This window comes from Thalassovita mediterranea (genome assembly GCF_001458435.1).
GTDB classification, from domain to species: Bacteria; Pseudomonadota; Alphaproteobacteria; order Rhodobacterales; family Rhodobacteraceae; genus Thalassobius; species Thalassobius mediterraneus.
Map to the genome: position 1 here is coordinate 345,122 of NZ_CYSF01000006.1, position 56,892 is coordinate 402,013.

Genomic DNA, 56,892 nt, shown 5'->3' on the forward strand with positions numbered 1-56,892 from the left:
CACAGGACTAGGACACACCAAATGACAGACAGTACGAAGCCCATTGGCTCCTGCGCCAAACGCTGGGCGGTGAACGTCAATGCCTCTGTCCAGCCTGCTGCGCGCAGTGAAAACCCATAGGCCTCTCCAAGGTGGTCAGGATACATCGTCGGGGCACCCCGCACTTCGATCACCCTCGCCTCTGCTCGCTGAGGCGTGCGCGCCAACCAGTCTAGTGACAGCGAATACACCTGCCTCTTCGATGCATCAAAGACGACGCACTCCGCCCCACCCTGCTGCGTCTTGCAATGCAAACTCAAGCTATCCGCCAAAGGCGAAATGGCCAGGGCCCGCCCGTCAGCATCAACAAGCACTGCGCGCACCGGATCGGCAGCGATGATGCCATCGCCATACAGCAATTTAATCCACAGATCGCCAAGCTGCGGCACTGAAATCGCGGCTGTATCGCCATAATAGGGCGAATGCGCGAGCGCAGGGGCGGTGGGAATCAACGCCGCAATCCATAAGGCAAGAATGCATTCCAAAGCGACAGCTGCCCTACGCAGCAACCCGCGTAGACCAAGAGACACAGCCCCCTCGCGTCGTTCACACATACCAGCAAAACCTCAATAAAATCCTAATACGTCAATCTGGATAAAACCAAACGTGCCGTATTCCCCCGCCATTGCCAAGCGGCGTGATCCGTGAAAACTGGCCCAATGAGCCAGACACAGATCCTTGACCGCCCCCTCCTCGGCATCGCTTTGATGCTGGGATTTTGCATTGCCGCCCCTTTGGGCGATGCGGTTGCAAAACTGCTCTATGGCGTGCTGCCACTTGGGGTTCTGGTGCTGGCGCGATTTCTGCTGCAAGCGCTGTTTTTGGCACCCATCATGATCGTCACAAAACGCCCCTGGCGCATACGCGGGCGTATGTTGTCTATCCTTATCTGGCGCACTGTTTTGCATATCACGGGCATCGCCATGATGTTCACTGCCCTTGGCTATCTGCCGCTGGCGGATGCAGTGGCGATTGCCTTTGTCATGCCGTTTATCATGTTGCTCTTGGGCAAATATGTGCTTCACGAACAGATTGGCTCGCGTCGTTTGATCGCCTGCATCGTGGGCTTTATCGGTACGCTTTTGGTGGTGCAGCCCAGCTTTGCCGCCGTGGGATGGCCCGCGCTGCTGCCGCTAGGGGTTGCCGTGAACTTTGCCCTGTTCATGCTATCAACACGCCAACTTGCGAAGGAGACAGACCCCATCGGTCTGCAGGTCGTCTCTGGCCTGATCGCCTGCGGAATACTCATCCCTGCACTGCTGATCGGCGCATCGACGGACATCCAACCGCTACAGATCGTCTGGCCGCAGGGACACACCGCACTGTTGGTTTTGGCCAGCGGTTTGATCGGTACGGTCGCACATTTGATGATGACGTGGTCACTACGCTATGCGCCCTCTGCCACATTGGCCCCAATGCAATATCTGGAGATCCCATTTGCCACCCTAATGGGCTGGCTGATCTTTGGTGATCTGCCCGGGCCGCTCGCCAGCCTTGGCATTCTGATCACGCTTGGCGCGGGGCTCTATATCATCTGGCGCGAACAGATCACTCAGCGCCAGATCACCGCCGAGGCCAATGCGCAGACTGCTGCCCCAATGCCGTAATCACCGACCCCAGCGCCGCACGCGGTAGAATCAAAAGCATCCCCGACTGATCCATTTCCAAGCGAACAGGGCCAGAAACCTCGTTCGAGGTACCAATCATACTGTCTGGTGCGAACTGCAATCCATCGATCGGCCAGCGCAGCCCCTCAGACCGTCCGGTCACCGCTGTCATCGGAAACAACGATACGAGAGAGCCCAAGGGCAACGCCACCTCCAATAGCGGCGGCGCAACCATGATCAACTGATCCTCATTCAGCAAAATACAACGCTGGTCCGCCCGCCGCACCAACACATTCAGCGCCGCCAATTGATGATCCACGCGTGTGCCATCAAACCCGACCCCCAACACCAGCGGCGCCGCAACACTGCGCAGGGCCTTATCAAAATCGGTGCTGTCCTGTTCGCCGATATGGTGCAGCGTATGCGCGGGCAATATCGTGCGCGCCTCATCTGACAGGCTATCGAGATCACCAATCACTGCCTCGGGACGCAGACCAATCCCTAGCGCATGATCCGCGCCACCGTCTGCACACACCAACGTGGGAGCGATTCCTAGCGCCTCTTCCAGAACTGCCAGATCGACCCGTCCCGCCCCAAGTAGCGTCACTGGAAATTCAGACTGCACAATCTTGTTCAACATGTGGCAATTCCCGCCGTTTCTAAAAGGTGACCACAATTTAGCCATAAAATGATACCGTTCTTTTCTAAGAATCGTTCACCTTTCGGCGGGATATAGTTGGTAAACAAAACCCTGAGACGCGACACGTGCCCCTTTTGTGCAGGGGTATGGCAGCCAGAGGCGAGAAAGGCGAGTTTACAATGGTAACGAACAACAAAGTTTTAACGGTTTCTTACGGGACCTTCTCTTGCACCCTGGAAGGGTTCGACGATTCTTTCGACACGATGAAGTCGATTGCAGAATATTTCCGCGATCTGGCCGCAGATGACCGTTACTTTGGCGCCGAACCTCCGACGCCGGACGCCGAAATGCTGGCCCGCATCGCAGAACGCGAAATCGCCCGTCAGGTTGTGGCACGTCAGGACGATGGCACCATTCACCTGCGCGCAGCCGAAAACGCACAAGCGCAAACTCCGGCTGCCGTTGCTGCGCCGGCGCAAACTCCCGCCCAACCGGTCGCAGAACCCGCCCCTGTTGCAGCCCCAGTGGAAGCCCTGGTTCAGGAGGCCGCGCCCGAGGTAGCTCCGTCAGCAGAGGCACCCGCAGCGGAAGCCCCCGTAGCGGAACCTGAAATCATTGACGCCGACCCGCTGCCCGAGGAGGCCGCAGAGGCCGCGCCGGCCACCGACACTGACGAAGACAGTGTTGCAAACAAACTGCAACGCATCCGCGCCGTTGTCTCGCGCAATGCCGAAGCTGCGGCACCAATTGCCGAAGCTTTCGACGAGAACGTTGCCGAAGACGCGACGCCCACAGACGCCGGTGAGGATGACTATCTCGAAGACGAACATGCCGAAGAGATGGACGTTGCTGCACCCGAAGTTGACGCCATCCTTGAAACCGCAGCACCAGCCGTTGAAGATCTGCCGGAACTGGCCGCAGATGAGGACGTCGATCCTGCCGTATTGGCCGCTATCGCCGAGTTGAACGCAACTGAAGAAGATGACGCTGAGGTCGACGCCGCTGAAGACGTAGCTTTGGAAACCCGCATTGAGGTCAGCGAAGAGATTGCAGAAGAGGCCGAGGATGATTTTGACGCCATCCTTGCCGCAGTTCGTGACGCCGAACCTGAACCGGTAGCCGAGCCCGAAGCCGTCGCCGACATGATCGAAGAGGACGCCGAAGACATCGCCACCAATGTGGCAGAGGTTGCACCGGAAGAGGCCGCAAGCGAGACACCAGCCGAGGCAGCGCCTGAGCAGCCTGAAGAACTGCCGCAAGAGGCCGTTCTGGATCTGCCCGAAGATGCACCTGCGCCGGTTCGCCCTGTACGCCCTGTGCGCGTGGTCAAAATGAAGCGCGCCGACTACGAGGCTGGCATGCTGACCGACAGCACCGCGGAAGAAGCCCCTGCCCCCGCTGCAGAGCCGGTCGATCCAAGTGCGCTGAGCGCCGAGGAAGAGGCGGATCTGCTACGCGAACTGTCTGAAGTAGAGGCGGAATTTGGCGATGAGGCGGAACAACCTCTCGACGCTGGAGATGTGCGCTCGATCTTTGCGGACAAAGCCGAAGAAGCAGATGTCGAGCGCCTGATGGACAAGACCGCTTCGGAAATGGACAACCCCGAGGGCGCGCATCGCCGCAACGCGATCGCCCATCTGCGCGCCGCCGTTCAGGCCAACCGTGCCGAAACCGATGCCGGCGGCGTTCTAAACGCGCGCGAAACTGGATCGCACGCCTACCGCGCAGACCTGAACGACGTCGTCCGCCCAACCCGCGCCGATGCTGCAAAAGCGAGCGACACCGCAGCTGCCGCACCACTAAAGTTGGTTGCCGAACAACGCGTTGACACCGCGCCCGAAGTTGCCGAGGCACCTGCCGAGGCAGCACCAGCGGTGGCGCCTGTACGCCCGCGCCGTGTGCGTCGCATCCAACCCGATGTTGTTGCAGCCCCTGTTGAGCCCGCCGCAACTTCGCCTGCTGAATTCAGCAGCTTTGCGGAATTTGCCGAAACCGTCGGCGCGCAGGAACTGCCTGATCTGCTGGAGGCAGCTGCGTCGTACATGTCGCATGTCGAAGGTCTGGATCAATTCTCGCGTCCGCAGCTGATGAAGAAAGCCCGCCAGATCGACAATATGTCCTTCAGCCGCGAAGATGGCCTGCGATCCTTTGGCCAGCTTCTTCGCGACGGCAAGATCGAAAAACTGCAAGGCGGCCGCTTTACCGTTTCGGACCAAATCGGTTTCAAACCCGAGGCCCGCGCCGCTGGCTAAGCCAACCCAATGTCTAAATGCCATTTCCACCCGATCCTGTGTCGGGTGGTTTTGCGTTTCCGGATCAGAGAGTGTTGCGATCTTTGGAGTTCGATGTCGTGGGAACACGTGCCTGGAAAAACCGAAAGCACCCCCGCCCCGCATGTTTTGCCGCGTAGAGCGCCGTATCCGCATCGTGCAAGATTTGCGCAGGATTTACCTTTTGGCCCGCGATTGCACGGGCGATCCCAAGGCTGGCTGAAACCTGGCAGACGTGACCCAAATACCGCATCGGCTTGGTAATCTCGACAATCAAACGGTTGGCAATGCCTGATAGTTCGTTCCGCCGCACGGCGTTACGCAGGATCAGCACGAATTCATCGCCGCCATAACGGATAATCGTATCCTCTGATCGCAGTTCACGGCGTATGATATTAGCCACCTCCTGCAGAACGAAATCCCCCGCAGCATGGCCAAGGCTGTCATTGACCCGCTTGAAGTAGTCCAGATCCAGATGGATCAGCGAAAAGGCGGTGCCCGTCTGGCAAAAACGGGCCAAGGTTTCATCCATGACGCGCCGATTTTGCAAACCGGTGAGCATATCCGTACTGGCCAGCATTTCCGCCTCGGTCTTGGCCCCCTGCAGTCGCCGGTTCAGGCGCATACTGGCGGCGATGGCCGCCGATTTTGCCTCCGTCAGGTAGAGCATTTCAACGGCCATATCGGTTGGCGCAAAATCCGCCGCAGTCAATGTTCCCTGCCGCAAGAGATCAGGCATCGCAGGGCCACATGACAGGTTCAGCAACCACCCCGCATCGGCCGCGGCCTGATCCGGCGCTGCCAGGGCAGCTATAATACCGCGCAATGCGATATTAGGTTGCTGTACCAACCGTAGACGACATGCCTTTCCATCAGCAGTCTGTGCGATGTCGGCCAACGACCGCCCTTTTTCACGTTCAAACCGCAATAGGTGCTGAACGTGCAACTGCCTGAGGTCTGATTGACCCAGCAGTTTGGCAATGGAGGGTCCGTGATCACAGACAACCCCATCCTGATCTACAAAAAGATGAAACGGCATCAATTGGCATAGCGCCTGATGGAGATGAACCGGCAACGTTGTCGGGCGCACCTTCGGCAAGGGATCGGCGGCTATCGCAGTATCATCGCCGCTGGGGTGAACTGGGATCATCTGCTAGCCCCCCGACGCACCGAGGGCAGTTGATCTGGGCGTCGCTGTGCCAGCCCCTGGTGGCGGTATATACGACCAGGGAAAGCGGTAACGCCACCGGCACCGCCGCATGATTGCGATCGGACCAACAGATCCGTACGCGACACAGACGCAGCGCATCCTGACTGCATCACAGGAACAACCTCAACCATCGCGTGACGACCATATTGAGGCGCCATCGCCTGTACGACGCCGCGCAGGGCCAGCGCGTATTCCGGCCACTGGCCAACACATACCACCCGAATGACATCATGCGACCTCTGAACCTCTATTTGGGGTAGGTTCAATCCCGGAATCGACAGCGCCACACGATCTGGCACGTCTTCGAGTGATCGCAAAAAACCATCAAAGTCGTCCGCACCAAAGCGCAACAACCGCTGGAATGCGATCATGTGGGGGTGCCCGCCCAAATATGCGCCAATGCAGCCCAGCAAATCTTCACGGGGTTTTCCCGATATCTGCTGCATTTCAGACAGAACACGCTGCGTCAGCGCGACATCGTAGTGCAACATCGGTTCAAACCGAGGCGGAACCAAACCCAAATCGTCAGCGATCTGCCGCCACACATCCGCGCCGAAGCGGTCACGCACAAAACGCTGCAACACACGATTGATCAGTCCGTGATTTTGTTGCGCCATCCCGCCACACCCGTTTTCCTGCGCCACCGCTCCACTGGCAAAGGAAAGGAACAGGCACAGCCGCACTGCGCGTTCGTCCTCCCCATGCTGCTGGAACTGGCGTCAAACCTGCCCATTCCTAGTTGCGCGCAGATTTCATCAAACGCACAACATCACTGCTGCACCACATTCACATGGAGAAGTTAAAAAGTCGTTTACGTGGATTGCCCCACAGTCAAAATAGCTCTGCTAAGGCGTCAACACATCTGCGGCGGCTGCGCGATCAGGTCGCCAGCCAATCAGGCAAGGCGCCGATATCACGCAACACAACGTCTGCCAGTGGGGACAGGTCTGCCTCGGTCGCAATACCGGTCAATACGCCAATGGTCACCATTCCGGCCGCGCGTCCGGCGATCAGGTCATGCGCACTGTCACCAACCATTGCCACACGGGCTGGCGTCAACGACATACGGTCACAAAACGCCAGCAAAGGCGCGGCATCGGGTTTAGCGCCAAACCCGCTGTCAAAGCCCGCGATGAAATCGAAATGGTCAGCCACGCCTGCCCCTTGCAGATGAGCGTGAGCGCCCATTTCGCTGTCATTGGTCATGACCCCCAATGCCAAACCGGACGCGGCCAGCCCCTTCAGCAATGGCGAAAGTGGGACCGCAGGCGTCAATGGCGCAGCTGCGGCGCTGGCATTCATGCGGGCTTCCAATGCGTCCAGATCAACACCTGGCAATGCGCGTGCCGCGCATTCAGCGGCTTCGCGCCCCGTGCCCGCGATGACCGGGCTGTGTGGCAAAAATTGACCCAGTTCCAGATCAAACGCCATGTGATAGGCGATGTCGCCAGCGCGTGCGGCATCACCATCGGCCAATTCCAGAATCAATTCACCCGCCCAAGTGTCCCATGTCGCACGGAAATCAAACAGCGTGCCGTCCTTATCAAAAAGGATCCCATCCAGCTTACTGTTGCTTGCCATTGCGCCTCTCCTCCTTGGGGTGGACAAAACCAGTTGTGTCGCGCCGCACCCTGCGGGCAGTTTTCGACGGAGGCAAGCGCTAAAACCAAGGTTCCCCAAACACCACGGAAAATCATTGACCCGTGCTGTCGTCTCGCTTCCCACTACCCCGCAGACTGAACGCAGCGGCCTTGACACCGTGCGCGCCATGTTATCGTCTGCGCCCATGCCAAACCCGCCCTCCACCGACCCAGACCGCCGTTACCGCCTGCATCAATCGTTGGGCTATCACCTGTCGATTGCGGCCCGCCAACAGGAACGCCGCTTGGATGAGGATCTAAAGACCGCGGGCCTTACGCGCACGACGTGGTGCATTTTACTGGCCATTGGCAACGAAGAGCTGAGCCAACCTTCTGATATCGCGGATTTCGTCGGCATTGATCGTACAGCGACCTCACGGGCTTTGCGTCAAATGGAGCAAAAGGGGTGGCTCAAACGCAGCATGGGCACAGAAGACAAGCGCACACGGCAAGTGGTTCTGACCAAAAGCGGCGCCGCCCTGATCCCACGTTGCACGCCCTTTGCACAGGACAACGCCACGCAACTGCGCGCCGCCCTCAGCGCGGGCGAAGAAGCAGAACTGAAGCGGCTGTTGCAAAAGCTAAGAAGCAGCGGGACCATGCCACTGCCAACTCTGTAGCCGTTCGGGTCAGGTCCAGTTGATCTGTGCCCCACCGGGCAATGCAGCGCGTGCGTGTATCAAGCTGTCATAGGGGCGATTGAGTGCATCACAGCAACTGATCACCCAGGCGTCATCCATCAACAGGAAATCCAACACTGATGCCAAAAACTCTGGGCTCCCTGCGTTTACCCGCAGATCGTCCTGAGATACGCCAGATGCCCCCATAAACACCGGCAGCAATTCGTCATTTCCAGCCAACCAGCCCAGTACCTGCAGGGCAAGCGTTTCAGCGGCGTCTGGCGACAGGTTGGACATAAGCGGCCTCATTAAGCTGGATGGCAGAACAGAGTTACCGTTGCTTTTCACGAAAACCACAAACTGACAAGCGGTTCGCGACAGCAAAAGCGTTCCCGCGCGCTCAATCGGTTTGGCGTTTGTATTTCGCGCCGCGATCCTTGTGGTCGGGTTTGCGCTTTTTCAACGCATCTTCCAGCCGATCTGCATAAGCGGCACGGTCTGCCGCCGTCATGCCTGACAGGTGTTTGACCAGCAGCATCTGTCCCAGTTCGGCGCGGGCATGGCCAAATTCGATCTGACGCCCCAGCGCCGAAGCCAGCGCATCAGTATCAAGCGGGTCGGCACGCAACAGGGCCAGAACTTGTGCATGGGTCCGCCGCATTTCAGCCCGGCTGGGCATTTGTACGCTCTGCTTGCGCATATCGCGCCAGATCGAACGGCGATCCTCTGGGGCAAGAGCACGCGTATAAGCCCCTGCAATTTGATCCGTTCGTGCCGGACGTTTGTCACTGTCGGGTCCGCCAAAGCGGAAATAGGCCCCTGCGACCATACCCAAAACTGCGAGGTTCAGGGCCAGCGACAGCAACAACAGCCCGCGCACCCACGGTTTCATTGCGGCCTGTCTGGCCGTTTTCTGCTGGGGGGCGTTCGGGGTCATGTTTGGATCCTGTGACATCAGTTCGCCTTTCACTCAGCCTTCGAAAAAGGTGCTGTCGATTTCCGCCGAAAATCCCGGCAACACATCCACCAGATAATCGTCACTGTCCAGTGCCAGAACAGTTGCAGCACTGTCGCTCAACAGGCTGGGCGGGTTCATCCCGATCCAGATCCCGGCAACTGAAGCCGACACCAACCCCGCCATTGCCGGCCAACCGCCCAGCGCTGCCAAAGCGTTGCGCCAGAAGGCAGGTTGCAACGGGTGCGGTGCGCGCGGGGCGATGACCTCAGCCGCTGGCACCTGTGGCACAGCTTGCACCGCTAAGGCATCAGACATAACGCGATCCATCAGCCCCATACTGGGCTGGAACGCATCGTCAGCACCGACGGTGCCGCGCGCCAGCGCAAACAGATCATCCAGCGCGGCCAGTTCATCGGATTGCAGATCATCAAGCGGAAGATCGCCCTGCCCGCCGTTTTGCAAACTGTTCTTATCCATCGCTATACCCCAAATCCTCGCGCCGACCGGCGAGAGCCGCTGCCAGCGCGCGTTTGCCCCGTGCGGTCAAACTTTCGACTGCCTCGGTGCTAATGTCCATGATGGCGGCAATCTCGGGATTTGCCAGCCCCTCAATATGGCGCAGTGTCACCGCCTGACGCTGCCGGTCCGGCAATGTGTCCAGTGCGCGATAAAGCGCGTCCAGACGGGCACGATCCTGCATTCCGTCAGCGACACTGGCGCTGTCATCAGCAGGTTCCGGAATAGCATCGATCCCAACACTGGGACGGCGCCGCAAACGATCCGTACACAGATTTGCCACCACGCGATATAGCCAGGTTGTTACCTTGGCCTCGCCTTGTCGCCAGTCCGGGGCGATTTTCCACAAACGCATCATCGCGTCCTGCGCGACATCTTCTGCCTCGGCACGATTGCCCAACATGCGCATCGCCTGTGCAAAAACACGCGGGGTCAGCCGCAGGTTCAGCGCCCGCGCAGCTGCCGCATCGCCATTGGCAAACAACACCAATAGCGCGTCATCAGGGATCTCACTCAATGTGTCGAGGGCCATATCCATACCGACTTAGGCGTAACCTGTTCCAACAAGCAGGGCAATTGCCCCGAGCCGCATATTCCCCTCTACGCGCCGATCCCGAAGGATCGACGCTGAGGCGGGACGCTGGGCACTGCTTGGGGACGCAACTGCCACAGTGACAGATCAGTTCTGATCCTGACCACCGCCATTTTCACCACGCTGGCCGTGCTTGCCGCCCATGCGCTTCTTGCCAAAACGCTCTTTCATTGCCGCGAACTCTTCTTCGCTCAGCGCACCATCTTCGTTCTGGTCCAGTTTGGCGAAGAGCCGACCCTTGCGGTCATTGTTGCCGTTACCGCCTTGCATTTCTTCGGCGCTCAACAGGCCGTCGCCGTTGGTGTCACGCTTTTCGATCATCTTGGTAACACGCCGCTGCATCCGCTCGGCGCGTTCACCCTCGGCCTTGGCCAGCATTTCCTCAACACTCAAGGCGCCATCGCCATCGGTATCAGCCGCAGCGAAGCGCTTGGCCGCTTCTGCCTGCATGGCGCTGTGCATTTCATCCTGCGTAAGCAGCCCGTCACCATCCAGATCCAACGCGCTGAACTCCAGCATTGGGCCCTTATGGCCACCTTTGCCTGGCCCCATCGCCGAAGCGGTCACTGCGGTGCCTGCAATGGCAAAAATGGTCAGGCCAGCGATCAATGCGGTGCGTTTCATGGTGTGTTTCCTTTTCATCTGACGTTTGGGCCAGTCGTGGCCCGGGGAGGTTTTCACCGGTGTTTCATCCGGTTTGTGCAGACTGATACGCACCGCCAGAAAACTTCCGTCGCAGAAAAATGAAAAAGTTTTTCCCCGCCTCTTCGGCCCGTCGATCAACAGCGTTCCCCGATTAAAGATGCACATAAGACAAGCCTTTTGCGACAACACGACGCGGCGACATTTAGAGGGGTTTCATCTTATCTGTTTTGCTTCATTCTGTTCGGATCAATTTGTTAAGAGAGCCACGATGACCGACGTCACCCTCGCCGAAGAGCGCCCGACCAAACCCGCCATCCTGCGCGGCTGGCGCCGCAAGTGCCCCAATTGCGGCACAGGCCCGATGCTGAAGAGCTATCTGAAGGTGCGCGACACCTGCCCGGTCTGCCGCGAAGAACTGCACCATCACCGTGCCGATGATGGTCCTGCCTACCTGACCATTCTGGTGGTTGGTCACCTGCTGGCCCCGCTGCTGCATGTCGTGTTTGAAACTTGGCGTCCCTCGCCAATTGTGATGATCGAAATCTTCGGTGTTGGCACGGTGGTGCTATCGCTCTACCTTCTGCCCAGACTGAAGGGCGCGATGATCGGGTATCAATGGGCGCGGCGCATGTACGGGTTCGGCAAAACCGGCTAATCCCTTCGGCATCGACCTGACACTGTGTCAGGTCGAAACGCGCGGCAGAGAGAAGGCAGGGAACGGCATGACGACAAACGGCGTGGACAAAACGGCAATTCGCGACGCGGCCACCATCATTGTGGTGCGCAACCGTCATACAGATCCCCAAATCCTGATGGGCCAACGTGGCGCCAAGGCTGCATTTTTCCCAAACAAGTTTGTCTTTCCCGGCGGCGCCGTTGATGCCGCCGACGCAGACGTGCCGCTGCTCACCGCCCTGCCAGAAGTTTGCCGCGCCCGCCTACTGGAAGATGCGCCGCGCGATATGTCAAACGCCCTGGCGGCGGCGGCAATTCGTGAGTTGTGGGAAGAAACCGGTCTGATTTTGGGCAAACCCGGCGACTGGCCCGATGCCCCTGAGGATTGGGCTGGTTTCGCCGCCCAAGGGTACCGCCCCGACGCGGCAGCGCTGCAGTTTGTGTTCCGCGCCATCACCCCCACTGGCCGCCCGCGCCGGTTTGATGCGCGGTTCTTCCTGTTAGATGCCGATCACATTGTCAGTGATCTGGACGATTTCAGCGCCGCCTGCGATGAGCTGTCCCACCTGCAATGGATCCCGCTGCCCAAAGTGCGCGAATTCGATCTGCCCTTCATCACCGAGGTGGTGCTGGCAGAGGTCGCCGCGCGCCTTGATCAGGCAGAACCGCCGGTCTCCGTTCCGTTCTATAAGAACGATGAGGAACAGAACCTTTTCCTACGGCTGAAAGGCGTTGGCCCGCTTACTGGGCCTACTTACAGGGACTGAACCAACGTCATAACGCTAAGGGTGATCAAAACCATCCCCCAGACCTCGTTCTTGGTCAGCTTTTCGCGGAACACCAGCGTGGAAACAAAGATGGAAAAGATCACCTCTACCTGCCCCACGGCAAACACATAGGCCGCGTTCTGCAGGGTGAAGGCCCAGAACCAGCACAGTGATCCACCAAGGCCCGACAGCCCGACCCAGATCGCCTGCCGCCAACTGGCCAAAACACGCCCCACTTCGCCCGGTTCGCGCCAGCGCAGGAACAGCGACAGGCCAACCGCCTGCGAGGCGGTGACAAACATCAGCGACACCATCGCACGCAGCAGCGGATCCTCACTGCCCACCTCCAGCGTTGCACCACGATAACCCACGGCAGAGATGGCAAAGAACGCGCCTGACAACAGGCCCAGCGCCGCACCTTTGTTAAGGAAACCGCCCTTACCCTCTGGCCGGCCAGAGAGCACCAGAACACCACCCAGCCCGACAAAGATCGCCGCCAAGCCCAGCATCGAAATACGATCGCCCAGTACGAGGAAGCCGACCAAAGCGGTTTGCACCACCTCGGTCTTTTTAAACGTGATCCCAACGGCAAAGTTTCGGTGATGAAACAGCGCCACCACACACCACGTCGCCAAGATCTGCGCCAATGCCCCCACCAGTGCGAAGGGCCAGAACATCGCGCCCAAGGCGGGGAAAGCCACGCCTTGAACGCCCAGATAGCCCAGCGTCAGCGCTGCAACAAAAGGCGCGGCATAGACAAACCGCGCCAATGTCGCGCCGCCACTGGACAGGGTGCCCATGGACAATAGCTTTTGCACCATGAAGCGCAGGGTCTGAAACCCTGCCGCCATCATGGCGATGAAGATCCACAAATGCGCGTCCATCGGCCCCTCCCCTAACCGCAGCTTAGAACGGCAGCGGGTGCTGTTTGTGGATCTCGTCAATTGCGGCCATCACTTCATCCGACAGGACCAGATCCTTGCCTTCCAGAATGTGCTGCAACTGCGCCTCGGTGGTGGCACCGAAAATGACCGAACACATAAAGGGCCGCTGACGCGCCCAGGCCAGCGACATGTTGGCCAGATCCAGACCATGTTCCGCCGCCAGCGCCGCATAGGCATCCACGGCGGCAAAGGCGCGGTCTGTTTTCCGCGCGCCCAGATCACCGTTGATGTCCATGCGCGATCCTTTGGGGACAACACCGTTTTGATATTTGCCGGTCAGCAGACCCGCTGCCAGCGGCGAATAGCAGATCAGCCCCACGTCTTCGTTCACCGACACCTCGGCCAGATCGGTGTCATACATCCGGCACAGCAGCGAATATTCATTCTGAATGGTCGCCACCCGCGGCAGATCCAGACGATCAGCAGCATTGACCCACTGGGTGGTGCCCCATGCGCTCTCATTCGACAGGCCGAAGTGACGGATATTGCCCTTCTCCACCTCACGCTGCAGCGCGCCCAGCGTATCCTCGATGTTCGCGACAGTGTCAGCGCGGTTCTGCGAAGAGGGATCGTAGTTCCAATGTTTGCGGAACATGTAGCTGCCGCGGTTGGGCCAATGGAACTGATAGAGGTCGATGCAATCGGTCTTCAGCCGTTTCAGCGATCCCTCAACAGTGGCAGGAATGCTGTCAGCGGTGATCGGCGCGCCATCACGTACCGCCATCAGGCCAGCGCCGGAATGTTTAGTCGCCAGCACAAATTCATCACGGCGACCGGGGTTGGCGGCGATCCAGTTGCCGATGATTTCCTCGGTGCGGCCAATGGTTTCTTTGGCCACGGGGTTCACCGGGTACATTTCGGCGGTGTCCATAAAGTTCAGCCCGTGATCCAGCGCCATTTCGATCTGACGGTGCCCCTCAGCCTCACTGGTCTGGGTGCCGAAGGTCATGGTGCCAAGGCACATATCGGTGACCATCACGCCGGTGCGGCCCATCTCTTTCTTTTGCATTGCCTGTTCCTAAAGTCGAATTTCCGTTGCCGCGACCATAGCGCCCCGCCCGCCCAGTGCCAGCCCCCAACGCCGCCAATACCTCAAGAAACCGTGACTGCCCGCAAAATGCCCACGGACCCTGCACAAATCACAAACCGCATCTAGCGGTGGCACAGGCCGCGCCCTTGCGCTAAAGGGGAGGACAACACGTATATCTGGACTTGGGTTTATGGCACGGCATCTGATCACCTCGGCACTTCCCTATATCAACGGGATCAAACACCTCGGCAACCTTGTGGGCTCTCAGCTGCCTGCGGACCTGTTTGCGCGCTACCAGCGCGGTCGCGGCAATGAGGTGATGTTCATCTGCGCCACCGACGAACACGGCACCCCCGCCGAACTGGCCGCCGCAAAGGCCGGTCAGGACGTCGCCAGCTACTGCGCCGAATTGCACGAAAAACAGGCAGAGATTGCAGCTGGTTTCGGCCTCAGCTTCGATCACTTTGGCCGTTCGTCGTCCGAGGAAAACAAACAGCTGACCCAGCATTTCGCCGGTGTGCTGGCCGACAAGGGCCTAATCCGTGAAGTGTCTGAAAACCAGATGTATTCCAACGCCGATGGCCGCTACCTGCCGGATCGCTATATCGAAGGCACCTGCCCCAACTGCGGGTTTGACAGCGCGCGTGGTGATCAGTGTGACAACTGCACCAAGCAGCTGGATCCGGTGGATCTGATCAATCCTTATTCGACCATCTCCGGCTCCACCGATCTGGAAATGCGCGCGACCAAGCACCTTTACTTGGGTCAAAGCCAGATGAAGGACCAGTTGAACGACTGGATCGACAGCAAGAGTGACTGGCCGGTGCTGACCACCTCGATCGCCAAGAAGTGGCTGAACGATGGTGACGGACTGCAGGATCGCGGCATCACCCGTGATCTGGATTGGGGCGTACCTGTGAAACGCGGCGAACAGGACTGGGAAGGCATGGAAGGCAAGGTCTTCTACGTCTGGTTCGACGCGCCGATCGAATATATCGCCTGCGCGCAGGAATGGGTTGCTGCGGGCAAAGGCAGTGACTGGGAACGCTGGTGGCGCACCGACAAGGGCGCGGATGATGTGACCTACACGCAGTTCATGGGCAAGGATAACGTGCCCTTCCATACGCTATCGTTCCCGTCGACCATCCTTGGGTCCGGTGAGCCGTGGAAGCTGGTGGACTACATCAAGTCCTTCAACTACCTGAACTATGATGGCGGCCAATTCTCCACCTCGCGCGGTCGCGGCGTGTTCCAGGATCAGGCGCTGGCAATCCTGCCCGCCGACTACTGGCGCTGGTGGCTGTTGAGCCACGCACCGGAAAGTTCGGACAGCGAGTTCACCTGGGAAAACTTCCAACAGTCGGTGAACAAGGATCTGGCGGACGTTCTGGGCAACTTTGTCAGCCGGATCACCAAATTCTGCCGCTCGAAGTTCTCCGAGGCGGTTCCGGAAGGTGGCACCTTTGGCGAACAGGAACAGGCGCTGATTGCCGACCTGACATCCAAGGTGCGCGCCTATGAAGGCTTCATGGAGGATAAAGAGGTCCGCAAAGCTGCGCAGGAATTGCGCAGCATCTGGGTTGCGGGCAACGAATACCTGCAGGCAGCAGCGCCATGGTCGACCTTCAAGACCGATCCCGAACAGGCAGCGGCGCAGGTGCGTCTGGGTCTGAACTTGATCCGCCTCTACGCGGTTCTGTCAGCGCCGTTTATCCCCTTCACCTCTGCCAAGATGCTGGAGGCGATGGGCGCAAGCGATGACAGCTGGCCCGGCGATGTGGCCGAGGCATTGAGCGCCCTGCCCGCCGGTCACGCCTTCACCGTGCCGGATGTTCTGTTTGCCAAGATCAGCGATGAGCAGCGCGAAGAGTGGCAAGAGAAATTCTCTGGCACCCGCGACTGAGGCTTGCCTGAGAGAATGAAGAAAGCCCGCCGATTTGGCGGGCTTTTGTTTTTAGGCGCAACCTCTCAACCACTTAGCACGGGCGTCAGCCCGGGCCGCGCCCGACCCTCCCGCACGGGAGGGCGCGTTTGCGATGTCTTATATCACAATAAGGTCAGTCTGGTTTGAGCCGTCCCGCACAACACGATGGTTACATGCGCCCACCCGAGGGTCGGGCGCGACCCTCATCCGCAATCAGCTCTTCTTCACAAACTGGGTCAGGATCACAATCCGCTGACCTTCGACACGGCCCTCAATATGCGTCTCGTTATCCGGCACGAGGGAGATGTTGCGCACAGCCGTGCCGCGTTTGGCGGTGAAGCCTGCGCCTTTCACCGGCAGATCCTTGATCAGAACCACGGTATCGCCCGCCGCCAGAACCGCGCCATTGCTGTCGCGGTGGATGACGTCTGGCGCTTCCTCCAGCCCAGCCTCTGCCCATACCAGAACATCTGGTTCCAGATAGGCAATATCCAACAGATCACGTGCCCATGCGGCCTCTAGTCGGTTCAGTAGACGCCAAGCCAATACCTGCACCGCCGGTGTGGTGGACCAGATCGCGTCATTCAGACACTTCCAATGCGGCACGTCCTGTGGGCCATCCGTCAGGCCCTGCTGGCAGACATCACACAGCTGCACGCTGTCATCCCGCGGGGCAACGGGGATTGGGGCAACGGCACGGTCCGCACTACACAGATCACAGGTCATGGCATTTATCCTTTACTCAGTCATCGCGCAGCAATGCGCCGCGCGGTGACAAATGGCAAGGGCTTAGCTCTACTCCGCTTCATCAGCGAAATGGCAGGCGACAAAGTGTTCCGGTGCCAGTTCGCGCCATTCTGGGACCTTGGCCTTGCAGATGTCCTGCGCCATCGGGCAGCGGGTGTGGAACCGACAGCCAGAGGGCGCGGCAAGGGGATTTGGGATCTCCCCCTCCAGCCGCATGGGATTGAAGGTCGCATCAGGATCCGCCTGCGGGATCGCGGAGAGCAGCGCCTTGGTATAGGGATGGCGCGGTTTGAAAAACAGGCTGTCGGTCGGGGCGTATTCCACGAATTTGCCCACATACATCACCGCCACACGGTGGCTGATCTGCGCCACGACGGACAGGTCATGGGCGATAAACAAGAAGGCGACGCCCATTTCGTCCTGCAAATCCTTCAACAGGTTTACAATCTCGGCCTGAATGGACACATCAAGGGCCGAAACGCTTTCGTCACAAACCACAAAATCGGGCTTGGTCACCAAGGCGCGTGCGATACAAATCCGCTGACGCTGGCCACCGGAAAACGCATGTGGGAAGCGGCGCAGGTGTTCTAGGTTCAACTTGCACCGCGCAGCAATCTCGCGGACGCGCTGGTCGATCTGATCGCGGTCGCGCATCAGCCCACCGGCGATCAGCGGTTCGGCAATGATATCGCGCACCGTCATCCGCGGGTTAAGCGATGAATAGGGATCCTGAAACACCAGACTCATCCGCGGACGGAAGGCGCGCAACAGATCATGCGCCATGTCGGAAATGGAATGCGCGCCCTCGCCCATCACCATGCCCATCTTCTTGCGCATCCCGCGCAGCTCTTTGGCATCGGCATGGGCCAGATCCACGTCGCGTTTGCGGCTGTGGAAAATCACGTCCCCATCTGTGGGATCAATCGCGCGCAGAATGGCGCGGCCCACTGTGGTCTTGCCCGAGCCAGATTCGCCCACCAGCCCCACGGTTTCCCCACGGCGGATGTCAAAGCTGACGCCATCCACAGCGCGCAATTGCTGCACCTCGGTGCGGAAGAGCTTTTTGGTTTTGATGTCAAAACACACTTCCAGATCGCGGACCTCGATCAAAACATCCTGTGTCATTGCGCGGGTTCCTGCTGTTTGATCTGTTGTTGTGCATCCACCTCTGCGCCTGTGCGATGCTCTGGCGTTTCCAGCCAACAGGCGACGCTGCGATTTGGGCCCAAGGGAACGGTAGGCGGCAGTTGCTGATCGCACAGCCCCTGCAGGCGCTGGCTACAACGGGTGTGGAACGGGCAACCGGTCGGGCGTTCGTTGGGGCTGGGAATGTCGCCGGGCACGGGGCTTAGACGATCATGCAGCGCATCCAGACTAGGGATCGCCTTGAGCAGGCCCTGCGTATAGGGATGGCGCGGGTTGCGGATCACATCCGCCGTGGGGCCGCTTTCGACAATCGTGCCCAGATACATCACCGCCACATCCTGCGCGACCTGTGCAATCACCCCCAGATCGTGGGTGATAAAGATCATCCCCATCCCCAGATCACGCTGCAGATCGGCCATCAGTTCCAGCACCTGCGCCTGAATGGTCACATCCAGCGCCGTGGTTGGCTCATCCGCGATCAACAACGCCGGACGCGCGGCCAAGGCCAGCGCGATCATCGCCCGTTGCCGCATCCCGCCGGACATTTCATGCGGGTATTGATCCACGCGCCCCACGGGGTTGGAAATTCCGACCTTGTCCAGCATAGCGATTGCCTGCGCGCGGGCCTCTTTCTTGGTCACCTTCTGATGCAGGCGGATCGCTTCGATCATCTGGTTGCCGATGGTGTAAACCGGCGAAAACGACGCCATCGGTTCCTGAAAGATCATCCCGATCTCACCGCCGCGCAGCCGGCGAATATCGCGACCCTTGGGCCTCAGCTGGTCGATACGCACCTCACGGCCTGCTTTGTCGGTGTAGGTCATCCGCGCCTCATCCGACACGCGGCTGTTGCCCGGCAGCAGTTTCATCAGCGCCTTGGTCGACACCGATTTGCCGGATCCAGATTCACCCACAATGCCCAGCGTGCGCCCTGCCTGCACGGCGAAGCTGACGTTCTGTACCGGGGTGATCATGCCCTCATCCGTTTGAAACGAGATGGAGAGGTTTTCCACTTTCAACATCACATGTCCCCCTTAGTGGCTGTCGGAATAGGGATCGGCCGCATCACGCAGACCGTCGCCAATCACGGTGAACGCCAGCACGGCCACCACCACAAAGATCGCAGGAATAAACAGCCAAGGCGTCTGTTCGATCACCCGAACCGACTGCGCCTGTTGCAAGAGCACGCCCCAACTGACCGTCGGCGGCCGCAGGCCCAACCCAACAAAGCTGAGCGCGGTTTCACTGAGGATCATGTAGGGAAAGGAAATCACCAGATCGACGATGATAAAGCTGGTGAAGCTGGGCAGCATATGCCGCCCGATGATCCGCGCCGGACGTGCACCTGCCAGACGGGCGGCGACCACGTAATCCTCATTCCTGATCGACAATAGCTGCGACCGGATCCGCCGTGCCAGCGTTGGCCAGCCGAACAGGCCAAGGATCAGCGTCATGGCGAAATAGACCTGTGTGGTTGACCATTCCTTCGGCATGGCGGCGGCAAGCCCCATGTAAAGGGGGATGATCGGCACCACGCGGATCACCTCGGTCACCCGTTGGATCACGCTATCAAGCACACCGCCTGCGTAGCCCGCAACGCCGCCAATGATCAGCGCCAGCACGAAGGAGATCATCACCCCCAACACCCCAATCGACAGCGACACCCGCGTCGCATAGATGGTGCGCGAAAACACATCGCGGCCCAGATCGTCGGTGCCCCAAAGGTGCAGCTTGGCCTTGGGATCATCCAGCAGGAACAGGTGGCGTGTGTTGGGGATCACCCCCAGAATATGGTTTGCCTCGCCTTTGGCGAAGAAGTGGACATAGACCCGTTTGTCAGGGTCCGGCACCGAAACGGCGCGCAGGGTGACAGGATCGCGTTTGGTGCTGACCCCATGCACGAAGGGCCGCATCGAACAGCCGTTTTGGTCGCAAAACATCGGGATCTGCGGCGCGCCGTCCAGATATTTGGCATCGCGCGTGGTGGGACCATAGGGCGCGACCACCTCGGCAAACAGGCCCGAGATTGCCATCACCGCCAAGATCATCGCCGCCACCATCGCCGCCTTGTGTCGGCGGAAGCGCCACCAGATCAGCGTCCATTGCGAGGCAGAGTAGAATTTCTGCCGGCGACGTTCTTCGGCGGTCAGTTTGGTCGGGGTCGTTTCAGGTGTCACATCTGTCATCGCTCACGCCCCCAGTTTGATGCGCGGGTCCAGCCATGCCAGCAGCAGGTCAGACACAAAATTCATGAAAACAATGGTGAAGGTCAGCAGCAACAAGATCGCCCCAGCCACATACATGTCGAGGTCGAGGTAAGCGCGCAGCAACAGCTCCCCAAGCTCCGTCAGCCCCAGCACCACCGCCACAATCGGCAGTTCGGAAAAGATACGGTTCACGTCAAAGCCGATGGTCGACACAATCGGGTTGATCGCCAGACGGGCCGGATATTTGATCAGCAGCTTGGTTTCCGGCACCCCACGGGCGCGGGCAACGGTGACTGATAGCTTGTTCAGCTCATCCGACATGGTCGCGCGCACGGTCTGGATCTGATAGGCCACCGCCGACCACGCCAGCACCACCGCAGGCAGCCATAGGTGTTTGATCATGTCCCACACCTTGGCCAGCGACCACGGCGCATCCGCGTATTGATCGGAAAACAGCCCGCCAATATCGGCACCAAACCAGCGGTTGGCGAAATACAGTAACACCAGCGCCAGCAAAAAGTTCGGCAACGCCAGCCCAAGGTAGGAAAAGATCGTCAGCCCGTAATCCATCGCAGACGCACGGCGCACTGCGGCAAAGATCCCCACGGGGATCGACACCAGATAGGTCACCAAGAGCGTGGCAAACAGAATGCCCAGCGTCAGCCATCCCTTGTCGCCGATCACCTTCACCACCGAGGTTTCAAAGGCAAAGGCCTGCCCGAAATCCCCGCGCAACACGATGCCGCCGATCCAGTCGAAATAGCGCAACATCATCGGCTTATCTAGGCCGAGGTCCGCGCGGATCGCCTGAATATCCGCCTCTGTCACATTGACGCCAGTGCCAGAGTATTTGCGAAACGCATAGCGGTCGGCGTAGTCACCGGGCGGAATTTCCATGATCAAAAAGACCATGACAGAGACCAGAGCCATGGTGATCACCATGCCTATCAATCGTTCAAGCGTGAAACGCAGCATTGGGTTTTCCTTTGGTGGGCTGTCGCCTTCCGTCAGATCAGGGCACACGCCTGCGCATGCGCCCTGATCCAGATTTATCGACTATTGCGGGGTTACTTTTTCAGGAACCACTGCTGCGGACGGTACGGATAGGTCCAGTAGAAGTCGTAGGTCTTCGCCTTGATCGGCTTCACGTTGGTCAGGTCGTTGCGGTACATGAAGGGCGCAACGATGTCGCCAACGGTGCCGATTTTCAGGAAGTTGTCAGTGTGGATCTTGGTGATTTCGGCACCCAGACGGTTGCTTTCCTCCGATCCCATTTCCTGCTGCAGGAACTGTTCCGACAGATCCCACAGTTTGGCGATGTCGGCGGGCGGTTCCACACCTTCGGCGCCGGCGGTGTCTTTCCACGCGGCCCAGCCAAAACCAGTGCCCGGGTTGAAGAAGTCACCAAACGGCGGGATGAACACGGTGGCATCCTGCGAAATGGTTGGGCCAGCGTTGCCGTCGTATTTCCAGGTGGTCAGGTCCAGATCGTTGTTGTTGCCCGACGCGCGGTATTCGTCCGATGTGGTTTCCTTCAGGTCCACACGCACGCCTACTGCGGTCCAGTAATCGCGTACCAGTTCCATCATTTTCACCGGCACACCCTGCGACGAATACACCAGACGCACGACCAGCGGCTTGCCATCGGGACGTTCTACGGTGCCGTCGCCATCCGCATCCTTCAGACCCATTTCCGCCAGCAGCGATTTGGCCATTTCGGGATCGTAGTTGATATCCTTGTTCAGAACCTCATCGCTGACAAAGGCAACGGTTTTCGGTTCCGCCGGAACGCCCTGCATCGGGGTACCCTGACCCAGATAGACGATCTCGTTGATCTCATCCCGGTTCATCGCCACCGACATCGCTTTGTTAAAGCGCACGTCGTTGAAGATCGCCGCCAGAACCGGATCCTTGTGGGTACGGTTGAACGAGAAGAAGACGTTTTCACCAAAGGTCGGCGCGAAGGACACAGTGTAGTTTCCGCCCGCTTCGTTTTCTTTCAGCAGCGGGAAATCTTCGAGGAAGACCGCCTGCTGTTTCCAAACCACATCGCCGTTCATGATCTTGAGGTTCTGGACCTCTTTGTCGGACACGTAGGTTTCAACGATTTCGTTGATGTAAGGCAGCTGGTTGCCGGCAGTATCAACCTGGTGGAAATAGGGGTTCGCGACCAGCTTACGGCCTTCGGCGCTTTCCTCGACAACGATGTAGCTTTCCAGCGTCGGCACCACGGCACGGCCGATTTTGGCAGCTTTGTCCGCGTCTTTCAGCAGCGGCGAGGGCACGTCTTTCCAATCCGACCCACCGTAGTAGAAATCAACGGCAGCAGCAGCGTTTTCAAAGCCGTATTCCTGCGCCATTGCTTCGGCGTTTTCGTTATACTTCGGCATGAACTGGCTGAGGAAATGCTTGGGCTGGAACGGCTGGCCATAGTCCACCGCAAAGCGGTTCAGCAGACCGGGGGTCGGCACCGGCAGGGTGAATTTGACGGTCAGATCATCCAGCGCCTCAACCTTCACCGGTTCACCAGCGAACAGCCAACGGCTAGGGGTTTTTTCGTACACATCAGGGTTCAGGATGATGTCGTTCATCCAAAATTCAACATCCGCCGCGGTAAAGGCGGCACCGTCGGACCATTTGTGACCCTCACGCAGGGTGATGGTCAGTTCGGTGTAAGCGTCGTTCCACGCCCAGGCCTTGGCGATGTTAGGCACGACGGTTTGCAGGTCATCGGCATAGCGGACGAAGTTCACATGACGTACCGACAACAGGTCAGAGGTACCGGATTCAGTTGCCTTGGACAGGCCAGTGATGGCGCCGCCGTAGCTGCCGATTTCAGCGTAAGGGGCCACAACCAGCGCCTCTTTCGGCAGGCGATCCGCCACATCGGCCAGTGCTGCGTTGCCCAGGATGCGGGCGTTCAGATCCGCAATCGCCGGGTTCTGCGCAAATCCCAGATCACAGCTGGCTTTGCTTTCAAATTCCGCCAGTTCAAACTGCTGCGGATAGTCAGAAGACAGGCCCTGCATGTCGGCGACCGTCACCGCGGGGCAGCTGGCAGAGGCAGCGGTGGCAAAGGCGACCAGCGCAGCGCCGGACAGGAGAATGGATTTCGATGTCATGGTTTGCTCCAAGCATAGATGAGACAACAAAGTTGCGACCGGGCCTTAAAACCCCGCTTATGTGACAAAACTGCAAATTCCCTGAAACTATAGGTTTTCGCTATCATTAAGAGTGCTTCATAAAACCGTCACATCACAACTTTGGCGCCCCAAACAGAAACGGGCTGACAACGTTTCTGCGCTGTCAGCCCGAATTTTTAGCAACTGGTCAAACCTTAGGCCGTGTGCCAGTCCCAAACCATGTGCCGCGCCAGCGTTTGGTCTGCACAACGGGCACGTTCGGCCAGTAGAGATTCGGCCATACGGATGCGTATGTCTGGTGCGGTGTCGGCAATGTTGTGCATGCAGGCAGGATCATTTTCCAAATCAAACAGCAACGGAGCAAAGCCTGCGCTGTGCACATAGAGGTGTCGGTCGCTGCGATAGCACACCATCACACATTGGTCCGGCGCCAGATCGGGCCGATTGATACCGCCGGACTGCACCGCATCGCGGAAATCATATTCCCAGATCACCCCATCCCGCCAAGCCTGCGGCGCGGTGTCTTTCAGGTATGGCAACAGCGAACGACCGTTCGGCACATGCGCGCCCTCAATCCCCAGCGCATCCAACAGTGTGGGGAAGACATCAATGGCTGAGGTCAGTTTCTCCTGCACGCCCTGCGTGCCATGCCCCGGCATCTTGATCATCAGCGGGATATGATAGCTCTGTTCATAATAGCCGCCCTTACCCAGCATATAGTGATCGCCCATCATCTCTGCATGGTCAGAGGTGAAGACAACCAGCGTGTTGTCCCAATCCACGCGATCGCGCAAGGCATCCAGCAAACGCCCCATCTGCGCGTCCACCTCGGAAATCATGCCGTAGTACACCGCACGGATACGATCGAAATCGGCCTCTTCCAACGCGCTATCATGCTGTTCAGCCCCTGCAACAAACCCCTGCAGGGTCAGACGGTTGCGCACATAGGATGCCAGCGGGTGCAGGTCCGGCTCCGCGTCCGCGCTGTCAGCACGAAGGTAGGGCAGATCCGCCTCGGGATCATACATATCGTTAAACGGCGCAGGCGCACTGAACGGCGGGTGCGGACGCAGGAAGGACAGATGCGCGAACCATCCGGCATCCTCTTGCCCCGCTTCCTGGGTTGGTAGCCAGTTCAAGAAGGCATCGGTCAGAAACGCGGTTTGGCTCTCTTCGGCGCTAAAGCGGGTGGGCTTCATCGACACACGCTGCCCCGGCTCTGGCGCAGCGGCCTGCATTGGCAGCGCGGTGTCTACGTCGTGACCACGTTCCGCCAGCCAATCGAGCCACGGTCCGTCATCTTCGGGCAGGCCCTGCCCCACCTCGAACCCGGGCAGCACGCCCTCATAGGTCTGCAACGTCGGATCCGTTGCCACAAGGCCGCGCGGATCTGGCGAAGTATCCGTGTAGCCAAACAGCGTCGGGCGATACCCCGCCCGCCGCGCCGCCAGCGCGATATTGTCAAACCGCGCATCCAGCGGCGTGCCGTTGCGCACCACACGATGCGACATCTGCTGCAAGCCAGTATAGAGCGAGGCGCGCGCCGGAGAGCATGGCGCGCACCCCGCATAATGGCGGGCGAACACAGTCGCTTCGTCCCGCGCGAAACGGTCCAAATGTGGGGTGCGGACCGTCGGGTGCCCCACCACCCCAAGACAGTCGCCGCGCCATTGGTCGGCGGTGATCAATAGGATGTTGGGACGTTTCAGGGCCATGTTACTGCGCCTCTAACTGGTCGATCAGGGCGGGCAGATCGGCGATGGTGTCGATCACATGATGCGCACCTGCCTCGACCAGAATGGCGGTGGCCTTCTGGCGCAGCACGTCCACCTCGGCGTCGCTCATCGCGGCCAATTCATCAGGCGTTTTGCCCACTGCGTTGCCGGACAGCGCAACACCAACGGTGACACAGCCAGCGGCAACGCCTTCGCCAATACCCGGTGCTGTATCGTCCACCTTGATGATCGCAGAAGGCGGGTAGGCCACCAGATCGACCATGCACTGATACATGCACAAGGGACCGGGGCGGCCTTCGGGCAGGTCATCAGCGCAGATCAGGTTGTCGGGTTCATACCCATTTGCCTTGGCCACCGGCAGGACGTTTTCCATGATCGAACGGGTGTAACCGGTGGTGGATCCCACCTTCATCCCCTTGCCACGTAGATAGGCCATGGTTTCCAAAGTGCCAGGGATCAGGTCAGCGTAGTCAGCTGCCACCTTTTCGTTCATCGGCACGAAGACCTCATAAACCTTATCAACATCCGCATCGGTGGGCGCGGCGCCATATTTGGCGGCCCATTGATCCGCAATCGCAGGCATGTCCATCATCGCGCGGATATGGTCCCATTTGGCACTGCCCATAGGGCAGCGGGCCTCCGCGATGGTGGCGGTGATACCGAAGGTTTCAAACGCCTTCACAAACACGCCCATCGGCGCGAAAGACCCGAAATCAACGGTGGTGCCAGCCCAGTCAAATACGGCCGCTTTAAACTTGGTCATTTCTTAGGTTCCTTTCGTCGCGCGGGTTCAGGCGGCTTGTTGATTTTTACGCTCATCCAAAGCGCTTTGTGGCGGTGCGGCGGTGCCCACGCCCATTACGGCCAGGCTTTCACCGGCTGCAGTCACCACCTGGCGCATCACGGTTTCATCCATGCGACCGATGCAGCCAACACGGAAACTGTCCGCAATGGTCAGCTTGCCCGGATAGATAATGAAGCCCTTGGACTTCATCAGATTGTAGAAGTCGTCAAAGCTGAACTTGGGGTCAGCAGGGCAGAAGAAGGTGACGATAATCGGCGACAGCCAATCGTCGGACAGCAGGGTTTCAAACCCCAGCTCCCGCATTCCCGCAACCATCACGTCACGGTTATGCGTGTAACGGGCACCCCGGGCGGCAACGCCACCTTCGTCCTCATGTTCGCGCAGCGCCTGAAGGAAGGCGGCGACAACATGGGTCGGCGGGGTAAAACGCCATTGGCCGGATCTTTCCATGTTCACCCACTGCGCATGCAGGTCAAGACTGAGGGAATGACAGTTGCCTTTCGATGCCTCCAGCGCCTCTTTGCGCGCGAGGACGAAACCGAAACCAGGCACACCTTCAATACACTTGTTGGCTGAGGAGACTACCGCTTCGAACGGAAAATCGGCTGCCTGCAATTGCAAGGCGCCGAACGCCGACATGCTGTCGATCAACAGTTTGCGGCCCGCTTGCGCGGTGGCCTCGGCAATTTCGGCTAGCGGGTTGAGAATGCCTGAACTTGTTTCGCAGTGGATTGCAACCACATGGGTGATCTCAGGATCAGCGGCCAGAATATCCGCAACCTCTGCACCCCGCGGCGGCAGGTAGTCGCCTTTGTCCAGCAATACGCAGGCGCGGTCGATGTAGCGCAGGGTTTCTGCCGCGCGCTTGCCATAGGCGCCGTTCGCCAGAACCAGCGCCTTGCCATCGCGCGGGATGAAGGTGGACAGCATCGCCTCGACTGCGAAAGTGCCCGATCCCTGCATTGGAACGCAGTCATAGGCATCGCCACCTTCGCCCAGCATAGCAATCAGGCGTTGGCGCATTTCGCGGGTCATAGCGCGGAAATCGCCATCCCAGCTGCCCCAATCGCGCAGCATTGCCTCTTTCACAGTAACAGAGGTTGTCAGGGGGCCAGGGGTCAGCAGGTATGGATCCTGCGGGAGAGAAGAGGAATGAGGCACAGGAGTTTGCATCGGGAACGCCTTTGAGTCTGAAGATCCCTTCCCGATTATAGTCAATTAAGATCAATGATAATAATTGATAGTTTTTAGCTATAGATTGTATCCTGTCGCGAATTCGTCACCGATCCGTTGTCCAAATGTCAGATCAACTGGACGCCTGCCGCGCCATTTCCAAGAAAGCCTGCACGGTGGACACCATACGCCGTTCGGGCAAATGCGCTACAAACTGCGCCACAGGGATCACCGGATCAGAAATTGGCACTGCGCTGATACCCGTTTCTTGCGTCACCTCGCAATCCAGGCCGATGCCCAGACCGATGCCGCCGCGCACCAGTTCCACAATAGATCCCCAAGACCCCACTGCGAGACTGGTGGTCATTTGCAACTGCAACAGGGACGCCTGTGCATCGAACATCCGGCGGGTGCTTGAACTGGCTTCGCGCTGGATCAACGGCTGACCAACCAGATCGCGTAGCGCGACGCTATCGCGACCAGCAAATTCATGATCCTGCGGGACCGCCACAATCACCCGCATATCGCAAATTTTGGCCCCTGCCAGATGGGCAGGCAATTCCCGAGCGGTGACACAAATCGCATCCAAATCGCCATTTTCCAGCGCGACGATCAAATCGTGTGACGCCATAGCGCGGGCTTCGACCTGAACAGCCGGATACCGGTGCATGAACCGCGTCAAAATAGGCATGGCCACCTGATAGGTCGAATAGCCGACCCGCAGCTGGCCTGTCTCCAATGACTTTTTACTGTTCAGGGTGCGTTCCAGTTCATCCACCAGCACGAGGATGGATCGAATCTTGGGCAAGATGGCAAGTAGGTCGGCGGTTGCTGACACCTCATGTCCGCGACGATCCAAAAGTTTGGTACGGAACCGGTTTTCAACAGCGGTGACATGGTTGGAAACCGAAGGCTGGGAAATGCCCAATCGTTTGGCAGCCCCTGAAAACGACCCACTTTCAGCAACTGCTTCGATCGCCCGCATTTGCGGCAGTGACAAACCCTTCATGTCTCGTCCCTATTGCTGTCCGCTGACATGCACCGATGGCTTGATATTAGCCTATCAACCCCGTGTCACAACACGATAGTGGTACCCGCGGCCGGACTCGAACCGGCACGGCCTATACGGCCTAGAGATTTTAAGTCTCCTGTGTCTACCATTCCACCACGCGGGCAGCATTTTTGGGAACGCCCCAAAGAACGGTTTCGCGGCGACCATAACGAAAACATAGCAGGTGTAAAGACGCCCTTTTGGAGCGTTATGCGTTGGAAACGTTCAAAGATCCGTGTCTTTATCGGGGGTGCCCTGCGGCAACAGCATGCTACGTTCCGGCAACCACGGGTTAAGCGCCAAGGCCTGACGCAACAACACCTGCCCCTCTGCCAGACGGTTCAACCCCATCAAGGTCAGCGCCTTACCAGCAAGAGCCGCGACATGGGTGGGTGAGCGTTCCAAGGCACGATCCAGATCTGCCAGCGCTGCTTCATAGTCCTGTGTTAGAAACAGAACAAAGGCGCGTTGATTATACCCCTCAGCATAGTCGGGACAGTAAGAGACAAGAGCATCGAAATCCGCTTTGGCCCCGATAAAATCATAGGATGCACGTTTGGACATCCCCCGATCCAAGATCGCCTGCGCGACCTCATCCGGTGCCTTGGCCCAAAGCGCCCACATCTCATTGCTGATCAACTGACCCGATCGCGCGTCCGGTGCCACCCGTGCCTGATTAAGCAACGCCGCGATCTGATCACCGTGATCAGCCACAGGCGGGCAATCCGACGCATAAAGAGGACCGGATATGGTTGCAAAAAAGGCGACAGCGGAGAGGGACAAGGCGCGTTTCATGACGGAAATGGTGGCACAAATCGCCAACGGATCAAGTCACGGCTGCGCGATCATACATTGACAGCATCCGCTGCAACGCAGAGATTTTGCAACATGCTTCCTATTCGCGACCACAACCCGTCCAGCAGAACGCCCTTTGTCACATATGCGCTGATTGCGATCAACGTGCTGATATTCGTCGGCTATTCCGACATGTTTGCAGACCAACGCCGTCTTTTTGCGTTCTTTGACGCGTGGGCGCTGTATCCCGATCGCATCAGTCGGGGTGAGGATCTGCATGGGCTGTTCAGCACTATGTTTTTACACGGCGGCTGGATGCACCTTGGGGGAAATATGCTGTTCCTGTGGATTTTCGGCGACAATCTGGAGGATGAGATGGGCCATCTCGGCTATCTGATATTCTATCTTGTCTCTGGCCTGGCTGCTGCGCTGGCCCATGTCGTAGCCGCACCATGGTCTAACGTGCCAACAGTTGGCGCCTCTGGGGCCATCGCGGGCGTGATGGGCGGCTATTTGCTGCTGTTTCCACGTGCGCGGGTGGATATCCTGTTCTTCATCGTCTTTCTGGTGCGCATCTTCACCGTGCCCGCGTGGATCGTTCTGGCGGCCTGGTTCGGCTTTCAAATCCTTGGTGGCGCGGATGCAAATGCGGGTGATGGCGGGGTCGCTTACTGGGCCCATGCAGGCGGTTTTGTTGCCGGATTTGTCCTGACCATTCCCCTATGGCTGCGGCGGGGCGCGACAGGCTATTGGAAACGCCAAAGCGGTCGCCCACGCCATCCGGAAGTGCAATATCACTACTCCACCAGCCGCATCCCCACTGTAAGGAGGAAAAAATGACTGTTTCGCGAACAAACCCCGTCAAACTAACTTGTCACTGCGGCGCGGTTGAGCTGCGCGTGCGCCTCAGCGATGGGCTGAACACCGCGCGACGCTGCGATTGTTCGTTCTGCCGCCGCCGTGGTGCCATCGCGGTATCCGCCCCACTGGATGGGATTGAGGTGGTGAGAGGCGCGGAGAACCTGACGCTATACACGTGGGGCACCGGCACGGCGAAGCACCATTTCTGCAAGACCTGCGGCATCTACACCCATCACCAACGGCGGTCGAACCCGAATGAATACGGCGTGAACGCCGCCTGCATCGAAGGCGTCAATCCGCGTGATCTGGGGGACGTCGACTGGGCCGATGGGGTCAACCATCCCAGTGATCGCTAACCCCACGCGCGCAAAGAAAAACCGCCCGACTGTCGCAGCGGGCGGTTTTCAAACTGTCACTCAAGATCGTGCGGCTTAATCGCGGGCGCGGATGATCTTGGCGAATTTTTCAAAAATGTCGTTGTTGGCGATCACCAGATTGCCGTCACGCAGGGGATCTTGGCCTTCGCGGATCGGGCCGATCATTGCGCCAGCTTCGGTCGCGATCAACGCACCGGCGGCGATGTCCCAGATGTTCAGCTCACGCTCCCAGTAGCCGTCGTAACGGCCAGCCGCCACATAGGCCAGATCCAGCGCGGCAGAGCCGAAGCGGCGCACGCCTGCACATTCAGGCATGATACGCGCCAGATCCTGCAGGGTGGCAGGCAGGGTGCGTTTTGCCGCAAACGGAATGCCGGTGGCAAACACGGATTCGATCATCCGGTGACGGCCCGATACACGCAGACGGTTGCTGTCGTTCAGCCATGCGCCAGCGCCTTTTTCAGCGTAGAACATTTCGTCCTTGGCCGCGTCGTAAACAACGCCCGATACGATCTGGCCCTTATGTTCCAGCGCAATGGAAATGGCCCAGTGCGGCAGACCGTGCAGGAAGTTGGTGGTGCCATCCAGCGGATCAACGATCCAGCGACGGGTCGGGTCCTGACCCTCTTCCTCACCGCTTTCTTCGCCCAGCCAGCCGTAGGTGGGACGTGCACCCATCAGTTCGGCCTTCAGGATTTCTTCGGCAGCCATGTCAGCCTTGGACACAAAATCGCCCGCGCCTTTCATCGACACCTGCAGGTTTTCCACCTCGCGGAAGTCCTTCACCAGCGACCGGCCTGCCTTGCGGGCGGCTTTGATCATGATGTTGAGATTTGCACTGCCTTGCATCGGTGAGGCTCCTCGAGTTTGCGGGCGTTTGTTCGGCGCGGTTGTTCGGTCTGGCGCCACGGCGCGCGTTCAAGCCGTGCGTATAGGCTGGGTTTGCCTTTTTGCCAAGGGGGTTTCGCCTTGCGTAGGGTGCATATCTGCGTTGCGATCGCGCCTTTGGCCTCTTGTGTTATTGGCGTTGCAGTTTCACGGGTTCCGTTCTGGCAAGACGGATGAAGTGCGATACGAACGGGCGCGTCACATCCTCTGTGCGCACGGCGGCGTATAGACGTTTTGTAAGGCCATTTTCTGTGATCGGGCGGGTCACATAGTCAGAGGAATACTTCACCTCCCGCACCACCCAATCGGGCAGGACCGCAACACCGCGGTTTGAGGCGACCAGCAAAAGGATCACGGCGGTCAATTCCACCTGCCGCTGGGCAGCAGGCTCCACACCTGCGGGGGTCAATAATTCGGTAAAGACATCCAAACGTGCGCGGTCCACCGGATAGGTGATCAGCGTTTCACCCTCAAAATCAGCGGCCTCGACCCACTCTTTCTGCGCCAGCGGATGTGTGGCGGCGGCGACAAAGACCGGCGCGTAGTCAAATAGCGGAATGAACTCCACCCCTTCGATATCCTCTGGATCAGAGGATACGACCAGATCCACCTCTTCCTTCTGCAGGGCAGGCAGCGCATCGAAGGCAAGGCCAGGGCGGATGTCCACGTCTACCTCGCCCCATGCTTTGCGGAACTGCTCCAGCACCGGAAACAGCCATTCAAAACATGCGTGACATTCGATAGCGATATGCAGACGACCGGTTTTGCCTGACAGGATGCCCTTAAACTGTTCCTCCAGCGCGGCCATTTCCGGCAAGATCTTTTCCGCCGTTTGCAACAGGCGTCGACCGGCAGCCGTTAGCTGCATTGGTTTGGAGCGGCGCACGAACAGTTCCACCCCGGTTTGTTCTTCGAGGTGTTTGATCTGATGCGACAGCGCCGATTGGGTGATGTGCAGCCGATCCGCTGCGCGGGCCAGGCTGCCCGCTTCATCAATCGCTTTGATCGTGCGTAGGTGGCGCAGCTCAATATGCATTATGAACAAACCTCAACTTGACTATTAGTATTATGAAGTTGTCTCACATACAGCTTTTCACGACAAGGGAAACAACACGTCATTCTGTTTGGAGTACCCCTCATGCCCGTTTCCCCGTCTGTGCCTGCTGTATCGTTTGAATTCTTCCCGCCGCAAAATCTGGAGGCATCGTTCCGCCTGTGGGACACAGTTCAGGTATTGGCCCCGCTGGCACCGCGCTTTGTGTCCGTCACCTACGGCGCGGGCGGCACCACGCGGGATCTGACCCGCGATGCAGTGGCAACTTTGCACAAAACATCGGGCCTGAACGTCGCCGCGCATCTGACCTGTGTAGAGGCGACGCGCACTGAAACGCTGGCCATTGCCGATGAATTTGCAGCTGCGGGCGTCACCGACATTGTCGCCCTGCGAGGCGACCCGCCCAAGGGCGCAAACGGGTTTCAGCCGCACACAGACGGGTTCGCCAGCTCGATTGAACTGATCGAAGCGCTGGCAGAGACTGGCAAGTTCAACATCCGCGTTGGCGCCTACCCTGAGAAGCACCCCGAAAGCCCCTCCTCCGCTGCCGACGTTGACTGGCTGAAGCGCAAACTGGATGCAGGCGCGGACGAAGCACTGACGCAGTTTTTCTTTGAGGCAGACACCTTCTTCCGTTTCCGCGATGCCTGCGCCAAGGCAGGGATCGACGATCGCGTCGTGCCCGGCATCCTGCCGATTGAGAATTTCAAAGGTGTGGCAAAGTTTGCCCAGCGCTGCGGCACCTCGGTGCCTGCATGGGTTACGCAGGCCTTTGAGAAGGCAGAGCGGATCGACCAGCAAGATCTCTTGGCCACTGCGCTGTGTTCTGAACTGTGCAGCGAACTGATCGAGGGCGGCGTTGACAAGCTGCATTTCTACACACTGAACCGCCCTGAACTGACCCGCGATGTATGTCATGTGCTGGGGATCACACCGCAAGTTGGTCTTCAGAACGTAGCGTAATGCGATCGCGCACTTGCGGCTTTAACGCGAAAGTTACAGCCTCCCTCGGATCGAGGGAGGCTCAACCATGACAGAGACACGGAAACAGTATTTCGCCAACAGTGCCGATGAAATGATGACCACAGCGGAAATGCTGTCCATTTCCGGTCTGGAAGCGATGCAAAGCACGCTGAACGGCGACTCACCAGCTGCGCCGATTGGAAAATTGATGGGCTTCCGCCTCGACACTGTTGAGGATGGCGAGGTCAGCTTTGTCGGGGCGCCGCAGTTTGAATCGACCAACCCGATGGGATCGGTGCATGGCGGTTGGTATGGCACAGTGCTGGACAGCTGCATGGGCTGCGCGGTGATGACCAAGGTGCCGCAAGGCAGCGTCTACACCACGATGGAGTACAAAATTAACATCATCCGCCCCATCCCCGTCGGCACCGAGGTGCGCGCAGTGGGCCGTGTGCAACATGCGGGCCGCTCTAGCGGGATTGCCAATGGCGAAATCCGCGGTGTCGCCGATGATCGCCTTTATGCCACCGGATCGACCACCTGCATCATCATGAAGATGAAGTAACCTCACCGCCGACAGGATCGGGAACAGGTTCGGCCAGTGCCGCCGCCTGCGCGCGTTGGGGCGCGGGGGCTGTGGGCAATGCGGTAGCGGTGGCGTGCATATGTTCCGACACGTCCTGCCCAATGCGGCGTTTCTTGCGCAACAGGAACATCTTGCCCCAGCCACGCCATGATCCGACAGAGGGCGCGTTTGCATCGCAGGGAAAGCGGGCGCGCCAACCCTCGGGCAGTGACAGGCCACAGGCTTCGGCATGTTCCAGCATCCAGACCAGTGGGATATTCGACAGGGGGCGGGCGGCGTGGAACATATCCAATTGCCCGCCGATATCGCCGTGACTGCCACGGAACCACACCTGCTCAACGCGGCATGTACTGGGCTTTTCACATTCCCACAGGATCGGATCAAACACCTGCCGCGTTTCATCCAACGCCAGCGCGTGAAACCCGTGTTTGACCGAGGCCCCGAGGTGGTGATTGTGAAAACCGTGCTTCACCTCGGCCCATTTCCAGAAAAACGGCAACCGCACGCCCAGCGCCTTAACCGTGTCCCAGACGCCGATCATCTCGATCTCGACCTCATCATGACAATAGGCCAGCGTAAAGGTCGCGGCCGCATCGCTGCCGGGTGTGCATTCGTAATGGCGGTACGCCTGTTGGATATTGCGTTCGGTGGCGTGTTCGGCGCGCAATAGGCCGACCTGATCAATCACTCCGGCAAGGGAGCGCACAGCATAAGCACCGCGTGAATAGCCCATCAGGAAGATCTGATCGCCCGGGCGGTAGCGCGAGGCCAGATAGCCATAGGCGCGGCGGATTTGGCGATTGATCCCCCGCCCCATCATTACATCCGGTGCATGGCGCCATTCACCCCATTGCACGCCCGCCTCATAGTAAACAGACACCGGCGACCCGATTTCCGAAATCAACCGGTAGGCCAACCCTGCGTTCGTCTCACACCCCGGTGTCAGTGACGACATGGTGCCGTCCAGTATGATCACATGCGTAACGTTGCCCCGCGTCGCCGGCATCGGGGATCGCCCTGACCAACGGCCGGGCTTGATCCATTCGATGAGGCGTTTGGTGACGTTACTGAGCGGCATCCTGTAATAATTCCCATGTTCTAAGCGGCGTGAGCGGCATATCCACCTGCCGCACCCCACGCGACCAAAGCGCGTCGAGAACCGCATTGGTACTACAAGCCATTGCACCAACCGTGCCAGCCTCACCACAGCCTTTCATTCCCATGGGGTTTGCGGTGCTGGGCACAGCTTCGGTTGAAAAGTCGATCATCGGCAGATCGGCGGCGCGCGGCATGGCGTAATCCATGAAGGAGGCGGTCAGTAGCTGCCCCTCTTCGTCATGGACCACATGTTCCATCAACGCCTGACCGACGCCTTGTGCAACACCGCCATGCACTTGGCCTTCGGCCAGCATCGGGTTGATCAGGTTGCCGAAGTCATCGACGACCGTGTAGCGATCCAGCGTGATTTCGCCGGTATCGGGATCTACCTCCACCTCTGCCACATGGGCCCCGTTGGGGAAACTGCGGGCCGGTAAGGTCGCGCGCGCCTCATGGACCAGCAGATCGGCGCGGCCATCTGCGCGCGCCATCTCTGCCGCCTCGACCAAGGTGGGCGTCATGTTCGACCCCGGCGCACGGAAGGTTTCGTGGTCAAATGTCACCGCATCCTCTGCCACTCCCATCTTATCCGCCAGATAGGGGGCGAAGGCGGCAACCATCACATCAACAGTGGCCAGCATCGCATTGGCCTGCACGGTAACAGATCGAGATCCCCCCGTACCGCCACCCTTCTCAATCCGGTCGCTATCGCCCTGCACCACGGTGATCAGATCGGACGGAATGCCCGTCTGATCGGACAGGAAAGTAATATAGGCCGTTTCATGCCCCTGCCCGTTTGATTGCGTGCCTACATAGATTGTCACGCTGCCATCCTCGTTAAATTCGACCTTGGCACCTTCGGCAGGGTCGCCCAAAATGCTTTCGATATAGTAACAGGTGCCGATGCCACGCAGTTTGCCCGCCGCCTCACTGGCAGCACGGCGCGCAGCGAAGCCCGCGAGATCAGAGCGTTCCGCCGCCGCGTTCAGCACGCGGGTGAAATCGCCCACATCGTAGGTTTCCCCCGTCGCGGCCTTGTAGGGGAACTGATCGGGTTTGATGAAATTGATGCGCCGCAACTCCCACGGATCAACACCCAGCTCGCGCGCGGCCATGTCCATCATGCGTTCCAGCAGATAGATCGCCTCTGGCCGACCGGCACCGCGATAGGCGTCGGTGTAGGTGGTGTTGGTGTAGATACCTTCGACGTGGATATAGGTATCCTGCACATCATAGGTTCCCGCTAAAACACGGGTGAACAGCTGCGTCTGCATGATCTGGCCGAACTGACTGTTATAAGCGCCAAGGTTACACAGCGTATGCACCTTATAGCCGATGATGCGATTGTCCGCGTCAAAGGCCAGCGCCGCGTCAGAGGTCAGATCGCGCGCCTGGTGGTCCGATAGCATCGATTCGCCTCGCTCTGCCACCCAGGCGACAGGGCGTTTCAAAACCCGCGCAGCCTGCGCCACGGCGAGGTATTCGGGATACATCATGGTTTTCATCCCGAACCCACCGCCCACGTCAGGAATGGTAACGCGCACCTGTTCCTTGGGCATATCCAGATAGCGGGCAAATTCATCCCGCGGGCCCCAGACCCCCTGCCCACTGAAGCAAACATGCAGGCGGTCATCTTCCATTTCAGCGTAGCAACCGCGAGTTTCCATCGAATTAACGATGACGCGGTTATCGCCCACCTGCATCCGCACAACCTTGGCCGCGCGGGCAAAGGCCGCATCTGTTGCCGCCTCATCGCCCAGACCCCAATCAAAGGCGCGGTTGTCGGGCGCGACATCATGGACGGTTGACCCACCGACACAGAGGTCCATTTTGACCTCAAGATCTTCGTAGTCGAGCATGATCATCTCTGCCGCGTCGCGCGCCTGATCCAGCGTTTCCGCGACCACCAGAGCCACCGGTTCCCCAACAAAACGCAAATGTTCCCCTGCCAATGCGGGGCGGTGCGGCGCGGCGGCGGTGCTGCCATCGCGGTTGGTCAGCGTGATTGCGTGCATGTTGCGCGTCAGGCCCGCCGACACCATATCCGCGCCCGTCAGCACCAGATGCACACCTTCGCCGTCGCGTGCATCCGACACATCCAGATCCGTCACCCGCGCATGAGCCACAGGGGACCGCAGCACAACCGCGCGCAATGCGCCAGCGGGCAATACATCATCCAGATACCCCCCCGCCCCTTTGAGAAAGCGGATATCCTCAACCCGTTTGACCGACTGGCTTTTGCCGAACTTTTCCATGTTCTGGATCCTGTGCGCTACGCTTGTCTTTGGTGTTAGCGTAATCGGATCCCATCATATGTCCAGTGACTTAGCCCGAAAGTGACGCAACAGTGACTGGCCGCGACAAGCCATAGCCATTAAATGCTGTCGACAGCGACATGGAATAAGCGCCCATACCACTGAACAGCACATAATCGCCCTCTTTGAGCGTGTCGGGCAGTGCGACTGGTTCGGGTAGCTGGTCCAGACTGTCACAGGTCGGGCCGAAAACGGTACGCGGGCGAGATGTACCAGTGCGCGGTTCGCCCGCTGAATTTATCACCCGCAGGCGATCGACAGCGAAAATATCGCGGAATTCAAACAGACCGCCATAGAGACCATCGTTCAAAAACACCGCACCGCAATCGCGCACTGCCTTCACACGTGTGGCCAGTGTAAACGCTTCGGATGCAAGGGCACGGCCCGGCTCACAGATCAATTCAGGCGCGTCGGCACCAAACGACCCTGCAACGGCATCGCGGATCCCCTCAAAGATCCGTTCCAGATCCGGCGCACCACCTGCGCGGTGCGAAGCAAATCCGCCCCCCACATTCAGTCGTTCGATGCGCACACCGGCCATTGTCGCAACATCTGCCGCCTCTCGGATATAGGCGGCCCAGGCTGTGGGATCATCACATTGGGTTCCAGGATGGAAACACAGGCTGGCACGATAGCCCCGCGCCGCTACTTCTTTCAGCAGCGCAGTTGCCCCCTCTGGGTCGACACCAAACTTGGCGCCGAAATCGTAAGCCGCCCCTTTGATCGGCAAGGCTAAACGCACTGTCACCTCAATATCGGTGCCAAGTGGCGCGAGTTTGTCCAGCTCCGACAGGCAATCGACCGAGGCAGAGGCAATATCGTACCGGACAGCCTCGGCGACCTCGGCTGTCGACCTGACAGGATTGTTGTAATGCAATACCGCCTCAGGACAGACAGCACCCACCGCTGCCATCTCCGCTGGGGAGGCCACATCAAAGGCAGTGATCCCCGCCGCCACCAGATTGACCAGAACCGCCTCATCCGGATTGGCCTTAACCGCGTAGGTCACAAGCCCCGGAAATCCATCCAAAAATCGCTGTGCTGTCTGTTGCAGAACCACAGGCGAAAAATACATCACCGGATGATCGGGCTGCTCGCGCCACAGATGGTGTTCGGGACTTAGCCAATGGGGATCGGGGCGCATACATACCTCTTGTTCGTGCGTTATTATTGTCCTGTGCCCCATCAGTATTTCGTCCCTTTCGGTCATTATGCGCGGGCAGGATGATCGGTTTGACAGTTTTTACCGTCTGATCTACGAAACATTCATGCAAAACGACGAAATAGATCAAAAACTCCTCGCACTTCTGGGGGAAAACGCCCGTATGCCCGTGGCGCAACTTGCCCGCCGACTGGATCTGGCACGCACCACGGTTCAGGCGCGTCTGGAACGGTTGGAAACAAATGGCACCATCAGCGGCTATACCGTGCGTCTGGGCGAAGCGACCCAGCGCCCACTGCGCGCCACTGCGCTGCTATCGGTGGAACCGCGCGCCGGGCCAGCGGTGCTGTCACGCCTCAAGGCGCTGCCAAACGTAATGCGTGTTCACACCACATCCGGCCGCTTTGATATGATTGCAGAAATCAGCGCCACCACCACCGAAGAGTTGGATGAAACACTCGACTGGATCGGTGAGGCAAAAGGCGTGCGCAGTTCCGAAAGCCTGATCCACCTCAGCACGAAAATCGACCGCAGCACCTAAGAAAAAGGGCCGCCCGTAGGCAGCCCTTTCATCATTCAAATGTAAACCGGATCAATCCAGTTCCGCCAGACGCGCCAGCGCTGCGTTCAGCTGGGTCTCCTCCTCTTCGCGCAGGGCCATGTTTTCGCGGGCCTCTTCGATCACCTCTTCGGGCGCCGATGCGACGAATTTAGGGTTGTTCAGACGACCTTTCAGACCGCCCAACTCCTTTTGGATCTTTCCCAGCTTCTTCGACAGACGCGCTTTTTCAGCGGCGACATCAATCAGATCGGCCAGCGGCATCACGATGGTTGCGCCCTTGGCGGCAATCGCGACGGAGCCTTTGGGCGTTGCATCCGCCTCGCTCAGGGCCTCAACGCGGGCCATCTTTTTGATCAGCGCTTCGTTGTTGTCCCACGCAGCGCGGGCGGCTTCATCAGCCTCTGTCTGCACCAGCGACACGAAGGCACCGGCCGGTACGTTCATCTGCGCACGCGCCGAGCGGATGTTTTCGATGACCGAGATCACCCAAGTGATTTCCGCATCCGCAGCTTCATCCACCAGTTCGCCGCCATAGGTCGGCCAGTCGGCATGGATCAGCATCTTGGCGCGGTCACGGTTCGCCCACAGCTCTTCGGTCATGAAGGGCATGATCGGGTGCAGCAGGGTCAGCGACTGATCCAGAACCCAACCCATGGTCTGTTGGGTTTCCAGACGCAGATCGTCGTTTTGGAACAGTGGCTTGGTAAATTCGTTATACCAGTTGCAGACCTTGCCCCAGAAGAAGGCGTAAAGCGACTGCGCCGCGTCGTTGAAGCGGAAGTCGGCCAGCGCCTTGTCCACCTGTTCGCGCACGCGGCCCACCTCACCGATGATCCATTTGTTCACCGCATGACTCGGTTCGGGGCGGGCCGAACAATCCACGTCAAAGACGCCGTTCATTTCGGCCAGAATATGCGACTGCCACAGTTTGTTGCCAAAGTTGCGGTAGCCCTCGATCCGTTTCATGTCGAGTTTCAGCACACCACCGATGGACGCCATGGCCGCATTGGTGAAGCGCAGCGCATCGGCGCCGTATTCGTCGATGATGTCCAGCGGATCCACCACGTTGCCGGTGGATTTCGACATCTTCTTGCCCTTCGCGTCGCGCACCAGACCATGCAGATAGACGGTGTCAAACGGGATATCGTCAACCACAGCCAGCTGCATCATCATCATCCGCGCCACCCAGAAGAACAGGATGTCCTGACCGGTGATCAGGGTGGAGGTGGGGAAGTATTTCGCCAGCTCGTCGGTGTTTTCCGGCCAGCCCAGCGTGCCGATCGGCCACAGACCGGAGGAGAACCAAGTGTCAAGGACGTCGGGGTCGCGGGTCAGCGCAACGCCTTCACCGGCAGCGGCCTGCGCCTCCGCCTCGGTTGCGGCGCAATACTGATTGCCGTCGGCGTCAAACCAAACCGGAATCTGGTGCCCCCACCACAGCTGACGGGAAATACACCACGGCTCGATGTTTTCCAGCCAGTGATAATAAACCTTCTCACCGCTTTCGGGGATGATCTTCACGTCACCGTTTTTCACCGCATCCAGTGCCGGACCAACGATTTTCGCGGTGTCCACGAACCACTGATCGGTCAGCATCGGTTCGATCACCACCTTAGAACGGTCGCCGAAGGGCTGCATGATCGGTTTGTTTTCGACGTAGGGCACCACCTCGGTGACTTCGGACGCGTTGCCTTCGTCATCCTTCACGGTTTTGGTCACTTCGACCATCACCGCCAGACCTTCATCGGTGATCTCTTTGACCACGGCTTTCCGTGCCTCGAACCGGTCCAGACCGCGCAGGTGATCGGGGACGAGGTTGATGGCGTCCACTTCGTTCTCGGTAAACTCAGCACCCTTAGCGTGGGCCTGCGCCTTGCCAGCCTCTTCGCCATACGGCGCGCCGTCAGCCCGCATCGCGCCCTGCATATCCATCAGGCGATACATCGGGATGCCGCCGCGCTTGGCGACCTGATAGTCGTTGAAATCATGCGCGCCGGTGATTTTCACCGCGCCGGAGCCGAAGTCTTTGTCCGGGTATTCGTCGGTGATGATCGGGATCAGACGACGGTGTTCTTTCGGGCCAACGGGGATTTCACACAGCTGGCCGACGATGGGCGCATAGCGTTCATCCGAGGGGTGAACCGCCACAGCGCCGTCGCCCAGCATGGTTTCCGGACGGGTCGTCGCGATGGAAATATAATCGCGCTCTTCCTCCAGCGTCATATTCCCATCCTCGTCCTTTTCGACGTAGGTGTAGGTCGCGCCGTTCGCCAGCGGGTATTTGAAGTGCCACATGTGGCCCGCAACTTCGATGTTTTCCACCTCAAGGTCGGAGATTGCGGTTTCAAAATGCGGGTCCCAGTTGACCAGACGCTTACCGCGATAGATCAGGCCCTTGTTGTACATCTCAACAAAGACTTTGATCACTGCGTCATGGAAATTGCCCTCAGCCTCGGCCGCGGGGGCACCGGGCGCGCCGGACATGGTGAAGGCGGTACGGTCATAATCGCAGGAGGCGCCAAGGCGCTTCAACTGGTTGATGATGGTGCCGCCGGAATGCTCTTTCCAATCCCAGACTTTTTCCAAAAACGCCTCACGCCCCAACTCGCGGCGCGACGGCTGGCCGGTTTCGGCCAGAGTGCGTTCCACAACCATCTGGGTGGCGATGCCCGCGTGGTCGGTGCCCGGTTGCCACAGGGTGTCAAAGCCCTGCATCCGTTTCCAGCGGATCAGAATATCCTGAAGCGTGTTGTTGAACGCATGCCCCATGTGCAGAACGCCGGTCACGTTCGGGGGCGGGATCATGATGCTGTAGGTTGATGCCTCGGGCTTTGCGTTTGCGCCTGCCTTGAAGCAGCCCGCGTCTTCCCAAGCTTGCAGCAGCCGCGCTTCAGCTTCGGCCGCGTTGAAGGTTTTTTCCATCGCCATGATCGTGATCTCGTGTCAAATCCGTTTGCAAAACCGTCTATAGAATTGGGGCGCGAAGGGAAAGACGTTACTGTCCGGCATACCTCAGAAGGCAGAAGCCTTCGGCGAGAGTATTTGGGTGATCATTGAAAGAGAGGTCCCATGCGCGCGTTTCGTCAGATGATTGAACGGCAGATCCTGAAAGCCAAAGCCGAAGGCAAGCTGGACGGGCTGGAGGGTGAGGGCAAGCCCCTGCCCGATCATCCCGAGGCCAGCGTTGTTGATCCCGCCACCGCCGCAGGTGTGCGTATCATGGCAGAGGCAGGCGCCTTGCCCGAAGAGTTCGGCCTGAAAGAACAACTGGCAGCGGCCCGCAGGGATTGGCAGGCGGCCAGCGATGATGCGGAAAAGAAGGCCCTGATGGCAAAGATTGCCGATCTGGAAATGCGCTACAACATCGCGCGGGATGCGCGGCGCAAGTTCATGTCCTGACCTGCGCCGCTGCATATTGCGTTAGGCCTGGGTTATTTAAACACCGGATCGCGTTTTTGCATGTTGGCGGCGATCACCTCCATCTGATGAGGTTTGCCGATCAGATCGGTTTGTTCACGGCTTTCCTTCAGCAGGATCGCGGCCTCATCGTCTGAGGTCTCAGAAAATTCCAACAGGCGCTTGGCCGCGCGGATGGCGCTGGGGCTTTTCAGGGCAATTTTAGCGGCCAGATCCTGTGCGGCCTGCAGCGGATCGTCGGACAGTTCGGTGACCAGCCCCATTTCCATCGCTTGCGGGGCCAACACCTGATCCGCCGTGTAGGTCAGGCGGCGCAGGTGGTCGGCGCGCATGAGGTGCGGGAAGGTGATCATGCCGCCCATATCGGGGACGAGGCCCCATTTCATCTCCATAATCGCCAGCTTGGTGTCGGGGTGTGCAATGCGGATATCGCCCCCCGATGCGATCTGCATACCACCGCCATAGCACACGCCATGCAGGGCAAAGATCACCGGCACCGGCACGCGCCGCCAGACCAGAGAGACCTCTTGGAACGAATTGCCGTTGCCGTGGGTGCGCGGCATCACCAGACCTTCAGGATCTTGATTGGCGAACTTGGCGAAGTTCATCACGTCGAGGCCCGCGCAGAACGCTGCGCCCTCACCTGACACTACAACCGCGCGAACATCGTCGTTATCAATCAACGCTTCCCCTGCGGCGATGATGCTATCGACCATCTCCACATCCAGCGCGTTCATCTTGTCGCCGCGGGTCAGGGTGACATGGGCCACATGGTTTTCAATAACGGTGCTGACGCGTGCCATTGCTCTCTCTCCTCCACTAGTTGGCGGCGACTGTGCTGCGACCTGTGCGTGAAATCCAGCCAAACGTCGCGGCAAGGGCGGGGGATTGGACGCTTGCCCGAAGGGGGCACCGCCGCTATCTGAGGGGGCATGACTGGACCACGCTACACCCCGCTGACCGAAAGCCTACCCGCAACCGTGCCCTTCGTCGGCCCCGAAGCCCAAGAGCGCATGATGGGCCGTGTCTTTGACGCGCGGCTGGGGGCGAATGAAAACATCTTTGGCCCATCGCCTGCTGCGATTGCCGCCATGCAGGCGGCTGCGGGCGAGATTTGGATGTATGGCGATCCCGAAAGCTATGACCTGCGTCAGGCACTGGCGACGGATCTGGGCATCACACCCCAAAACATCGTTGTCGGTGAAGGGATCGACGGTTTGCTGGGTTATCTGGTGCGGCTGTTGATAGGTGCGGGCGATGCTGTTGTCACGTCAGAGGGCGCCTATCCCACCTTCAACTACCATGTCGCGGGTTTTGGCGGCGTGCTGCATCAGGTGCCTTATCAGGGCGATCATGAAGATCCGCAGGCGCTGATGGTCAAGGCGGCGGAGGTAGGGGCGAAGCTGGTCTATCTGGCGAACCCCGACAACCCGATGGGCACATGGCACAAGGGCGCCGATATCGCCGCCGCACTGGATCTGTTACCAGACGGCTGCCTACTGATCCTTGATGAGGCCTATGTGGAGTTCGCGCCCGAAGGCACCGCCGCTGATATCGATATCAATGATCCCCGTGTCATTCGCATGCGCACATTTTCCAAGGCATACGGCATGGCTGGCGCACGGGTGGGCTATGCCCTTGGCGCGGCGGAGCTGATCACCGCGTTCAACAAAATCCGCAACCATTTCGGCATGAACCGCGCCGCACAGGCGGGGGCATTGGCGGCGTTGCAGGATCAAGCCTATCTGGCTGCGACCTGCGCCAAGGTTGCCGCCGCGCGCGACGAAATTGCGCGGATCGCGGTCGAGAATGGGCTAAGCGCCCTGCCCTCTGCCACCAACTTCGTTGCGATTGATTGTGGTCGTGACGGCGCCTTTGCCAAGGCAGTGCTGGATGGGCTGGTGGCACGGGGCGTTTTTGTGCGGATGCCGTTTGTCGCCCCGCAAAACCGCTGTATTCGCGTCAGTGCGGGACGGCCAGAGGATGTGGCGGCCTTCGCAGCCGCCCTGCCCGAAGCCCTTGCCGAGGCGCGCGGTTAAAGCACCTACCCTGCGCGCAGCACTGCACCGGGGTTCATGATCCCGTGGGGGTCCAGACTGTCCTTGATCTGGCGCATCAGCGCCAGTTTCACCGGATCGCCGTATTTTTCCAGATCGTCTACTTTCAATCGACCGATACCATGTTCAGCGCTGACGCTACCGCCGTAACTAGCGACCAGATCATGAACACAGGTTTTGATCGCATCGCGTAAGTGTGTGTATTCAGCACGATCCTTCCCCTCAGCGGGGAAGACATTGAAATGCAGGTTGCCATCGCCCAAGTGGCCAAAGCAATTCACCCGCACATCCGACACCTTGGCCAGCGCTTGCCAACCGGCCTCGATGAACTCTGCGATATGGCTTAGCGGCAAGGAAATATCATGGCTCGACACCGATCCCACACGGCGATTGCCCTCGGGGATCTGTTCACGCATTTCCCATAGATCGCGTCGTTGTTGTTCACTCTGAGCGATCACACCATCGGAAACCAACTCCTGCTCGGCGGCCGCTTCGAATAGCGCCTCCAAAGCGTCCGCAGGGTCGAGGCCACGGGCAAGGCCCACGTCGATCAACACGCACCATTCGGGGAAATCCTCAAACGGCAGGCGCAGGTCTGGCAGGTGTTCGGCAATAAACGCCATCCCCTGACGATGGATCAGCTCAAAGGCAGAAATCCCTTCGCCCATGTGACTGCGCGCCAGCGACAACAGCTCCAGCGCAGCCGCCGGCGATGGCACCACCATCACCGCTGTGCCCTGCCCTGCCGGAATGGGTGCCAGTTTCAACGCGGCGGCAGTGATCACGCCCAGCGTGCCCTCGGACCCGACCAACAGGTTGCGCAGATCATAGCCTGTGTTGTCCTTACGCAGGCGACTAAGACCGTTCCAGATCTGACCATCAGGCAGCACCACCTCAAGACCCAGCACCAAATCACGGGTATTGCCGTAGCGCAGCACATTCACCCCACCCGCGTTGGTCGCCAAACACCCACCAATGCGGGCCGATCCTTTGGCGGCGATGGACATGGGGAACAGGCGGTCGTGATCCGCGGCAATATTGTGAATATCCTCAAGGATGGCGCCCGCCTCAACCACCAGAACATTCTCTTCGGGATAACAGGCACGCACCGCCGTCATGCGTTCCATCGACAAAAGGATCGGCGCGACACCGTCCGGTTTGATCTGACCACCGACCAGCCCAGTGCCACCGCCATAGGGCACTACAGGGACCCGCGCCTCATGCGCAGCCTTTAGGATGACAGAAACCTCATCAACTGACGCCGGCGCCAAAACCACAGCCGCCTGCCCCTGCCATCGGCCACGGGGCTCTTCCAGGTAGCTGGCATTGGCATCGCGGAACGTGGCAGCCGGCAGCACTGCACGCAATGTATCAACGAAGGCGGGGGTAACAGCGTTCAAATTCATGACGTCAGACATAGGCCGCTTGCAGCGCAAAGTCACGCCAGACGGAGCGCAAATTGAAACCGTCGATTATTCGGCCCGTCCACGCCGATCCAGACGAATATGCGCATAGAGTACATGGGTGCGCCAGCGACCAGCAATTTCCAGATAGCTTTGCGCCACGCCTTCGTATTTGAACCCGCATTTTTCCAATAGATCACGCGACGGTTTGTTTTCTGGCAGGCACGCAGCTTCGATCCGGGAAAGGTCCATCCGATGAAACGCGTGGTAGACAACAGAATCAATCGCCTCAAGCATGTAGCCCTGACGGGCATGGCGTTCCCCGATCCAGTAGCCCAGCGTGCCCGATTGAGCGGGACCACGGCGAATATGATCCAGCGTGATCGCCCCTAGCAATTCGTCATCTTCGCGCCGCACGATGAACAAGGGCAGCGCGGTTTCGTTTTTAACCGCGCGTGCGGCCCAATAGACCCTGTTCGCAAAGGACTTCCGCGCCAAATGATCTGGTGCCCAGGCAGGTTCCCACGGGGTCAAGAACGCCTCGGAATCGCGGCGCAAAGAGGTCCAAGACTGAAAGTCGCCATGTTGCGGCAAACGCAAGGTCAACCGCTCGGTCTCAACCCGAACCTGCTTTTTACCGCCAAACATCACGCCCTGCGCCTCTCCTGCATCGCCTCCAATGTCGGAGCCTGCTCTACAGGTCCATAAAGCGCAAGCGCTGCGGGCGCGGAAATGGCTATTTTCTCAGCAAAATCCGTAACATCGGCCAGCGACACCGCGTCAATCTTCTGCACCACTTCCTGCACACCGGGGACACGGCCCCAGATCTGGATCATGCGGGCCAGACGTTCGGCGCGGTTTGACGGGCTTTCCAGCCCCATCAACATACCTGCCTTCATCTGGGCGCGGGCACGGGCCACCTCTTCTTCGCCCATGTCATCGGCGGCGCGTTTCATCTCATCCAGCGTCACGTTGGCCAGTTCCGCCAGTTGATCGCCAGAGGTGCCTGCATAGAACGTCATCATCCCACTATCCGCATAGGCACCCGCCTGCGCAAAGATCGTGTAGCAAAGGCCGCGTTTTTCACGCACCTCTTGGAAAAGTCGGGACGACATGCCGCCGCCCATCACTGCCGCGTAGATCTGCGCTGCATGGATGTCATCACTGCAATAGTTGGGGCTTTCCAGTCCCAGCGCAAAATGCGCCTGCTCGAGGTCCTTCACCTGACGGTGTTCGCCGCCAAGGTAATTGGCGGGCTCATAAGCGCTGCTGGTGATCGCGGGCAGCTGACCAAACAGCTCCTCCGCCGCCTTCACCAGCGCATCGTGATCCACCGCACCGGCAGCGGCCAAAATCATCTGGCCCGGCCCGTAGCGTTCGCTGACAAATTGCGCCAGATCCTCACGGCCAAAGCTGCTGACCCGTTCCGACGGGCCCAAGATGGTGCGACCCAGTGCCTGATCGGGAAAGGCCTGTTCTTGCAACCAGTCGAAAATCACGTCATCGGGCGTATCCAGCGACTGACCGATTTCCTGCAAGATCACGCCGCGCTCCACCTCGATCTCATGCGGGTCGAAGATCGGGTTCAGCACGATATCGGACAGCACATCCAGTGCCAGTGGCACATCGTCCTGCAACACCCGCGCGTAATAGGCCGTCGCCTCGCGCGAGGTGTAGGCGTTCAGATAGCCGCCCACATCCTCAATCGCCTCGGCGATCTGCAGCGCGTTGCGCGTTTTGGTGCCCTTGAACGCCATATGCTCAAGGAAGTGCGCAATCCCGTTCTGTTCGGGGCGTTCATGGCGGCCACCCGCCAGAACCCAGATCCCGATAGAGGCAGATTGCAGCCCCGGCATCAGTTCCGAGACAACCCGGAACCCGTTGGGCAAAGTGTGCAGTTTCACGGTCACTGAGCGATACGCTCCTTGATCAGCGCCTCCAGCGCGGCAAGGTCGTTGCCGATGCGGGTCACACGTTCGTCACGCTCAAACAGGTCCGCCATACGGGCGGGCAGCGCAGGGTGTTGACCGCTGGCAGCCTCGACAGCGGCGGGGAATTTCGCCGGATGTGCAGTGGCCAGCGTGATCATCGGCACCGATGCGTCGCGCTTTTCCTCTGCCACTTTCACACCAATGGCGCTGTGCGGGCACAACAACTCACCGGTGGTATCAAAGAAATTTTTGATGGTGGCCGATGTTTCGTCCTCGGAACAGTTACCACTGTCAAACAGCGCCTGCAGCTTTTGCAGCGCGCCTTGGGATACGGTGAAACCACCCGCTTTCAGCTCATCCATCAACTGGCTGACCGCCGCGCCGTCCTGATCGTAGGCGTAGTACAAAGCGCGTTCGAAGTTCGAGGACACCTGAATGTCCATCGACGGGCTGATCGACGGCTCCACCCCATCGGGGCGGTATTCACCGGTGCTGAGGCAGCGGTGCAGAATGTCGTTCTGGTTGGTCGCAACCACCAGGCGGTCAATCGGCAGGCCCATTTGTTTGGCAATGTAGCCTGCAAAGATGTCACCGAAGTTGCCGGTCGGCACGGTAAAGCTGACCTTGCGGTGCGGCGCGCCAAGGCTCACGGCGGAGGTGAAGTAATAGACCACCTGCGCCAGCACACGGGCAAAGTTGATCGAGTTCACACCGGCCAGACGCACGCCATCGCGGAAATCGAAATCGTTGAACATGTCCTTCACGCGGGCCTGACAGTCATCGAAATGACCATCCACCGCCAGCGCATGCACGTTGCTGTCCGCAGGTGTGGTCATCTGACGCCGCTGCACCTCGGACACACGACCGTGGGGGTAGAGGATGAACACATCCACTGCGTCCAGACCTTTGAACGCCTCCATCGCTGCCGATCCGGTGTCACCAGAGGTGGCACCTGCGATGGTCACACGGTTGCCGGAGCGTTTGAGCGACGCCTGAAACATCTGACCGATCAGCTGCATGGCGAAATCTTTGAACGCCAGCGTCGGGCCGTGGAACAGTTCCAGCAGGAAGTGGTTGTCGCCCAGCTGCACCATCGGGGCGCGGGCGGCGTGGCCGAAACCGGCGTAGGCTTTGGCGATGATCTCTTTGAACTCATCATCCGCGAAAGTGTCGCCGATGTAGGGTTTCATCACCCGAAACGCCACCTCTTCATAGGGCAGGCCCGACAGCGCCGCGATTTCGTCACTGGTCATGGTTGGGATGGTTTCGGGCAGATACAGGCCACCGTCACGGGCCAGCCCGGTCAGCATCGCTTCTTCAAAATTCAGGACGGGCGCCTTGCCCCGGGTCGAAACATATTTCACGGCTCAGATCTCTTTCAGAGGTTTGCGTGCGGATTTGTACATGCGCCACAGGAAAAGGCCAAGCATCAGCAGCCAAACGGCAGCAAGCCCATACCAAGTAACGACATATTCGAGGTGATCGTTAGGAATACCCTCGGTGCCAACGCCCAGCGGCGTCACCTGTGGGTCAACGAAAGAGGTGCTGCGTGCAATCACCAGCACCGGGTCAGCTTGCAGATGCGCGGCCAAAACCGGCACCTCGCGGGCGAACCAAATATTTTCAGTCAGATCGTTTTCCGGCGTATAGCCATCGCGCTCTTCGGGCCAATGCAGGTTGCCGGTCACGGTGACCTCCCCCACTGGCAGTGCGGGCTGCGCGTCAGCCACGCGGATGAACCCACGGTCCACCATTATACGCCCCGCGTCCGTGTCCAGCGCGGTGATCAGGCGGTAGCCAGCACCCATCTTCTTGTGGCTGACCAGCACACGCACCGTTTCGCCCGTGAACGTGCCGTTGACCGACACTGGCAGGAACCGATGCTGCACCGGATCTGGCGTGTCGGGCACCGCAACGGGGGCCGCATCGATCAGCGCCGCGACCTCGGCCAGATAGGCCTCTTTCTCGCCCATGCGGCGCATCTGCCAATTGCCCAGACTGACCAGAATGGCAAAGCACAGCAGACCAAGGATCAAGGTGACAGCGAACCGGATCATAAGGGCAAGAACGTCCTTTCAACGTAGTGCCCAGCTGAGGGCAACTAGCGCCTGTTTTTGCCAATCACAGCCTGATTTACAACTGCATTCGCGACGCTTGGCGACAAAATCCTTTCAATGTTCCTCAAATACGCGTGGCCGCAGGTCGCCACGCCGCGCCACTCGCACGAAAAAGCCCCCCGCAGTCACCTGCGAGGGGCTCAAATTCGGATCACCTGAACTGCGGCTTAGCCAGCCCAGATGTAAACAGCGGCGAACAGGAACAGCCACACAACGTCAACGAAGTGCCAGTACCAAGCAGCCGCTTCGAAACCGACGTGACGCTCAGGGGTGAAGTGCCCCTTCATACCGCGCAACATACAGACGAACAGGAAGATGGTGCCGACGATGACGTGGAAACCGTGGAAACCGGTCGCCATGAAGAAGTTGGCGCCATAGATGTTGCCCGCAAAGCCGAAGGAGGCGTGGGTGTATTCGTAAGCCTGGAAGCCGGTAAAGATCAGACCCAGCACAACCGCGATCGCCAGACCCATGATGAAGTCTTTGCGGTTGTTTTCATGGGCAATCGCATGGTGCGCCCAAGTGGCCGCAAAGCCAGAGCACAGCAGGATCAGCGTGTTGATCAGCGGCAGGTGCCAAGGATCGAAGGTTTCGATGCCAACAGGGGGCCAAACGCCGTCCACCGCGGGGCTTTCGGGGCCCATCGGGTACATGGCGTGTTTGAAGAAGCTCCAGAACCAAGCGGCAAAGAACATGACTTCGGACATCACAAACAGGATGAAACCGTAGCGCAGGCCGATGGCAACAACCGGGGTGTGATCGCCGGTCTGTGCTTCGTGCACCACTTCGGCCCACCAGCCGAATGCGACGTAGAGAACACCGACGAAGCCGATGAGGAACATCCACGGGCCGTTCAGCACAACGCTGCCGCCGAACATCGGCACATTGCCCGACATCCAAACAACGGCGCCATACAGCATGACAAAAGCAAAGACCGAGGCCAGAAGTGGCCACAGCGACGGGGGCAGAATGTGATAATCGTGATTTTTAGCGTGCGCCATTTCTTTTCCCTCGTTGGAAGGCTTTTAGTTTAGGTTTGTTTCGTTGCCCGTCGCAAGCGCTGCTTGTTGCTGCGCCTCCTCCTCTTCGGGCAAGTCGATTTCATAGAAGGTGTAGGACAGCGTGATCTGGTGCAGGTATTTACCCTCACTGTCCTCGACGATTTCGGGATCCACATAGAAGGTCACGGGCATCTGAACCCGCTCACCCGGCTGCAGGACCTGTTCGGTAAAGCAGAAGCAGTCGATTTTGGTAAAGTAACCACCTGCCGCATAAGGAGCGACGTTGTAGGTCGACTGACCGGCAATAGGTTTGTCGGTGGGGTTGTATGCCTCGTAGAACGCCAAGCCGGTTTCGCCGATCCGCACTTCCATCTCACGCTGCACGGGTTTGAACTCCCACGGCATGTTACGCTCTTTGGAGGCGTCAAAGCGAACCTTGATGGTTTTGTCGAGGATCTGGTCCGCGCCCTGATCAGACACCAGCGTAGTGCCCCCAAAGCCAGTCACCCGACAGAACCAATCGTAAAACGGCACCGACGCCCAGGCCAGCGCGCCCATGGTCAGCACAACGCCAACCAGTTTCACAACAGTTTTGTTCTTGGCGTCCATAGCCACGGCGTTACCCCTCCCCTTGAGTTGCGTTAGAGATGGTTGCTTCGAGGCCACCGCTGGTGATTTTCACCATGGTCAGGCCAAAGACGATCGCGATGAACGCAACCAGCGTCAGGCCGACGCCGATGTTGCGGCTGGAACGACGCTTGTGCAGTTCGTGTTCGACGTTTTCAAAACCCATATTACCAGCCTCCCAGACCGTAGGGGCGCAGCGCCGCTTCGGCCAGAATCGCACCGAAGTGCAGGAACAGATACAGAAGCGACAGGCCGAAGAACGATTTCTCGACGCGGTATTTATCCGCCTCGGCCGCTTCTTCGGGACGACGCCAAATCTTCACAGCACCCCAAAGGAACATAGCGTTCAGAACGACGGCGGTTGTCATGTAGATCGGCCCACCGATAGAGGTCAGGCCCGTGCCGATCGCCAGCGGCGCCAGCAGGATGGTGTAAACAAGGATGTGCGCGCGGGTCACTTTGCGACCGTGCGTCACGGTCAGCATGGGCACGCCAGCCTCTTTGTAGTCAGACTTCATGAACAGTGCCAGCGCCCAGAAATGCGGCGGCGTCCACATGAAGATCAGCATGAACATCAGCACGGATTCAACGCTAACACCGCCGGTGGCCACAGCCCAGCCAATCATCGGAGGGAACGCACCCGCAGCGCCACCGATAACGATGTTCTGCGGGGTCCAGCGTTTCAGCCACATGGTGTAGATGACAGCGTAGAAAAAGATGGTGAAAGCCAAGAGGCCTGCGGCGATCCAGTTCGACGCCAGCCCCAGCATGATGACCGCAAAGCCCGACAGTGCCAGCCCCAGTGCCATCGCTTCGCGCGGTTCAACCTTGCCCGACGGGATCGGGCGCGATGTGGTGCGTTTCATCACCGCATCAATATCTGCGTCCCACCACATGTTCAGCGCGCCAGAGGCACCGCCGCCCACAGCAATGAACAGCACAGCGCAGAAGGCAATGAACGGATGCACAGAAACAGGCGCCGCAATCAGACCCACAAGGGCTGTGAACACCACCAGGGACATCACGCGCGGTTTCAGCAGGGCGAAGTAATCGCCGAACTGTGCTTCGCCCGGATGGGTGTTGTTGTTTGCGGAGGTATCGAAACTTGCGTCAGTCATTCTTTGCCTTCCAAAGCCGCGTTCAAGTGATGCGGTGAAATGGTGGGGTCAGACAGCGGCCCAACATCTGAGAGCGGGCCGCTGTGATCAGGCGTAACCTGTCAGGCTTAGTTCGCAGCTGCGACCTGGTAGCCCGGCAGTGTGGTGATGTCGCCAGCGTACTCTTCGATCGCGCCTTTCAGCCATTCTTGGTAGGCTTCTTCGCTGACCACTTTGACGGTGATCGGCATGTAGGCGTGGTCTTTACCGCAAAGCTCGGAACACTGACCGAAGTAGATGCCTTCTTGCTCGGCTTTGAACCACAGCTGAGCGATACGGCCCGGAACGGCGTCTTGCTTCACGCCAAAAGCGGGAATGGTCCACGAGTGGATCACGTCGGCGCCAGTCACGTCCATAACGACAACTTTGTTCACTGGCACAACAACCTGAGTGTCGGTGGCCAGCAGGAATTCGTCTTCGTTGTAGCCAGCATCAACCAGTTTGGCGCGCATGGCGTCGTCCAGAACGTAGGCCGAAACGTCCGCATCTGCAGGGCGTACATCCTCGTCCAGCGTTGCCGGCTGACCGATCATGTACTGGTCAAAGGCAAATTCGTGGTCGGTGTATTCATAACCCCAGTACCACTGGTAGCCGGTCACCTTGATGTGCACGTCACCTGCGGGGATTTCCTGCTGTTTGAACAGCACCGGCAGGCTGAATGCGCCGATGATCACCAGAATGAAAATCGGGACAATGGTCCAGGCGATTTCGATGCCGGTGTTGTGAGTGAAGGTCGCCGGGGTCGGGTTCGCCTTACGGTTATGGCGCACGATGATGTAGGCCACCAGACCAACCACGAACAGGGTGATCAGAGTGATGATCCAAAGCAGCAGGCCGTCCAGCCACTGAAGGTCGCGGGCCAGTTCGGTGGCGGCAGGCTGGAAGCCCAGCCCCTTGGGGGTCGGCTTGCCGATGGTTTCGACGGCTTCCTGGGCAATGGCCGGGGCCGCGGTGGCGGTTGCTGCTGCGGCCATAAGGCTAGTGATAAGTCGCATATGTCACCCTGATCGGTTGAGCTATTCTTCGTTTCTTGCGGTCGGGAGATACCGAACGTGACGGAATCCCGTTGTTTTGCCGACGCTACAAAGCATATTCTAGCTGAAGGAACAACAATCCCAGTGCGGCAAACGGACGCTTTTTTTGATTTAGATCAAATTCGCCCGACTGGAAAGACAGGAAAACACCCATGAACGATTCATCTTTTCGTCCTTTTGAAACAGCGTTGGATCAGGCGTCTGCGCTGAATGTGTTGCGAGAAGCGACACGGGGCGCAGACGATGGAGAGCTGTTTCTAGAGCGCCGCCGCGCCGAAGCGCTGGTGTTTGATGACGGACGGTTGAAAAACGCCTCCTACGATGCGTCGGAGGGATTCGGCCTGCGTGCCGTACGCGGCGAGGTGACAGGCTACGCCCATTCAACCGAACTCAGCGAATCTGCGCTGCGCCGCGCAGCCCAAACTGCCCGTCTGGCCGTGGGCGCAGGTGGCGGCACATTGGCCGACGCGCCACAGGCGACCAACACCCGCCTTTATACTGACGAAGACCCCATCGCAGGCGCCACCTTCCCGGTGAAGGTAGACACCTTGCGTGAAATCGACGCCTTCGCCCGCGATTTGGACCCGCGCGTGGTGCAGGTATCCGCGACCATCGCCGCATCGCTACAGGAGGTCGAGATCTTGCGCCCCGACGGCACCCACCTGCGCGATGTGCGTCCGATGACGCGGGTAAACGTGTCCGTCATCGTCGAACAAAACGGCCGCCGTGAAAGTGGATCGGCGGGCGGTGGTGGCCGCGTTGGTCTGGATGGATTGATCGCCCCTGCAGACTGGCAGGCCAAAACCCGTGAGGCGCTGCGCGTCGCAGTGGTCAATCTGGACGCCGAACCTGCACCTGCGGGGGTGATGGACGTGGTTCTGGGGCCGGGTTGGCCCGGTATTCTGCTGCACGAAGCGATCGGTCACGGCCTTGAGGGTGATTTTAACCGCAAGGGCTCTTCCGCCTTCGCCGGCCTGATGGGCCAGCGCATTGCCGCACCGGGCGTGACTGTTCTGGACGACGGCACCATCCCTGATCGCCGTGGCTCTATCAGCTTTGACGATGAGGGCACGCCTTCGGCCAAGAATGTGTTGATCGAGGACGGCATTCTGGTGGGCTATATGCAGGACCGCCAAAACGCCCGCTTGATGGGGGTCAAACCCACCGGCAACGGACGCCGCGAAAGCTATGCCCACGCACCAATGCCGCGGATGACCAACACATATATGTTGGGCGGAAACGCCACGCCCGAGGATATCGTGGCTGATCTAAAGGATGGCATCTACGCCGTCGGATTTGGCGGCGGTCAGGTAGACATCACCAATGGCAAATTCGTCTTCTCCTGCACCGAGGCCTATCGCGTACAAAACGGCAAGGTCGGCGCGCCGGTAAAAGGCGCGACGCTGATTGGCGACGGCGCGACAGCGCTGAAACAGATCCGCGCGCTTGGCAATGATATGGCCTTGGATCCGGGCATGGGCAACTGCGGCAAGCAGGGCCAATGGGTCCCCGTGGGCGTTGGCCAGCCGACCGTCATGATCGGCGGCCTCACCGTAGGCGGTTCCGCCACCTAAGTGAGTTCTGGCGCCGCGTGGTGTTATGCGGCGCCGAAACCTGCATCTGATTCATCATCTGTTAACCAGACTCACCTTAGGACTAATGGGGCAAGACGGCGGAGCCCTGTGAATGAAACCTGACCCTAACTCCAAATCCCCTCTGACCCCACCCACCTCGGAGGAAGATCGGGTTGCTTGGCTCCGCCTTATTCGATCTTATCGCGTGGGACCGTCCACCTTTCATCGCCTGATGGGCGAACACGGGTCCGCACAGGCAGCATTGGTCGCCCTGCCCGATGTTGCGGCCAAGGCTGGAGTCAAGGACTACACACCTTACGATCCAGCACTGGCGCGACGGGAGATTGATCTGGCCCGTGCGATCGGCGCAGAGATGCTGTGCCTCGGGGCGCCAGGGTATCCAGCCGATCTGGCCGAGATCAGCGACGCCCCACCTGTCCTTTGGGCGCTTGGCCGTATGAACCTGCTGACACAGCCCAAGGTCGGCTTGGTCGGCGCGCGCAATGCTTCGTCGTTGGGCACGCGGATGGCACGCCATCTGGCCACGGATCTGGGTCGGGCAGGACTGGTTGTTGTGTCGGGGCTGGCGCGCGGCATTGATGCCGCAGCACATAGCGCGGCGCTAAACAGCGGAACCATCGCGGTGCTGGCTGGCGGTGCAGACACTATTTATCCCAGCGAGAACACCACACTTTATACTACGATCCGCGAAAAGGGCCTGATCCTCTCGGAACGTCCCTTTGGCCTGCACCCCAAAGCGCGTGATTTTCCGCGTCGCAACCGGATCATTTCCGGCCTTGCTCAGGCGCTGGTCGTGGTAGAGGCCGCGTATCGATCCGGCAGCTTAATCACCGCGCGCACGGCACTTGATCAGGGGCGCGAAGTTCTATCAGTTCCCGGCCACCCGTTGGATGCCCGGGCTGGCGGATGCAACGCACTGATCCGTGATGGTGCCCGACTGGTGCGAAATGGCGCCGATATTCTGGAAGCACTGCCCCCTGCCATATCCGCGCCGGATCATACTGCAACAGCCAACCGCGATCGACGCGCCCAGCCAAAACTGGATCTGCAAGATGCCGCACCGGACCAGACCAAACCAAATGCACCGCCACCCTCGGCCCCGCCCGCTTCACCGGCCCAGCGCGGGCTGCGTGAAACCGCCCGATTGCACCAGCAAATCCTGTCACGCCTTAGCCCCACCCCTGTGGCCGAGGATCAGCTGATCCGCGACATCGGCGCCCCGGCGCGCCAGATCGCACCTGCTCTGACGGATCTGGAAATGACGGGTGACATCAAACGCCAACCCGGCGGCCTGCTATCACGCCCCCCGAATGCGACGGGGTCAAAATAGGCCCCCGCCCAACTTGCAGGCCCGCGCGCCCCATGAATACGCATGGCGCCCGCGCCGCAAACCTGTTCATCTGACAATGCGCTATTGACCTCACAAACCCGCCATTTAGGTCGTTAGAAAGAGAGGAATTGACAATCCCCTCTTGCAGGCCCCATTTTGCGCGGCCATAGAACGCACGAGTTTTTTTACCATAGAGGTCGCCTCAGACATGCCAGTCGTTGTTGTAGAATCTCCGGCCAAGGCCAAGACAATTAACAAATATCTTGGCTCGGATTATACGGTTTTGGCGTCTTACGGCCACGTCCGCGACCTGCCACCCAAAGACGGATCAGTCGACACAGACGACGATTTTGCCATGACATGGGAGGTGGGAAACGATTCCCGCAAACACGTCAAAGCCATCGCCGACGCGCTGAAAGACGACAACGAACTGATCCTCGCGACCGACCCCGATCGCGAAGGAGAGGCGATCAGCTG

At 59.2% G+C, this 56,892-nt stretch carries 56 protein-coding genes and 1 tRNA gene (2 of these 57 only partly in view); 16 read left to right on the forward strand and 41 right to left on the reverse strand.

The window, feature by feature from the left end; translation table 11 throughout:
- Positions 1 to 491: the 5' portion of a hypothetical protein gene (locus TM5383_RS05585; RefSeq protein ID WP_156415724.1), read on the reverse strand. 253 nt of this gene lie to the left of the window's left edge; only the first 491 of its 744 coding nucleotides appear in the window; its start codon is at positions 489 to 491; its stop codon lies off the left edge, out of view.
- Between the two features lie 207 nt (positions 492 to 698).
- Here TM5383_RS05585 and TM5383_RS05590 point away from each other — a divergent pair, with 207 nt between their 5' ends.
- Positions 699 to 1,646, forward strand: coding sequence for a DMT family transporter (locus TM5383_RS05590; RefSeq protein WP_058318039.1), 948 nt, complete (start codon positions 699 to 701; stop codon positions 1,644 to 1,646).
- Here TM5383_RS05590 and TM5383_RS05595 read toward each other — a convergent pair.
- Entirely contained in the window at positions 1,603 to 2,286 is a 684-nt protein-coding gene (locus TM5383_RS05595; protein WP_058318040.1) for a thiamine diphosphokinase, read from the reverse strand. The genes TM5383_RS05590 and TM5383_RS05595 overlap by 44 nt on opposite strands.
- A gap of 179 nt (positions 2,287 to 2,465) precedes the next feature.
- Between TM5383_RS05595 and TM5383_RS05600 the strand changes: the two genes are divergently transcribed.
- Positions 2,466 to 4,538, forward strand: a complete 2,073-nt coding sequence (locus TM5383_RS05600; RefSeq protein WP_058318041.1) for a hypothetical protein — start codon at positions 2,466 to 2,468, stop codon at positions 4,536 to 4,538.
- 64 nt (positions 4,539 to 4,602) lie between these two features.
- Here TM5383_RS05600 and TM5383_RS05605 read toward each other — a convergent pair whose 3' ends face one another.
- From TM5383_RS05605 to TM5383_RS05615, 3 genes are all read right to left on the reverse strand, one after another.
- Entirely contained in the window at positions 4,603 to 5,706 is a 1,104-nt protein-coding gene (locus tag TM5383_RS05605) for a GGDEF domain-containing protein (RefSeq protein ID WP_058318042.1), read from the reverse strand.
- Positions 5,703 to 6,383, reverse strand: coding sequence for a heme NO-binding domain-containing protein (locus TM5383_RS05610; RefSeq protein WP_143570199.1), 681 nt, complete (start codon positions 6,381 to 6,383; stop codon positions 5,703 to 5,705). Before TM5383_RS05610 ends, TM5383_RS05605 begins: the two co-directional genes overlap by 4 nt.
- A gap of 262 nt (positions 6,384 to 6,645) precedes the next feature.
- Entirely contained in the window at positions 6,646 to 7,347 is a 702-nt protein-coding gene (locus TM5383_RS05615) for an HAD family hydrolase (RefSeq protein ID WP_058318044.1), read from the reverse strand.
- Between the two features lie 205 nt (positions 7,348 to 7,552).
- Here TM5383_RS05615 and TM5383_RS05620 point away from each other — a divergent pair, with 205 nt between their 5' ends.
- Complete coding sequence (locus TM5383_RS05620) at positions 7,553 to 8,026, forward strand: MarR family winged helix-turn-helix transcriptional regulator (protein ID WP_231725045.1); 474 nt, start codon at positions 7,553 to 7,555, stop codon at positions 8,024 to 8,026.
- Between the two features lie 9 nt (positions 8,027 to 8,035).
- Here TM5383_RS05620 and TM5383_RS05625 read toward each other — a convergent pair whose 3' ends face one another.
- The 5 genes from TM5383_RS05625 to TM5383_RS05645 form a co-directional block, all read right to left on the reverse strand.
- Entirely contained in the window at positions 8,036 to 8,323 is a 288-nt protein-coding gene (locus TM5383_RS05625) for a DUF3572 domain-containing protein (protein WP_058318045.1), read from the reverse strand.
- A 103-nt stretch (positions 8,324 to 8,426) separates the two neighbouring features.
- Entirely contained in the window at positions 8,427 to 8,981 is a 555-nt protein-coding gene (locus TM5383_RS05630) for a periplasmic heavy metal sensor (RefSeq protein ID WP_143570198.1), read from the reverse strand.
- A 15-nt stretch (positions 8,982 to 8,996) separates the two neighbouring features.
- Positions 8,997 to 9,461 (reverse strand): hypothetical protein, encoded by a 465-nt coding sequence (locus tag TM5383_RS05635; protein ID WP_058318047.1) that lies wholly within the window; start codon positions 9,459 to 9,461, stop codon positions 8,997 to 8,999.
- Positions 9,454 to 10,038 (reverse strand): RNA polymerase sigma factor, encoded by a 585-nt coding sequence (locus TM5383_RS05640; RefSeq protein ID WP_058318048.1) that lies wholly within the window; start codon positions 10,036 to 10,038, stop codon positions 9,454 to 9,456. Before TM5383_RS05640 ends, TM5383_RS05635 begins: the two co-directional genes overlap by 8 nt.
- Before the next feature lie 141 nt (positions 10,039 to 10,179).
- Positions 10,180 to 10,716, reverse strand: a complete 537-nt coding sequence (locus tag TM5383_RS05645) for an EF-hand domain-containing protein (protein WP_076399994.1) — start codon at positions 10,714 to 10,716, stop codon at positions 10,180 to 10,182.
- Positions 10,717 to 11,005: 289 nt separating this feature from the next.
- Between TM5383_RS05645 and TM5383_RS05650 the strand changes: the two genes are divergently transcribed.
- Positions 11,006 to 11,392 (forward strand): DUF983 domain-containing protein, encoded by a 387-nt coding sequence (locus tag TM5383_RS05650; protein ID WP_058318050.1) that lies wholly within the window; start codon positions 11,006 to 11,008, stop codon positions 11,390 to 11,392.
- Between the two features lie 67 nt (positions 11,393 to 11,459).
- Complete coding sequence (locus tag TM5383_RS05655) at positions 11,460 to 12,179, forward strand: NUDIX hydrolase (RefSeq protein WP_058318051.1); 720 nt, start codon at positions 11,460 to 11,462, stop codon at positions 12,177 to 12,179.
- Here the strand turns inward: TM5383_RS05655 and TM5383_RS05660 are convergent.
- Positions 12,167 to 13,063 carry a DMT family transporter gene (locus TM5383_RS05660; RefSeq protein WP_058318052.1) on the reverse strand — a complete coding sequence of 299 codons (897 nt, stop codon included), beginning with the start codon at positions 13,061 to 13,063 and terminating at the stop codon, positions 12,167 to 12,169. The genes TM5383_RS05655 and TM5383_RS05660 overlap by 13 nt on opposite strands.
- A 22-nt stretch (positions 13,064 to 13,085) precedes the next feature.
- Entirely contained in the window at positions 13,086 to 14,132 is a 1,047-nt protein-coding gene (locus TM5383_RS05665) for an aldo/keto reductase (protein ID WP_058318053.1), read from the reverse strand.
- Between the two features lie 211 nt (positions 14,133 to 14,343).
- On the opposite strand from TM5383_RS05665, the gene metG reads away from it, so the two are divergent.
- Positions 14,344 to 16,056 carry a methionine--tRNA ligase gene (gene metG, locus TM5383_RS05670; RefSeq protein WP_058318054.1) on the forward strand — a complete coding sequence of 571 codons (1,713 nt, stop codon included), beginning with the start codon at positions 14,344 to 14,346 and terminating at the stop codon, positions 16,054 to 16,056.
- Between the two features lie 234 nt (positions 16,057 to 16,290).
- On the opposite strand, the gene TM5383_RS05675 is transcribed toward metG, so the two are convergent.
- The 12 genes from TM5383_RS05675 to TM5383_RS05730 all read right to left on the reverse strand — a co-directional run bounded on the left by TM5383_RS05675 (position 16,291) and on the right by TM5383_RS05730 (position 28,880).
- On the reverse strand, positions 16,291 to 16,803 hold the full coding sequence (locus tag TM5383_RS05675) for a PhnA domain-containing protein (RefSeq protein ID WP_058318055.1): 513 nt from the start codon (positions 16,801 to 16,803) through the stop codon (positions 16,291 to 16,293).
- A 69-nt stretch (positions 16,804 to 16,872) separates the two neighbouring features.
- Complete coding sequence (locus TM5383_RS05680) at positions 16,873 to 17,949, reverse strand: ABC transporter ATP-binding protein (protein ID WP_058318056.1); 1,077 nt, start codon at positions 17,947 to 17,949, stop codon at positions 16,873 to 16,875.
- Positions 17,946 to 18,992, reverse strand: a complete 1,047-nt coding sequence (locus TM5383_RS05685) for an ABC transporter ATP-binding protein (RefSeq protein WP_058318057.1) — start codon at positions 18,990 to 18,992, stop codon at positions 17,946 to 17,948. The genes TM5383_RS05680 and TM5383_RS05685 overlap by 4 nt, the downstream gene beginning before the upstream one ends.
- A gap of 12 nt (positions 18,993 to 19,004) precedes the next feature.
- Complete coding sequence (locus TM5383_RS05690) at positions 19,005 to 20,156, reverse strand: ABC transporter permease (protein WP_058318058.1); 1,152 nt, start codon at positions 20,154 to 20,156, stop codon at positions 19,005 to 19,007.
- A 3-nt stretch (positions 20,157 to 20,159) separates the two neighbouring features.
- On the reverse strand, positions 20,160 to 21,152 hold the full coding sequence (locus tag TM5383_RS05695) for an ABC transporter permease (RefSeq protein WP_076399935.1): 993 nt from the start codon (positions 21,150 to 21,152) through the stop codon (positions 20,160 to 20,162).
- A gap of 92 nt (positions 21,153 to 21,244) precedes the next feature.
- Entirely contained in the window at positions 21,245 to 23,299 is a 2,055-nt protein-coding gene (locus TM5383_RS05700; RefSeq protein WP_058318401.1) for an ABC transporter substrate-binding protein, read from the reverse strand.
- 215 nt (positions 23,300 to 23,514) lie between these two features.
- On the reverse strand, positions 23,515 to 25,035 hold the full coding sequence (locus TM5383_RS05705; protein WP_058318059.1) for a sulfatase-like hydrolase/transferase: 1,521 nt from the start codon (positions 25,033 to 25,035) through the stop codon (positions 23,515 to 23,517).
- Between the two features lies 1 nt (position 25,036).
- Entirely contained in the window at positions 25,037 to 25,819 is a 783-nt protein-coding gene (gene phnX, locus TM5383_RS05710; RefSeq protein ID WP_058318060.1) for a phosphonoacetaldehyde hydrolase, read from the reverse strand.
- A gap of 27 nt (positions 25,820 to 25,846) precedes the next feature.
- A complete protein-coding gene (locus TM5383_RS05715) occupies positions 25,847 to 27,034 on the reverse strand; it encodes a 2-aminoethylphosphonate--pyruvate transaminase (RefSeq protein WP_058318061.1) in 1,188 nt (395 codons plus the stop codon).
- A 133-nt stretch (positions 27,035 to 27,167) separates the two neighbouring features.
- Entirely contained in the window at positions 27,168 to 28,043 is an 876-nt protein-coding gene (locus TM5383_RS05720) for a LysR family transcriptional regulator (protein WP_058318062.1), read from the reverse strand.
- Between the two features lie 79 nt (positions 28,044 to 28,122).
- A tRNA-Leu gene (locus TM5383_RS05725) sits at positions 28,123 to 28,209 on the reverse strand.
- 101 nt (positions 28,210 to 28,310) lie between these two features.
- Positions 28,311 to 28,880: a tetratricopeptide repeat protein gene (locus TM5383_RS05730; protein WP_058318063.1), complete on the reverse strand. Its 570-nt coding sequence runs from the start codon at positions 28,878 to 28,880 to the stop codon at positions 28,311 to 28,313.
- A gap of 93 nt (positions 28,881 to 28,973) precedes the next feature.
- On the opposite strand from TM5383_RS05730, the gene TM5383_RS05735 reads away from it, so the two are divergent.
- The gene (locus TM5383_RS05735) at positions 28,974 to 29,720 is read left to right on the forward strand and encodes a rhomboid family intramembrane serine protease (protein WP_058318064.1); all 747 of its coding nucleotides are present in this window, start codon (positions 28,974 to 28,976) and stop codon (positions 29,718 to 29,720) included.
- Positions 29,717 to 30,097 carry a GFA family protein gene (locus TM5383_RS05740; protein ID WP_058318065.1) on the forward strand — a complete coding sequence of 127 codons (381 nt, stop codon included), beginning with the start codon at positions 29,717 to 29,719 and terminating at the stop codon, positions 30,095 to 30,097. Before TM5383_RS05735 ends, TM5383_RS05740 begins: the two co-directional genes overlap by 4 nt.
- Before the next feature lie 75 nt (positions 30,098 to 30,172).
- Here TM5383_RS05740 and TM5383_RS05745 read toward each other — a convergent pair whose 3' ends face one another.
- The gene (locus TM5383_RS05745; RefSeq protein WP_058318066.1) at positions 30,173 to 30,967 is read right to left on the reverse strand and encodes an inositol monophosphatase family protein; all 795 of its coding nucleotides are present in this window, start codon (positions 30,965 to 30,967) and stop codon (positions 30,173 to 30,175) included.
- 169 nt (positions 30,968 to 31,136) lie between these two features.
- Complete coding sequence (locus TM5383_RS05750) at positions 31,137 to 32,042, reverse strand: LysR family transcriptional regulator (RefSeq protein ID WP_058318067.1); 906 nt, start codon at positions 32,040 to 32,042, stop codon at positions 31,137 to 31,139.
- 102 nt (positions 32,043 to 32,144) lie between these two features.
- Between TM5383_RS05750 and metF the strand changes: the two genes are divergently transcribed.
- Positions 32,145 to 33,023: a methylenetetrahydrofolate reductase [NAD(P)H] gene (metF, locus tag TM5383_RS05755; protein WP_058318068.1), complete on the forward strand. Its 879-nt coding sequence runs from the start codon at positions 32,145 to 32,147 to the stop codon at positions 33,021 to 33,023.
- A 67-nt stretch (positions 33,024 to 33,090) separates the two neighbouring features.
- A complete protein-coding gene (locus TM5383_RS05760; protein ID WP_058318069.1) occupies positions 33,091 to 33,588 on the forward strand; it encodes a PaaI family thioesterase in 498 nt (165 codons plus the stop codon).
- On the opposite strand, the gene TM5383_RS05765 is transcribed toward TM5383_RS05760, so the two are convergent.
- The 3 genes from TM5383_RS05765 to TM5383_RS05775 all read right to left on the reverse strand — a co-directional run bounded on the left by TM5383_RS05765 (position 33,572) and on the right by TM5383_RS05775 (position 38,166).
- Positions 33,572 to 34,687: a T6SS phospholipase effector Tle1-like catalytic domain-containing protein gene (locus tag TM5383_RS05765; RefSeq protein WP_076399933.1), complete on the reverse strand. Its 1,116-nt coding sequence runs from the start codon at positions 34,685 to 34,687 to the stop codon at positions 33,572 to 33,574. The two genes, TM5383_RS05760 and TM5383_RS05765, sit on opposite strands and share 17 nt — an antisense overlap.
- The gene (locus TM5383_RS05770) at positions 34,674 to 36,962 is read right to left on the reverse strand and encodes a xanthine dehydrogenase family protein molybdopterin-binding subunit (RefSeq protein WP_058318070.1); all 2,289 of its coding nucleotides are present in this window, start codon (positions 36,960 to 36,962) and stop codon (positions 34,674 to 34,676) included. Before TM5383_RS05770 ends, TM5383_RS05765 begins: the two co-directional genes overlap by 14 nt.
- 70 nt (positions 36,963 to 37,032) lie before the next feature.
- Positions 37,033 to 38,166 (reverse strand): type III PLP-dependent enzyme, encoded by a 1,134-nt coding sequence (locus TM5383_RS05775; protein ID WP_058318071.1) that lies wholly within the window; start codon positions 38,164 to 38,166, stop codon positions 37,033 to 37,035.
- Positions 38,167 to 38,290: 124 nt separating this feature from the next.
- On the opposite strand from TM5383_RS05775, the gene TM5383_RS05780 reads away from it, so the two are divergent.
- On the forward strand, positions 38,291 to 38,725 hold the full coding sequence (locus TM5383_RS05780; RefSeq protein ID WP_058318402.1) for an Lrp/AsnC family transcriptional regulator: 435 nt from the start codon (positions 38,291 to 38,293) through the stop codon (positions 38,723 to 38,725).
- A 51-nt stretch (positions 38,726 to 38,776) separates the two neighbouring features.
- On the opposite strand, the gene TM5383_RS05785 is transcribed toward TM5383_RS05780, so the two are convergent.
- Positions 38,777 to 41,674: a valine--tRNA ligase gene (locus tag TM5383_RS05785; RefSeq protein ID WP_058318072.1), complete on the reverse strand. Its 2,898-nt coding sequence runs from the start codon at positions 41,672 to 41,674 to the stop codon at positions 38,777 to 38,779.
- A gap of 141 nt (positions 41,675 to 41,815) precedes the next feature.
- Between TM5383_RS05785 and TM5383_RS05790 the strand changes: the two genes are divergently transcribed.
- Entirely contained in the window at positions 41,816 to 42,145 is a 330-nt protein-coding gene (locus TM5383_RS05790) for a DnaJ family domain-containing protein (protein WP_058318073.1), read from the forward strand.
- Between the two features lie 32 nt (positions 42,146 to 42,177).
- Here TM5383_RS05790 and TM5383_RS05795 read toward each other — a convergent pair whose 3' ends face one another.
- Positions 42,178 to 42,966, reverse strand: a complete 789-nt coding sequence (locus tag TM5383_RS05795; protein WP_058318074.1) for a crotonase/enoyl-CoA hydratase family protein — start codon at positions 42,964 to 42,966, stop codon at positions 42,178 to 42,180.
- 129 nt (positions 42,967 to 43,095) lie between these two features.
- Between TM5383_RS05795 and TM5383_RS05800 the strand changes: the two genes are divergently transcribed.
- Positions 43,096 to 44,202: a pyridoxal phosphate-dependent aminotransferase gene (locus TM5383_RS05800; RefSeq protein WP_058318075.1), complete on the forward strand. Its 1,107-nt coding sequence runs from the start codon at positions 43,096 to 43,098 to the stop codon at positions 44,200 to 44,202.
- Positions 44,203 to 44,207: 5 nt separating this feature from the next.
- On the opposite strand, the gene TM5383_RS05805 is transcribed toward TM5383_RS05800, so the two are convergent.
- From TM5383_RS05805 to coxB, 10 genes are all read right to left on the reverse strand, one after another.
- On the reverse strand, positions 44,208 to 45,626 hold the full coding sequence (locus TM5383_RS05805; RefSeq protein WP_082645427.1) for an FAD-binding oxidoreductase: 1,419 nt from the start codon (positions 45,624 to 45,626) through the stop codon (positions 44,208 to 44,210).
- Between the two features lie 66 nt (positions 45,627 to 45,692).
- Positions 45,693 to 46,271 carry a GNAT family N-acetyltransferase gene (locus TM5383_RS05810; protein ID WP_058318077.1) on the reverse strand — a complete coding sequence of 193 codons (579 nt, stop codon included), beginning with the start codon at positions 46,269 to 46,271 and terminating at the stop codon, positions 45,693 to 45,695.
- Positions 46,271 to 47,533 (reverse strand): M16 family metallopeptidase, encoded by a 1,263-nt coding sequence (locus TM5383_RS05815; protein WP_058318078.1) that lies wholly within the window; start codon positions 47,531 to 47,533, stop codon positions 46,271 to 46,273. The genes TM5383_RS05810 and TM5383_RS05815 overlap by 1 nt, the downstream gene beginning before the upstream one ends.
- Positions 47,530 to 48,918, reverse strand: a complete 1,389-nt coding sequence (gene thrC / locus TM5383_RS05820; RefSeq protein WP_058318079.1) for a threonine synthase — start codon at positions 48,916 to 48,918, stop codon at positions 47,530 to 47,532. Before thrC ends, TM5383_RS05815 begins: the two co-directional genes overlap by 4 nt.
- 3 nt (positions 48,919 to 48,921) lie before the next feature.
- Entirely contained in the window at positions 48,922 to 49,611 is a 690-nt protein-coding gene (locus tag TM5383_RS05825; protein WP_058318080.1) for an SURF1 family protein, read from the reverse strand.
- A 227-nt stretch (positions 49,612 to 49,838) separates the two neighbouring features.
- Positions 49,839 to 50,672 carry a cytochrome c oxidase subunit 3 gene (locus tag TM5383_RS05830; RefSeq protein ID WP_058318081.1) on the reverse strand — a complete coding sequence of 278 codons (834 nt, stop codon included), beginning with the start codon at positions 50,670 to 50,672 and terminating at the stop codon, positions 49,839 to 49,841.
- Between the two features lie 24 nt (positions 50,673 to 50,696).
- Positions 50,697 to 51,287, reverse strand: coding sequence for a cytochrome c oxidase assembly protein (locus tag TM5383_RS05835; RefSeq protein ID WP_058318082.1), 591 nt, complete (start codon positions 51,285 to 51,287; stop codon positions 50,697 to 50,699).
- Positions 51,288 to 51,291: 4 nt separating this feature from the next.
- The gene (locus tag TM5383_RS16840) at positions 51,292 to 51,465 is read right to left on the reverse strand and encodes a cytochrome c oxidase system small membrane protein (RefSeq protein WP_197407364.1); all 174 of its coding nucleotides are present in this window, start codon (positions 51,463 to 51,465) and stop codon (positions 51,292 to 51,294) included.
- Position 51,466: 1 nt separating this feature from the next.
- The gene (gene cyoE / locus TM5383_RS05840) at positions 51,467 to 52,417 is read right to left on the reverse strand and encodes a heme o synthase (RefSeq protein WP_058318083.1); all 951 of its coding nucleotides are present in this window, start codon (positions 52,415 to 52,417) and stop codon (positions 51,467 to 51,469) included.
- Between the two features lie 107 nt (positions 52,418 to 52,524).
- Entirely contained in the window at positions 52,525 to 53,451 is a 927-nt protein-coding gene (gene coxB, locus TM5383_RS05845) for a cytochrome c oxidase subunit II (protein ID WP_058318084.1), read from the reverse strand.
- Between the two features lie 191 nt (positions 53,452 to 53,642).
- On the opposite strand from coxB, the gene tldD reads away from it, so the two are divergent.
- The 3 genes from tldD to topA all read left to right on the forward strand — a co-directional run.
- Positions 53,643 to 55,064, forward strand: coding sequence for a metalloprotease TldD (gene tldD / locus TM5383_RS05850; RefSeq protein ID WP_058318085.1), 1,422 nt, complete (start codon positions 53,643 to 53,645; stop codon positions 55,062 to 55,064).
- 112 nt (positions 55,065 to 55,176) lie between these two features.
- Positions 55,177 to 56,415 (forward strand): DNA-processing protein DprA, encoded by a 1,239-nt coding sequence (gene dprA / locus TM5383_RS05855; RefSeq protein WP_076399932.1) that lies wholly within the window; start codon positions 55,177 to 55,179, stop codon positions 56,413 to 56,415.
- Positions 56,416 to 56,623: 208 nt separating this feature from the next.
- Positions 56,624 to 56,892: the start of a type I DNA topoisomerase gene (gene topA / locus TM5383_RS05860; protein WP_058318087.1), read on the forward strand. It continues 2,164 nt past the right edge of the window; the window shows 269 of its 2,433 coding nt (coding positions 1–269); the start codon lies at positions 56,624 to 56,626; its stop codon lies off the right edge, out of view.

Coding starts and splice junctions, on each gene's coding strand:
- TM5383_RS05590 (WP_058318039.1), top strand. CDS start 699: ATGAGCCAGACACAGATCCTTGACCGCCCCCTCCTCGGCATCGCTTTG.
- TM5383_RS05595 (WP_058318040.1), bottom strand. CDS start 2,286: ATGTTGAACAAGATTGTGCAGTCTGAATTTCCAGTGACGCTACTTGGG.
- TM5383_RS05600 (WP_058318041.1), top strand. CDS start 2,466: ATGGTAACGAACAACAAAGTTTTAACGGTTTCTTACGGGACCTTCTCT.
- TM5383_RS05605 (WP_058318042.1), bottom strand. CDS start 5,706: ATGATCCCAGTTCACCCCAGCGGCGATGATACTGCGATAGCCGCCGAT.
- TM5383_RS05610 (WP_143570199.1), bottom strand. CDS start 6,383: ATGGCGCAACAAAATCACGGACTGATCAATCGTGTGTTGCAGCGTTTT.
- TM5383_RS05615 (WP_058318044.1), bottom strand. CDS start 7,347: ATGGCAAGCAACAGTAAGCTGGATGGGATCCTTTTTGATAAGGACGGC.
- TM5383_RS05620 (WP_231725045.1), top strand. CDS start 7,553: ATGCCAAACCCGCCCTCCACCGACCCAGACCGCCGTTACCGCCTGCAT.
- TM5383_RS05625 (WP_058318045.1), bottom strand. CDS start 8,323: ATGTCCAACCTGTCGCCAGACGCCGCTGAAACGCTTGCCCTGCAGGTA.
- TM5383_RS05630 (WP_143570198.1), bottom strand. CDS start 8,981: ATGTCACAGGATCCAAACATGACCCCGAACGCCCCCCAGCAGAAAACG.
- TM5383_RS05635 (WP_058318047.1), bottom strand. CDS start 9,461: ATGGATAAGAACAGTTTGCAAAACGGCGGGCAGGGCGATCTTCCGCTT.
- TM5383_RS05640 (WP_058318048.1), bottom strand. CDS start 10,038: ATGGATATGGCCCTCGACACATTGAGTGAGATCCCTGATGACGCGCTA.
- TM5383_RS05645 (WP_076399994.1), bottom strand. CDS start 10,716: ATGAAACGCACCGCATTGATCGCTGGCCTGACCATTTTTGCCATTGCA.
- TM5383_RS05650 (WP_058318050.1), top strand. CDS start 11,006: ATGACCGACGTCACCCTCGCCGAAGAGCGCCCGACCAAACCCGCCATC.
- TM5383_RS05655 (WP_058318051.1), top strand. CDS start 11,460: ATGACGACAAACGGCGTGGACAAAACGGCAATTCGCGACGCGGCCACC.
- TM5383_RS05660 (WP_058318052.1), bottom strand. CDS start 13,063: ATGGACGCGCATTTGTGGATCTTCATCGCCATGATGGCGGCAGGGTTT.
- TM5383_RS05665 (WP_058318053.1), bottom strand. CDS start 14,132: ATGCAAAAGAAAGAGATGGGCCGCACCGGCGTGATGGTCACCGATATG.
- metG (WP_058318054.1), top strand. CDS start 14,344: ATGGCACGGCATCTGATCACCTCGGCACTTCCCTATATCAACGGGATC.
- TM5383_RS05675 (WP_058318055.1), bottom strand. CDS start 16,803: ATGACCTGTGATCTGTGTAGTGCGGACCGTGCCGTTGCCCCAATCCCC.
- TM5383_RS05680 (WP_058318056.1), bottom strand. CDS start 17,949: ATGACACAGGATGTTTTGATCGAGGTCCGCGATCTGGAAGTGTGTTTT.
- TM5383_RS05685 (WP_058318057.1), bottom strand. CDS start 18,992: ATGTTGAAAGTGGAAAACCTCTCCATCTCGTTTCAAACGGATGAGGGC.
- TM5383_RS05690 (WP_058318058.1), bottom strand. CDS start 20,156: ATGACAGATGTGACACCTGAAACGACCCCGACCAAACTGACCGCCGAA.
- TM5383_RS05695 (WP_076399935.1), bottom strand. CDS start 21,152: ATGCTGCGTTTCACGCTTGAACGATTGATAGGCATGGTGATCACCATG.
- TM5383_RS05700 (WP_058318401.1), bottom strand. CDS start 23,299: ATGACATCGAAATCCATTCTCCTGTCCGGCGCTGCGCTGGTCGCCTTT.
- TM5383_RS05705 (WP_058318059.1), bottom strand. CDS start 25,035: ATGGCCCTGAAACGTCCCAACATCCTATTGATCACCGCCGACCAATGG.
- phnX (WP_058318060.1), bottom strand. CDS start 25,819: ATGACCAAGTTTAAAGCGGCCGTATTTGACTGGGCTGGCACCACCGTT.
- TM5383_RS05715 (WP_058318061.1), bottom strand. CDS start 27,034: ATGCAAACTCCTGTGCCTCATTCCTCTTCTCTCCCGCAGGATCCATAC.
- TM5383_RS05720 (WP_058318062.1), bottom strand. CDS start 28,043: ATGAAGGGTTTGTCACTGCCGCAAATGCGGGCGATCGAAGCAGTTGCT.
- TM5383_RS05730 (WP_058318063.1), bottom strand. CDS start 28,880: ATGAAACGCGCCTTGTCCCTCTCCGCTGTCGCCTTTTTTGCAACCATA.
- TM5383_RS05735 (WP_058318064.1), top strand. CDS start 28,974: ATGCTTCCTATTCGCGACCACAACCCGTCCAGCAGAACGCCCTTTGTC.
- TM5383_RS05740 (WP_058318065.1), top strand. CDS start 29,717: ATGACTGTTTCGCGAACAAACCCCGTCAAACTAACTTGTCACTGCGGC.
- TM5383_RS05745 (WP_058318066.1), bottom strand. CDS start 30,967: ATGCAAGGCAGTGCAAATCTCAACATCATGATCAAAGCCGCCCGCAAG.
- TM5383_RS05750 (WP_058318067.1), bottom strand. CDS start 32,042: ATGCATATTGAGCTGCGCCACCTACGCACGATCAAAGCGATTGATGAA.
- metF (WP_058318068.1), top strand. CDS start 32,145: ATGCCCGTTTCCCCGTCTGTGCCTGCTGTATCGTTTGAATTCTTCCCG.
- TM5383_RS05760 (WP_058318069.1), top strand. CDS start 33,091: ATGACAGAGACACGGAAACAGTATTTCGCCAACAGTGCCGATGAAATG.
- TM5383_RS05765 (WP_076399933.1), bottom strand. CDS start 34,687: ATGCCGCTCAGTAACGTCACCAAACGCCTCATCGAATGGATCAAGCCC.
- TM5383_RS05770 (WP_058318070.1), bottom strand. CDS start 36,962: ATGGAAAAGTTCGGCAAAAGCCAGTCGGTCAAACGGGTTGAGGATATC.
- TM5383_RS05775 (WP_058318071.1), bottom strand. CDS start 38,166: ATGCGCCCCGATCCCCATTGGCTAAGTCCCGAACACCATCTGTGGCGC.
- TM5383_RS05780 (WP_058318402.1), top strand. CDS start 38,291: ATGCAAAACGACGAAATAGATCAAAAACTCCTCGCACTTCTGGGGGAA.
- TM5383_RS05785 (WP_058318072.1), bottom strand. CDS start 41,674: ATGGCGATGGAAAAAACCTTCAACGCGGCCGAAGCTGAAGCGCGGCTG.
- TM5383_RS05790 (WP_058318073.1), top strand. CDS start 41,816: ATGCGCGCGTTTCGTCAGATGATTGAACGGCAGATCCTGAAAGCCAAA.
- TM5383_RS05795 (WP_058318074.1), bottom strand. CDS start 42,966: ATGGCACGCGTCAGCACCGTTATTGAAAACCATGTGGCCCATGTCACC.
- TM5383_RS05800 (WP_058318075.1), top strand. CDS start 43,096: ATGACTGGACCACGCTACACCCCGCTGACCGAAAGCCTACCCGCAACC.
- TM5383_RS05805 (WP_082645427.1), bottom strand. CDS start 45,626: ATGAATTTGAACGCTGTTACCCCCGCCTTCGTTGATACATTGCGTGCA.
- TM5383_RS05810 (WP_058318077.1), bottom strand. CDS start 46,271: ATGTTTGGCGGTAAAAAGCAGGTTCGGGTTGAGACCGAGCGGTTGACC.
- TM5383_RS05825 (WP_058318080.1), bottom strand. CDS start 49,611: ATGATCCGGTTCGCTGTCACCTTGATCCTTGGTCTGCTGTGCTTTGCC.
- TM5383_RS05830 (WP_058318081.1), bottom strand. CDS start 50,672: ATGGCGCACGCTAAAAATCACGATTATCACATTCTGCCCCCGTCGCTG.
- TM5383_RS16840 (WP_197407364.1), bottom strand. CDS start 51,465: ATGGGTTTTGAAAACGTCGAACACGAACTGCACAAGCGTCGTTCCAGC.
- cyoE (WP_058318083.1), bottom strand. CDS start 52,417: ATGACTGACGCAAGTTTCGATACCTCCGCAAACAACAACACCCATCCG.
- coxB (WP_058318084.1), bottom strand. CDS start 53,451: ATGCGACTTATCACTAGCCTTATGGCCGCAGCAGCAACCGCCACCGCG.
- tldD (WP_058318085.1), top strand. CDS start 53,643: ATGAACGATTCATCTTTTCGTCCTTTTGAAACAGCGTTGGATCAGGCG.
- dprA (WP_076399932.1), top strand. CDS start 55,177: ATGAAACCTGACCCTAACTCCAAATCCCCTCTGACCCCACCCACCTCG.